The 55,806-nt window shown below is 45.2% G+C and carries 60 protein-coding genes and 1 riboswitch (1 of these 61 running past the window's edge); of the genes, 23 read left to right on the plus strand and 37 right to left on the minus strand.

Features of this window, described 5'->3' with window-relative positions; all coding sequences use genetic code 11:
* Positions 1-129 precede the first annotated feature (129 nt).
* Complete coding sequence (locus AB4384_RS05500) at positions 130-624, minus strand: DUF2780 domain-containing protein (RefSeq protein WP_017058875.1); 495 nt, start codon at positions 622-624, stop codon at positions 130-132.
* Positions 625-758: 134 nt separating this feature from the next.
* Positions 759-1,379, minus strand: a complete 621-nt coding sequence (locus AB4384_RS05505; protein ID WP_008220519.1) for an FKBP-type peptidyl-prolyl cis-trans isomerase — start codon at positions 1,377-1,379, stop codon at positions 759-761.
* A gap of 213 nt (positions 1,380-1,592) precedes the next feature.
* On the opposite strand from AB4384_RS05505, the gene AB4384_RS05510 reads away from it, so the two are divergent.
* Positions 1,593-2,177 (plus strand): LysM-like peptidoglycan-binding domain-containing protein, encoded by a 585-nt coding sequence (locus AB4384_RS05510; protein ID WP_017068022.1) that lies wholly within the window; start codon positions 1,593-1,595, stop codon positions 2,175-2,177.
* A 59-nt stretch (positions 2,178-2,236) separates the two neighbouring features.
* On the opposite strand, the gene AB4384_RS05515 is transcribed toward AB4384_RS05510, so the two are convergent.
* From AB4384_RS05515 to AB4384_RS05560, 10 genes are all read right to left on the minus strand, one after another.
* Positions 2,237-3,085, minus strand: a complete 849-nt coding sequence (locus AB4384_RS05515) for a DMT family transporter (protein WP_372129034.1) — start codon at positions 3,083-3,085, stop codon at positions 2,237-2,239.
* On the minus strand, positions 3,085-3,537 hold the full coding sequence (locus AB4384_RS05520) for a GNAT family N-acetyltransferase (protein WP_017058878.1): 453 nt from the start codon (positions 3,535-3,537) through the stop codon (positions 3,085-3,087). Before AB4384_RS05520 ends, AB4384_RS05515 begins: the two co-directional genes overlap by 1 nt.
* 57 nt (positions 3,538-3,594) lie before the next feature.
* Positions 3,595-4,161, minus strand: a complete 567-nt coding sequence (locus AB4384_RS05525; RefSeq protein ID WP_372103392.1) for a Crp/Fnr family transcriptional regulator — start codon at positions 4,159-4,161, stop codon at positions 3,595-3,597.
* A gap of 71 nt (positions 4,162-4,232) precedes the next feature.
* Positions 4,233-5,987: a lysophospholipid acyltransferase family protein gene (locus tag AB4384_RS05530; protein WP_102333017.1), complete on the minus strand. Its 1,755-nt coding sequence runs from the start codon at positions 5,985-5,987 to the stop codon at positions 4,233-4,235.
* Positions 5,988-5,999: 12 nt separating this feature from the next.
* Entirely contained in the window at positions 6,000-6,437 is a 438-nt protein-coding gene (locus tag AB4384_RS05535) for a YHS domain-containing (seleno)protein (RefSeq protein WP_017063714.1), read from the minus strand.
* Positions 6,438-6,449: 12 nt separating this feature from the next.
* Positions 6,450-7,199 carry an NRDE family protein gene (locus AB4384_RS05540; protein WP_372097328.1) on the minus strand — a complete coding sequence of 250 codons (750 nt, stop codon included), beginning with the start codon at positions 7,197-7,199 and terminating at the stop codon, positions 6,450-6,452.
* Between the two features lie 2 nt (positions 7,200-7,201).
* Entirely contained in the window at positions 7,202-7,744 is a 543-nt protein-coding gene (locus AB4384_RS05545; protein ID WP_017083769.1) for a hypothetical protein, read from the minus strand.
* 19 nt (positions 7,745-7,763) lie between these two features.
* A complete protein-coding gene (locus AB4384_RS05550; RefSeq protein ID WP_372129036.1) occupies positions 7,764-8,897 on the minus strand; it encodes a D-alanine--D-alanine ligase in 1,134 nt (377 codons plus the stop codon).
* On the minus strand, positions 8,894-9,481 hold the full coding sequence (locus AB4384_RS05555) for a DedA family protein (protein WP_017100018.1): 588 nt from the start codon (positions 9,479-9,481) through the stop codon (positions 8,894-8,896). Before AB4384_RS05555 ends, AB4384_RS05550 begins: the two co-directional genes overlap by 4 nt.
* A 349-nt stretch (positions 9,482-9,830) precedes the next feature.
* Complete coding sequence (locus tag AB4384_RS05560; protein WP_136979540.1) at positions 9,831-11,807, minus strand: bifunctional 2',3'-cyclic-nucleotide 2'-phosphodiesterase/3'-nucleotidase; 1,977 nt, start codon at positions 11,805-11,807, stop codon at positions 9,831-9,833.
* A 414-nt stretch (positions 11,808-12,221) separates the two neighbouring features.
* Here AB4384_RS05560 and cysD point away from each other — a divergent pair, with 414 nt between their 5' ends.
* The 4 genes from cysD (at position 12,222) to cysC (ending at position 17,050) form a co-directional block, all read left to right on the plus strand.
* Positions 12,222-13,166, plus strand: a complete 945-nt coding sequence (cysD, locus tag AB4384_RS05565; protein WP_226088532.1) for a sulfate adenylyltransferase subunit CysD — start codon at positions 12,222-12,224, stop codon at positions 13,164-13,166.
* Between the two features lie 18 nt (positions 13,167-13,184).
* Complete coding sequence (cysN, locus tag AB4384_RS05570; RefSeq protein ID WP_372097332.1) at positions 13,185-14,615, plus strand: sulfate adenylyltransferase subunit CysN; 1,431 nt, start codon at positions 13,185-13,187, stop codon at positions 14,613-14,615.
* A gap of 65 nt (positions 14,616-14,680) precedes the next feature.
* On the plus strand, positions 14,681-16,405 hold the full coding sequence (locus AB4384_RS05575; protein WP_017067554.1) for an SLC13 family permease: 1,725 nt from the start codon (positions 14,681-14,683) through the stop codon (positions 16,403-16,405).
* 24 nt (positions 16,406-16,429) lie between these two features.
* Entirely contained in the window at positions 16,430-17,050 is a 621-nt protein-coding gene (cysC, locus tag AB4384_RS05580) for an adenylyl-sulfate kinase (RefSeq protein ID WP_017067555.1), read from the plus strand.
* A gap of 163 nt (positions 17,051-17,213) precedes the next feature.
* Here the strand turns inward: cysC and AB4384_RS05585 are convergent, their stop codons facing one another.
* The 7 genes from AB4384_RS05585 to AB4384_RS05615 form a co-directional block, all read right to left on the minus strand.
* Positions 17,214-18,122, minus strand: coding sequence for a TIGR03899 family protein (locus tag AB4384_RS05585; protein WP_102320277.1), 909 nt, complete (start codon positions 18,120-18,122; stop codon positions 17,214-17,216).
* 514 nt (positions 18,123-18,636) lie between these two features.
* A complete protein-coding gene (locus AB4384_RS05590; RefSeq protein ID WP_017058892.1) occupies positions 18,637-19,152 on the minus strand; it encodes a DUF3299 domain-containing protein in 516 nt (171 codons plus the stop codon).
* 14 nt (positions 19,153-19,166) lie between these two features.
* Positions 19,167-20,426: an FtsX-like permease family protein gene (locus AB4384_RS05595; RefSeq protein WP_017067558.1), complete on the minus strand. Its 1,260-nt coding sequence runs from the start codon at positions 20,424-20,426 to the stop codon at positions 19,167-19,169.
* Positions 20,423-21,139 (minus strand): ABC transporter ATP-binding protein, encoded by a 717-nt coding sequence (locus tag AB4384_RS05600; protein WP_017058894.1) that lies wholly within the window; start codon positions 21,137-21,139, stop codon positions 20,423-20,425. Before AB4384_RS05600 ends, AB4384_RS05595 begins: the two co-directional genes overlap by 4 nt.
* 141 nt (positions 21,140-21,280) lie before the next feature.
* Positions 21,281-21,997, minus strand: coding sequence for a DUF2796 domain-containing protein (locus AB4384_RS05605; protein ID WP_372129039.1), 717 nt, complete (start codon positions 21,995-21,997; stop codon positions 21,281-21,283).
* A gap of 40 nt (positions 21,998-22,037) precedes the next feature.
* Positions 22,038-22,328: a DUF2607 family protein gene (locus AB4384_RS05610; protein ID WP_017063722.1), complete on the minus strand. Its 291-nt coding sequence runs from the start codon at positions 22,326-22,328 to the stop codon at positions 22,038-22,040.
* A gap of 91 nt (positions 22,329-22,419) precedes the next feature.
* Positions 22,420-22,971, minus strand: coding sequence for a YtfJ family protein (locus AB4384_RS05615; RefSeq protein WP_017063723.1), 552 nt, complete (start codon positions 22,969-22,971; stop codon positions 22,420-22,422).
* A gap of 253 nt (positions 22,972-23,224) precedes the next feature.
* On the opposite strand from AB4384_RS05615, the gene AB4384_RS05620 reads away from it, so the two are divergent.
* Positions 23,225-23,425: a DUF1107 family protein gene (locus AB4384_RS05620; RefSeq protein ID WP_017080878.1), complete on the plus strand. Its 201-nt coding sequence runs from the start codon at positions 23,225-23,227 to the stop codon at positions 23,423-23,425.
* A 110-nt stretch (positions 23,426-23,535) separates the two neighbouring features.
* Here AB4384_RS05620 and msrA read toward each other — a convergent pair whose 3' ends face one another.
* Positions 23,536-24,165: a peptide-methionine (S)-S-oxide reductase MsrA gene (gene msrA / locus AB4384_RS05625; RefSeq protein WP_017058899.1), complete on the minus strand. Its 630-nt coding sequence runs from the start codon at positions 24,163-24,165 to the stop codon at positions 23,536-23,538.
* Between the two features lie 195 nt (positions 24,166-24,360).
* Here msrA and AB4384_RS05630 point away from each other — a divergent pair, with 195 nt between their 5' ends.
* The 3 genes from AB4384_RS05630 to AB4384_RS05640 are packed head-to-tail and all read left to right on the plus strand — an operon-like array spanning position 24,361 to position 30,234.
* The gene (locus tag AB4384_RS05630) at positions 24,361-26,073 is read left to right on the plus strand and encodes an autotransporter assembly complex family protein (protein WP_017063725.1); all 1,713 of its coding nucleotides are present in this window, start codon (positions 24,361-24,363) and stop codon (positions 26,071-26,073) included.
* Positions 26,070-29,828, plus strand: a complete 3,759-nt coding sequence (locus AB4384_RS05635) for a translocation/assembly module TamB domain-containing protein (RefSeq protein WP_372128572.1) — start codon at positions 26,070-26,072, stop codon at positions 29,826-29,828. The genes AB4384_RS05630 and AB4384_RS05635 overlap by 4 nt, the downstream gene beginning before the upstream one ends.
* Positions 29,829-29,877: 49 nt before the next feature.
* Positions 29,878-30,234, plus strand: a complete 357-nt coding sequence (locus AB4384_RS05640; RefSeq protein ID WP_017069403.1) for a gamma-glutamylcyclotransferase — start codon at positions 29,878-29,880, stop codon at positions 30,232-30,234.
* Between the two features lie 87 nt (positions 30,235-30,321).
* Here AB4384_RS05640 and fbp read toward each other — a convergent pair whose 3' ends face one another.
* Positions 30,322-31,332, minus strand: a complete 1,011-nt coding sequence (fbp, locus tag AB4384_RS05645; protein ID WP_017633404.1) for a class 1 fructose-bisphosphatase — start codon at positions 31,330-31,332, stop codon at positions 30,322-30,324.
* Positions 31,333-31,602: 270 nt separating this feature from the next.
* On the opposite strand from fbp, the gene mpl reads away from it, so the two are divergent.
* From mpl to thiQ, 5 genes are all read left to right on the plus strand, one after another.
* Complete coding sequence (mpl, locus tag AB4384_RS05650) at positions 31,603-32,961, plus strand: UDP-N-acetylmuramate:L-alanyl-gamma-D-glutamyl-meso-diaminopimelate ligase (protein WP_065584318.1); 1,359 nt, start codon at positions 31,603-31,605, stop codon at positions 32,959-32,961.
* A 38-nt stretch (positions 32,962-32,999) separates the two neighbouring features.
* Positions 33,000-33,623, plus strand: coding sequence for a flavin prenyltransferase UbiX (locus AB4384_RS05655; RefSeq protein ID WP_016787846.1), 624 nt, complete (start codon positions 33,000-33,002; stop codon positions 33,621-33,623).
* Positions 33,624-33,666: 43 nt separating this feature from the next.
* Positions 33,667-33,786: riboswitch (TPP riboswitch) on the plus strand.
* 53 nt (positions 33,787-33,839) lie between these two features.
* Positions 33,840-34,832, plus strand: a complete 993-nt coding sequence (thiB, locus tag AB4384_RS05660) for a thiamine ABC transporter substrate binding subunit (RefSeq protein WP_102320274.1) — start codon at positions 33,840-33,842, stop codon at positions 34,830-34,832.
* A 92-nt stretch (positions 34,833-34,924) separates the two neighbouring features.
* On the plus strand, positions 34,925-36,538 hold the full coding sequence (gene thiP / locus AB4384_RS05665) for a thiamine/thiamine pyrophosphate ABC transporter permease ThiP (RefSeq protein WP_170967441.1): 1,614 nt from the start codon (positions 34,925-34,927) through the stop codon (positions 36,536-36,538).
* Positions 36,538-37,242, plus strand: a complete 705-nt coding sequence (gene thiQ / locus AB4384_RS05670) for a thiamine ABC transporter ATP-binding protein (protein ID WP_017071293.1) — start codon at positions 36,538-36,540, stop codon at positions 37,240-37,242. Before thiP ends, thiQ begins: the two co-directional genes overlap by 1 nt.
* A gap of 106 nt (positions 37,243-37,348) precedes the next feature.
* On the opposite strand, the gene yjgA is transcribed toward thiQ, so the two are convergent.
* Positions 37,349-37,873 carry a ribosome biogenesis factor YjgA gene (gene yjgA, locus AB4384_RS05675; RefSeq protein WP_102394283.1) on the minus strand — a complete coding sequence of 175 codons (525 nt, stop codon included), beginning with the start codon at positions 37,871-37,873 and terminating at the stop codon, positions 37,349-37,351.
* A gap of 118 nt (positions 37,874-37,991) precedes the next feature.
* On the opposite strand from yjgA, the gene pmbA reads away from it, so the two are divergent.
* Positions 37,992-39,335 carry a metalloprotease PmbA gene (pmbA, locus tag AB4384_RS05680; protein ID WP_017058910.1) on the plus strand — a complete coding sequence of 448 codons (1,344 nt, stop codon included), beginning with the start codon at positions 37,992-37,994 and terminating at the stop codon, positions 39,333-39,335.
* 96 nt (positions 39,336-39,431) lie between these two features.
* Here the strand turns inward: pmbA and mgtE are convergent, their stop codons facing one another.
* The 12 genes from mgtE to AB4384_RS05740 form a co-directional block, all read right to left on the minus strand.
* A complete protein-coding gene (gene mgtE / locus AB4384_RS05685) occupies positions 39,432-40,787 on the minus strand; it encodes a magnesium transporter (RefSeq protein ID WP_017058911.1) in 1,356 nt (451 codons plus the stop codon).
* Between the two features lie 148 nt (positions 40,788-40,935).
* On the minus strand, positions 40,936-41,211 hold the full coding sequence (locus AB4384_RS05690) for an HPr family phosphocarrier protein (protein WP_017066670.1): 276 nt from the start codon (positions 41,209-41,211) through the stop codon (positions 40,936-40,938).
* A gap of 2 nt (positions 41,212-41,213) precedes the next feature.
* On the minus strand, positions 41,214-42,083 hold the full coding sequence (gene rapZ / locus AB4384_RS05695; RefSeq protein WP_017063735.1) for an RNase adapter RapZ: 870 nt from the start codon (positions 42,081-42,083) through the stop codon (positions 41,214-41,216).
* Position 42,084: 1 nt separating this feature from the next.
* On the minus strand, positions 42,085-42,546 hold the full coding sequence (ptsN, locus tag AB4384_RS05700; protein WP_004738707.1) for a PTS IIA-like nitrogen regulatory protein PtsN: 462 nt from the start codon (positions 42,544-42,546) through the stop codon (positions 42,085-42,087).
* A gap of 1 nt (position 42,547) precedes the next feature.
* Entirely contained in the window at positions 42,548-42,835 is a 288-nt protein-coding gene (hpf, locus tag AB4384_RS05705) for a ribosome hibernation promoting factor (RefSeq protein ID WP_009847742.1), read from the minus strand.
* Positions 42,836-42,897: 62 nt separating this feature from the next.
* Positions 42,898-44,358, minus strand: a complete 1,461-nt coding sequence (locus AB4384_RS05710; RefSeq protein WP_017058913.1) for an RNA polymerase factor sigma-54 — start codon at positions 44,356-44,358, stop codon at positions 42,898-42,900.
* 54 nt (positions 44,359-44,412) lie between these two features.
* A complete protein-coding gene (lptB, locus tag AB4384_RS05715) occupies positions 44,413-45,138 on the minus strand; it encodes an LPS export ABC transporter ATP-binding protein (RefSeq protein WP_004735304.1) in 726 nt (241 codons plus the stop codon).
* Between the two features lie 2 nt (positions 45,139-45,140).
* Positions 45,141-45,635, minus strand: a complete 495-nt coding sequence (gene lptA, locus AB4384_RS05720; RefSeq protein WP_017058914.1) for a lipopolysaccharide transport periplasmic protein LptA — start codon at positions 45,633-45,635, stop codon at positions 45,141-45,143.
* Positions 45,616-46,179, minus strand: coding sequence for an LPS export ABC transporter periplasmic protein LptC (gene lptC / locus AB4384_RS05725; RefSeq protein WP_004735306.1), 564 nt, complete (start codon positions 46,177-46,179; stop codon positions 45,616-45,618). Before lptC ends, lptA begins: the two co-directional genes overlap by 20 nt.
* Complete coding sequence (gene kdsC, locus AB4384_RS05730; protein WP_017058916.1) at positions 46,176-46,733, minus strand: 3-deoxy-manno-octulosonate-8-phosphatase KdsC; 558 nt, start codon at positions 46,731-46,733, stop codon at positions 46,176-46,178. Before kdsC ends, lptC begins: the two co-directional genes overlap by 4 nt.
* On the minus strand, positions 46,733-47,704 hold the full coding sequence (gene kdsD / locus AB4384_RS05735) for an arabinose-5-phosphate isomerase KdsD (protein ID WP_136981970.1): 972 nt from the start codon (positions 47,702-47,704) through the stop codon (positions 46,733-46,735). The genes kdsC and kdsD overlap by 1 nt, the downstream gene beginning before the upstream one ends.
* 34 nt (positions 47,705-47,738) lie before the next feature.
* Positions 47,739-48,704, minus strand: coding sequence for a calcium/sodium antiporter (locus tag AB4384_RS05740; protein WP_017063737.1), 966 nt, complete (start codon positions 48,702-48,704; stop codon positions 47,739-47,741).
* Between the two features lie 264 nt (positions 48,705-48,968).
* Here AB4384_RS05740 and mlaF point away from each other — a divergent pair, with 264 nt between their 5' ends.
* The 8 genes from mlaF (at position 48,969) to AB4384_RS05780 (ending at position 54,448) form a co-directional block, all read left to right on the plus strand.
* On the plus strand, positions 48,969-49,763 hold the full coding sequence (gene mlaF, locus AB4384_RS05745; protein WP_048618660.1) for a phospholipid ABC transporter ATP-binding protein MlaF: 795 nt from the start codon (positions 48,969-48,971) through the stop codon (positions 49,761-49,763).
* A gap of 1 nt (position 49,764) precedes the next feature.
* Positions 49,765-50,544 (plus strand): lipid asymmetry maintenance ABC transporter permease subunit MlaE, encoded by a 780-nt coding sequence (mlaE, locus tag AB4384_RS05750; RefSeq protein ID WP_046224440.1) that lies wholly within the window; start codon positions 49,765-49,767, stop codon positions 50,542-50,544.
* A 2-nt stretch (positions 50,545-50,546) separates the two neighbouring features.
* Positions 50,547-51,038 carry an outer membrane lipid asymmetry maintenance protein MlaD gene (gene mlaD / locus AB4384_RS05755; RefSeq protein ID WP_046224439.1) on the plus strand — a complete coding sequence of 164 codons (492 nt, stop codon included), beginning with the start codon at positions 50,547-50,549 and terminating at the stop codon, positions 51,036-51,038.
* Between the two features lie 52 nt (positions 51,039-51,090).
* Positions 51,091-51,720 (plus strand): ABC transporter substrate-binding protein, encoded by a 630-nt coding sequence (locus AB4384_RS05760; protein ID WP_372129048.1) that lies wholly within the window; start codon positions 51,091-51,093, stop codon positions 51,718-51,720.
* Positions 51,720-52,028, plus strand: a complete 309-nt coding sequence (locus AB4384_RS05765) for a lipid asymmetry maintenance protein MlaB (protein WP_004735315.1) — start codon at positions 51,720-51,722, stop codon at positions 52,026-52,028. The genes AB4384_RS05760 and AB4384_RS05765 overlap by 1 nt, the downstream gene beginning before the upstream one ends.
* Positions 52,029-52,041: 13 nt before the next feature.
* On the plus strand, positions 52,042-52,296 hold the full coding sequence (ibaG, locus tag AB4384_RS05770; RefSeq protein ID WP_017058924.1) for a BolA family iron metabolism protein IbaG: 255 nt from the start codon (positions 52,042-52,044) through the stop codon (positions 52,294-52,296).
* Positions 52,297-52,304: 8 nt separating this feature from the next.
* Positions 52,305-53,570 carry a UDP-N-acetylglucosamine 1-carboxyvinyltransferase gene (murA, locus tag AB4384_RS05775; protein WP_372129043.1) on the plus strand — a complete coding sequence of 422 codons (1,266 nt, stop codon included), beginning with the start codon at positions 52,305-52,307 and terminating at the stop codon, positions 53,568-53,570.
* 152 nt (positions 53,571-53,722) lie between these two features.
* The gene (locus AB4384_RS05780; RefSeq protein ID WP_017058926.1) at positions 53,723-54,448 is read left to right on the plus strand and encodes a 1-acylglycerol-3-phosphate O-acyltransferase; all 726 of its coding nucleotides are present in this window, start codon (positions 53,723-53,725) and stop codon (positions 54,446-54,448) included.
* A 125-nt stretch (positions 54,449-54,573) separates the two neighbouring features.
* Here the strand turns inward: AB4384_RS05780 and AB4384_RS05785 are convergent, their stop codons facing one another.
* From AB4384_RS05785 to pyrB, 3 genes are all read right to left on the minus strand, one after another.
* Positions 54,574-54,963 carry a RidA family protein gene (locus tag AB4384_RS05785; RefSeq protein WP_004735319.1) on the minus strand — a complete coding sequence of 130 codons (390 nt, stop codon included), beginning with the start codon at positions 54,961-54,963 and terminating at the stop codon, positions 54,574-54,576.
* A 136-nt stretch (positions 54,964-55,099) separates the two neighbouring features.
* On the minus strand, positions 55,100-55,561 hold the full coding sequence (pyrI, locus tag AB4384_RS05790) for an aspartate carbamoyltransferase regulatory subunit (protein WP_017058927.1): 462 nt from the start codon (positions 55,559-55,561) through the stop codon (positions 55,100-55,102).
* Between the two features lie 12 nt (positions 55,562-55,573).
* Positions 55,574-55,806: the 3' portion of an aspartate carbamoyltransferase gene (pyrB, locus tag AB4384_RS05795; protein WP_012604860.1), read on the minus strand. The gene runs 697 nt beyond the window's last position; 233 of the gene's 930 nt are visible here — the last part of the coding sequence; its start codon lies off the right edge, out of view; its stop codon occupies positions 55,574-55,576.

The raw sequence follows: 55,806 nt of genomic DNA on the forward strand, positions 1-55,806 counted from the left end.
GTATCTTGTATCTTGTATCTCGTATCTCGTATCTCGTATCTCGTATCTCAAATATCTTTTCTTCCACGCACAAAAAAGAGCACCGAAGTGCCCTTATTAGATTTTAAGCTAGCTATTAATAACTAACGATTATTGCCATATAGCTGAAAGTGAATCCATCAGGCCGCTCGTCGCACCTTGTGACTGCAATGCTTGAAGAATGATTGGCGCAAATGTCGTAACCATTGATGGATCCATGCCTAATCCAGAAAACGCACTTTCAACGGCACCTTGTGAGCTTAGTAGCGATGATAGCCCCGTAGACTCAAGGCTCGACATGCCTGGAATAAGTGTCGCGAGTTCTTTGTTGTCGGCTGTGCCAAGTGAGTTTTGTGCAAGGGCCAACATTGAACCAATACCGCCAACTGCTTGGTCGCTGGTAACAGAAGCTTGGTCAGCTACCGTATCCACAAGTGGTGTTGTTTCGTTCTGCTGAGACCACATATTCACTGCTGCCATTAGTGCAGTTTGTGATAGTTGGGAATAGTTGGTATCTGATGATGAACTGGTTTGTTCAGAGTCGCTAGTGCTAGCGCAAGAGACAACAGCAAGGCTGCTTAAAACTGTGATGAGTACTTTCTTCATTATTCGTCCTTAAGTAATAAAGTAATTTACTCTTTCACTATAAACGAAAAACGGCGATGTAGTCACATCGCCGTTGGATTATTTCAATTTTATTTGCCAATAGTATTTTGTTTTACTAAAGGTTTTTATAAAAATTAAAGAATAGCTAGAAGTTCTACTTCAAATACTAGAGCAGCAAATGGTGGGATTGCAGCACCTGCGCCACGCTCACCGTATGCTAGATCTTGAGGGATGTATAGCTTCCACTTAGAGCCAACAGGCATCATTTGTAGAGCTTGTACCCAACCTTGAATTACGCCAGTTACAGGGAATTCAGCAGGTTGACCGCGAGATACAGAGCTGTCGAAAACAGTACCGTCAGTTAGTTCGCCGTGGTAGTGAACACGTACTTGCTTGTCTGCAGTAGGGATTTCGCCAGTACCTTCAGTTAGTACTTCGTACTGAAGACCAGACTCAAGAACCGTTACTTCTGAACGAAGAGCGTTGTCAGCTAGGAAAGCTTCGCCGTCAGCAGCAGCAGCTTTAGCTAGTTCTTGACGTGCAGCTTCACCACGAGTGTGTAGCTCTTGTAGTGCGTTGTTGATTTCGTCAACTTCGATAGCTGGCATGTCGCCAACTAGAGCTGTTGCGATACCAGCAGCGATTGCGTCAACGTTTAGGCCTTCAAGACCAGAACCAGCAAGTTGTTGGCCCATTTGTAGACCGATACCGTAGCTAGCTTTTTGCTCTACAGTTTCAAATTTTACTTCAGACATGAAAAGTCACTCTTTTTGTCAGTACGAAAAGGGTAAGAATACCAGTATTAGCAGCGTGAAGAAACGGCTAGTCCCTGATCACTTGCGCTTTACCGTGCCCAAATCACAGCCATGTCAATTTTCTCGCTTTGGGCCTTGTTGTGACGGAAAGATCTATACTGTTGGTACTTTGGTTTTTATACTGTAGTTATTCAATGTATAGGACGCAGTGGTATGAATCGTCGTCAAAAGAAAAAACAGAAAGTTGACCACTTAGCAGAATTCAAGGATCGACTGAATCAGGTCAAAGAGAAATTGAGTTCGATCGATGTGAAGAAAATGAAAACCTCGACAGCGCAAACTTGGGGTTCATTGCCGAAGTTACACCAAAGACTGTTGATGGTGATTTCTCCGATCGTACTGATATTACTTTTTGTGCCGCTACCAGAACCTAAAGTAGACACAGCTCCAACAACATCGCGCGTTGAGCTTGAAATAAACACCGTCGGCTTAAGCGAACAGCAAAATGCCAAGAACAGCTCATTAGAACCGAGTAACAAAAATTGGCAGGAGTACCTTGTTAAGCAAGGGGATACGTTAGCGCAGGTTTTTCGAAACAACGATTTGCCATTGTCTGACTTGAATGCGTTAGTGCGAATTGAAGGTGCAGATAAGCCGCTCAGTCAGATTCGTAAAGGCCAGCTGGTTCGTTTCAAACTTGCTGAAACTGGGCAGTTGGACATTCTTCAGCTAGAGAAAGGCGACACTTCGGTGATGTTCTTCCGCTTATCCGATGGTGGCTTTGGTCGCAGTAAGTAGATGAATAGTGAGCCTGAGTTAAAGCGCTTCACCAGACACAGATAAACGATAGAAAAGAGCTAAGCATTAGCTCTTTTTTTTGGTCGCTTGAAAGGGGCGAGTGGCAAGATGATAAGCATGATTCCGATAAAGGTTAATGTATCCGGAATCTCATCGAACCATATTGCACCTATTAGCGCGACAAACACCAATCCTGAATACTCAGCCAAGGCAATTTGGCTAGAGTGTGCTTTTTGATAGGCAGCAACCGCAAGGCCGTTGTAACTTAAGATTAGCGTCGCACTCAGGGCTATGTATCCCAAATGCTCCACAGACACTGGCTGCCAGTATAAGAAGCACAGTACTAATGAGGCTGGAATAGAGAATAAGGTTGTCCACCACAGCGTAGTGACCACCGTTTGCTCACTAGGAAGCTTTCTTACGAGTACATTAAATAGTGCTAGGGTGAGTGCTGTCCCCAAAGCAAACAGTGCCGTCCAATGAAATTGTGATGGCCTCAAGACAATCAATGCACCAATAAAACCTATGGTTGTGCCGATAACCTTGCCGAGTGCCGGTTGCTCTTTCAATAGCAACATTGAGAGCGGCAACATCAGTAAAGGCGCGACATAAAATACTGCGTTGGCGGTTGCCAAAGACAAGTGAGTGATCGCGACCACCATGCACCCACTGCCGATCAGAATTAACTGACCTCGAATGAAGGTTACCTTAGCCTGCTGTAAGCGCCGTTGTTCTTTTTTCTGCTGTAGCCACAAAGGGGTGATGATGAGCAGAGATATCAACTGTCGGAAAAAAATATACTGTAAGGGCGGTACTTCGCCATTTAACAGCTTTACCGCTACGTCGGAAAGCGAGGCAAACAAGTTACCTGCAACCAACAATAGAATACCGGCAGTGATATTCGTCATTATTTTTCTAATCTCATGTCTATATGAGGAATGTCATCTTCGAGGTACATATCCGAGATGGTGTTGAAGCCGTGGCTCGCATAGAAGTTTTCTAGGTGTTGCTGCGCGCCAATATCAATGGCCGTATTTGGCCAAAGAGCCTCGCAGCGTGTTAATGCTTCTTTGATTAATTGATGCCCCAAGCCACCACCTCTTGCCGATTGCTTGGTTGCGACTCGACCGATGCTGGTGTTGTCGTAAGAGGTACCTGGTGGTAATAAACGTGCACACGCTACCAACTCTTCATCAGCATAGCCAAGCAGGTGCTCAACACCCGCGAGTGTATCTTTACCGTCCAGCTCTGGATAAGGACAAGTCTGCTCGACCACAAATACATCGACTCTTAATTTAAGTAGTTGATAAAGCTGTTGTGTTGAGAGTTCAGAAAAAGGAATTGAGTGCCAAGTGATCATGTTTACATCCAGAGATTATCGATGCTCTGAATGTACTATGCGCGATGATTGTTGGCATTAACTATTGTTAATTCGACCTTTAATTCTGCTCAGGCTGATTGCGGTTATTCCTAGGTAGGCTGCAATTTGATTGTCGTTCAAGCGCTGCTCAAGGTCGGGATAGTGCTCGAAGAACAGCTGATAGCGTTGCTCTGGTGTATAGAGCAGCATGAAGCGTTCTTTGTTTTCCTTATGCATCAGTTGTGTTTCTAACAGCTTTAAATACAAAGGATTATTTGATGCACGCCACTCGATAACCGCATTCATTGGCAGCTCTAACATGGTGATGGGTGTCAGCGTTTCTAATAGGTAAGGAGAGGCTTGGTTCTTTATCAGACTCTCAAAGCCGATGATCCAATCTTGTTCCCAATAGAACTCTTTGCTGTATTGCTTACCATCATCAGTGAGGTAGCAGGCATGGCACAAGCCTTCAAGTACAAAGTAGATTGAACTCGCCATCTCACCTTGATTGATCAAGATGTGTCTGGTTGGCAGCTCAAGTGGCTTGGCGACAGCGAGTAGAGATTCAATCTGGCTTTCAGAGAAGTCGAAGCTTTGCAGTTGTTCGATAAAAGAGGTGTGCATGAAAATAACCTATCCCAAATAAGTGCCGAAATCATCGCACTTATTTGGAGAGAGGTACAGAGCAGGATAAATCAGAGGCGTGCGTGTTGCTCTAGGTAATCTTGAGCAAGTTCTCTGCCCATGTATTTACCTAAGGTCTTCAATGGAACCTTCTTAAGGTTCACCACAATCAAGCCATCCAAGGCATCATTAAACGATGGGTCGACATTAAAACACACCAGTTTACCGTTCATCCCTAGATATTGGCGCAGCAGTACCGGCAGGCCTTTACCTTGCTCCATGCGTGCTAACACTTTAGAGAGCAGAGGCACACTCGCCAGTGAAGAGAGCAGGTGATTTTGCCAGAACACATGACTGCTGGTATTGAGTGGTGACGAAGGTGAAACCAAATTCGCCTTTTCCTCATCATAATGGTGGATTGATAACGTGGTCGCGATCAACAGACGCGCATTGTGGCTGTAATCATTGCTGATACTGACTGGGCCGAACAGATGGGTATATTGAGGGTGACGAGACACAAAGGTCGCAATGCCTTTCCACAATAGTAACAGTGAGTTCAGGCTCTTTTGGTAAGGTTTACTTACTACCGATCGCCCAAGCTCAATGCTGTTTTCTAGAGTATCAATGAATTCTTGGTTGTAGTTAAACAGGCTACGAGAGTAGAGCTGATCAAGCCCGTGCTCAGCGATGAGTTTGTCGACCATACCGAGTCGATACGCGCCAACCAGTTCTGCCTTGGTTTTATTCCACACAAACAGTTGATGGTAGTAAAGGTCATACTCATCTAAATCACAGGCCAGCCCGCTGCCTTCTCCGACTTCTCTAAAGCTTTCTTCTCTTACTCGACCAATCTCGCGCATTAAGTTAGGAATAGATTGGCTTGGTGTGCAGTAGACCTCAAAGTTCCCTTGCTCGAGCAGTTTCATCTCTTCAGGGAGTGAGTCTATCTCTATTGATAAGACTTCTGGTGGAATAGGCGCTATCACTTGGGTATCGAAAGAGGGCGCGTGGATTGGCGTGTTCGGACTATCTTGTTGACTCATTAGATAGGTATTAAGTCGTAGGTAGTTGACGATATCCATCTCTTTTTCAAACGATTTTATCTCTGAATACGGAATCGATGAGCCAATCGAGATAGAGATAGTTGTCGCTTGTTTATTAAGAAGTTCACGCCCGAGTAGAGCGGTTCTCAACAGTGGATGAACACGACCCGCTTGATAGAAAAGCTCACTGTTCTTGCCATTGATAAAGATAGGTACCGTGGTGGCTTGGTGACGTTTGACGAATTTCGCTACCGACTTGCTCCACTCGATGTCTGTCAGTGTTTTTGCCCCTTTACGGTAGCTTGATACTTCACCTGCTGGGAATACAATCAATAGTCCACCATCAGCCAAATGACGATTGGCATCTCGAATCGCTTTGGCATTGGTGCGTTTCGATTCTTTACTGTTAAAGACATCGACACCGATGAAAAGATCATCCAGTTCAGGCAGGCGCTTAAGTAACTCATTGGCCAGCACCTTCACATCCTTTCTTACTGATCCTACGAGATCGGCAAGGATCACGCCTTCGATGGCGCCAAGCGGGTGGTTCGCCACAATCACGACAGGCCCTTCTTCCGGGATGTTTTCCGTGCTTCCCGATGCAACCGAGTAGTCGATATTGAGCGCCGACAGAGTGTAATTCATGAATTCGAAGCTAGATAACTCGTTTTTACGATCTTGGTAGAGTCGGTCTAGCTTAGATAGCCCAGTTGCCCACTCGACAACAGACTCACCTAAACCAAAAGGCGTGTAACGTGGTAAACGAAAAGGACTATCAATCATAATGAAATTACCTTACTTAATCAGTTGCGGCCAAACTTTATCGGCTTGTTGAATATGCTGTGCTTGGTCTTGTTCCCAGCGCTGCTTAATCTCTTGGTCGTAGTTAAGATAAAGTTTGTCATCAACTATGGTCCAATACTGTGGGTCACCTGGTGCGAAGTCGTTTTTGGCAGAAACGGCCCATGCGCAATAACCACCATATTGAGGGGCATATTTTTCAGGATTATTAACAAATAAAGTCAGATTCTTTTCAGAAGAGAAATACCAGTCCGCGCCTTTGTACTCTGTGCTGAACTTCTTGCTCCCTTCAACAGGCTTCCCAGACGTGAAATAAGCCACGGTATCGTAGCCATCGAGTGCCTTACTGCTAAAGAAGCCGGTATAGATTTCATCGGCGGCAAATACGTACGGGCTAACAAGTAGCAGAACCATGGTGAATAGTTTTCTCATGATGGACTCCATCTATAGATTGATTGCGGGTGATAAATCAAAGGTAAAGCGCTGCTGATTTATCTGACATGGTTTAATGGGTTCGCATGGTGAGCCGGGTGCATAAAACATAGAGGCTTGACCATGCAGGTTACGTAAGTGTGTAAAGCTCACGGTATGTGCGTCTTCGCGATGCATACAGGTCGCTAAATGAGGTTGCTCATTGTGATGGTGAGAGTGGAACATCAGTAAGTTCTGTTGATTCTTACCTGCCGCCATGAGCTGATCATATTTTGCTTGTCGGTAGGCTTGCACTCGCTCTAAATCAACACCGGATGAGAAGAGTGGAGAATCAGTGTCGACTATTTTCTGTTGAATACCATCCCACATGTAGGCGATAACCAGACCATTGTGTTGGGTTAGATTGGGCGCGAAAGCTAGCAAGGTAAATGGGGCAAAAGAGTGTAGGTCTAGCTTGTGAAACGCTTCAGAGAGCTGACTGATGTTACGACTCGATGATAGATTCTTGAGTAGCAAACCACGGCTGACTAAAGGTCCAACAGGCACTATGCCTTGATAGTTATTGAGTAGGCATAGCGAAAGCCCGAACTCATTGATACTGATCCAGCTACCACCGCCAGTTGGGTCGAGTGGCATGATGATATCGACACCGTTGACTCGATACTGTTTAGGTGGCATTGCTAGTGCTCGCGTCTTTTGTTCGTCACGGTTAAAAAAGACCTGATAACCATTTTCTTCAAGCAGCCAAGATACTGAACACATGATTATTGCTCCCTCAGATAGCTGCTGGTGGTTGGGGCATAACCAAAGGTATTGCATGTTTCGACGTCTAGGAAGGTGGTGATCACCTTGATCATCGCGTAGTGATGATTGGCATGCAGAGCAGCAAAGGTGACCTCTCTTTCTAACGTAGAAGGCAGGCTGGCGAATACTTGTGTATCCATTGAAACTTCGGTTTGGATCATGATAGGCGCTTCGAGATCTCTGCGGTCTAGTCGTTCAAGCCAGTTGATCACATAATGGATCTCTTTTACTGCAATTGAGCGGTCGTATTCGACGGGATGACCACGACGGCGAGTGTTGTAATCAACGGTCGCATTCTCTTTTAAAATTAAAGCGTGAAAAAGATCGAGCGTGTGACGAGTATGCTCACCAATAGAGCTTGTGACGTGCGGCTTTGCTCGTGTCAGATAGTCGCTGTCAGATATCGCTAACAAAAACTCTAGACCCTGATTCAATATCTCTACCGCTCCTTTGATACTAGGAGAGAAAGAAGTGAGGGCGCTCGGTTGGGCTATGGGGTTCATTCATGGTCCTCGTACAAAGTTAGTCAGTGGTCGGATATTGTTGAACAAGGCGTCGCTCTTCTTGCCACGCAGCGAATAAGCTTTTGAAAGAAGGAGTCTTATGGCCTCGTTGTTTTTGCTGAGCGCCAATATCAAAAAGAATGCGGTATTGCAGTAGTAGCGTAGAAAATATCTCTCGTAATGGGGTGTTGCGATCCCAGATGTGCCCGGCCTCACTGCTTGCGCCATTGACCTCAAGGATAGTGAAGTCCTCGCCGTTCATTAGGCTGTGCATGTCCTTGAATTTGACGTCGAGTCGACCAAAGTGAAAGCCATCGAAGTCGTCGAATATCTCGTCTAAGCGTTCTGTTAGAGCCTGAGTGATGTATTGATTACCGTCTCGGAAGATACAGCCACGGCTATGGCTGCCTGCAAACGCGAGTTGGAACTCTTCACCCTCTGCGAGCACTTGATCCAATTTATCTTCATGCCTTGGTAGATACAGGTGGCTGAGCTGCCCAGCGCGCGGGCTGTTTTCAATTAACTGCTTGAGTGTCGACTTGCCATCACCCATCACCATTGGCGCATATTTGAGTGTGATCGAGATGATCTCACCTTGCTTTTTATTTGGGTAACGAACGTAGAAAACACCCGCTTCGGCTTGATAAGGCGCCTTTTTTTGCAGTAGAAAGCGAGCATTATTTGGGAAAGATTCGACATATTGCTCAAGTTGAACTTGGTTGTTGATCAGCTTAACGCCAACACCTCGACAGCCAAGATCCGGCTTAGCCACGATAGGGAAATCAAGATCCGTTTGTATGAGTGCGCTGCGTGCGTCTTCGGCTTGTTTCTTACCGTTGAGATCCGTTTTGGTGAGGGTGACAAACGGAGAGATCCAACGCTGACTTGAAGATCCGGCAAGGCTTAATATCTCGTGTTTTGATTCGCCTACCATACCGCTTAACTTGATGCTTGGGTTGGCGATGAGCGGCAGTGCCCAGTCAAAGTGCCGTAACCCTTGCATCAGGCTTTGAATCACCACTGGCGTGTAGAAGAACCAAGTTGGAAGAAACTCATAAGGAGAGACGCTGCGCACGGTATCTTTTTCAAGCAAAGGCATGCCTGCATTAATTTGATGTGCTGGAATGATGCGAATATCTTGCGGTGAACTCATGATAATCCTCTAGAGTAGGTTCTATTCATTAATCGATTGCCGATAAACAGCAAAGCGATGGCACACGGGATGATGATCCATTGATATTCAGAGGCTTGCAGCCACGCTGATGTCCCTAAATAGTAGATGGCAGAGAAGACAATGCCAGTCCAGAGCGCAGTGGCACTAATCACGGCAAACAAGAAAGTAGGCAGTGGGATGGCGAAAAAGCCACTTAAGGTAAAGCCGACGGTACGAAGCCCGGGAATAAAGCGGATAACAAAAAGGCTGCTGAATGCGTTCTGACGTAATTTGGTACGAAGCGAACGAAAGTACTTATTAGTGAGGGCTTTATATCGAACACCTCGGAAGTAACGTCCTGATTTACCCAGGTAATAAAGACCGAGATCACCCGTGGCAATACCGATGAAAATAGCAAGCAGCGCATATTGAGGAAGTATTAGACCTTGAGTCGCGATACCTGCCGCCGTAACAATCGCAAGATCTTCAAGCAGATAAGAAAGCGCGATGATGCCAAGCATCAGCCATAGCAGCGACTCCTCCCCTGAATGTAACCATGCTTGAATGCTCTCGACGGTGCTCATTAAATGTCCTTATCTATCCTATAGATGAATGGCTTAACCACCATTCATTGAGTGTGGTAAATTAAATAGACAGGAGGAGCAGATAAAAACTTACAGCTGATTAGTGTTTTTTTGTGTTGGATTCATTCAATTGGTGGTTTGAGTCGTGCTGTTTGACTGCTGTTTGACTGCTGTTTGACTGCTGTTTGACTGCTGTTTTGAAGCTGAAGGCGTGGCATTTGGAAGCGGGTTGAACGAGAGTTTGTCGTTCGAAAATTAGGGCTTTGGGCTGAACATTTAGAAGAAAAGAAAAAGGCTGAGTCGTAAAACTCAGCCTTTCAGAACGTTAACTATGGATTACTTAAGCAATCTATTTAGTTAGGTCAATCTGGTAAACAGCAAAACCAACATCGTCAGTCGCAACACGTTTCATCGGGTATTGACCTTTCTCTTTAATGAACTCTGCTGCTTTGTCGCTTGGAGATGTTTCAAAGCGGATATCTAGCTTGTTATCCGTTTTGATTGGTGCAAATGACCAATTGTTATCTGCGCTTGGGCTCACTTGACCTTGTTCTTTGCTTACGCGAGAGATGTAGTTTGCAAGAACAGTACGGTTCTCATCTGGTGCATCAAATGCGATGAAGTCTTCACCTGTGCCTGGGAACTTAGCGCTGTATGCACGGTAGTTGTTGGTTGCGATCAGGAAGTCTTGCTTCATGTCGATTGGCTTACCTTGGTAAGTTAGGCCAACAATACGCTGTGAGTCAGGGTTAACGACTTTACAGTTTGCATCGTATTTCGCAGGTTGAGTTACGTCGATTTGGTAATCAACACCGTCGATAACATCGAAGTTGTAAGTGCGGAAGTTCTCCCACTCGATCAACTGTTGTGGTGCTGTTGAGTTAACATCAACTTGGTTGAATTGACCAGCAGAACACTCAAGCCACTCTTTTACTTCGTGACCTGTTACCTTCATCGCAACTAGTGTGTTCGGGTAAAGGTATAAGTCAGCTGCGTTACGGAATGTCAGTTGACCAGATTCAACTTCAGTGAAGTTCGCTGGGTCATTCTTACGGCCACCAGCTTTGAATGGTGCAGCCGCGGAAAGTACTGGCGTACCATCTAGGTCAGGGTCACCTTGGATGAACTGTTCAACGTAATCTTTCTGTGCAAGGTTAACGATTTGAACTGTTGGATCGTCTTGTACTAGAGACAAGAAGCTGTACATCACATCGTCTGCTTTACCAATCGGTTGGTTAACAAACTCACGAGTACCAGCGTGGTCTTTTTCTAGTGCTGTTACGATGCCTTCATCAGCCGCAGCAAGAGATTTCTTCTCGATCTTGTCGTAGATAGGGCGTGCTTCTGATTGGCCTTTAACGACTTCCCACTTACCGTCTTTTTGTGCCAGTGTTAGGTCCATAACACCAACGTGGCTACCCCAACGACCTGGCATTACTGCCGCAACGCCGTTCATTGTGCCCGTTTCGTTGTCGATGCCTTGAATGTCATCAAAACCTTTACCTGGGAACACTGCGTGAGAGTGGCCGAATGCGATCGCATCAATGCCATCTACTTCAGATAGGTAGAACGTTGAGTTCTCTTCGCCATTTTTGTATGGGTCAGTTGATACGCCTGAGTGAGGGATAGCAACGATAACTTCAGCGCCTTCCGCTTTCATTTGAGGCACTAACTCGTTAGCCGTCTCAATGATGTCACGAGCGATTACTTTACCTTCAAGGTTCTTCTTATCCCACGTCATGATTTGTGGTGGAACGAAACCGATGTAGCCGACTTTTACTTCATGCTCTACGCCTGCAGTATCTTCAAACGTGTGCGTCTTGATGATGTAAGGTGTGAAGTAGTGTTCTTTGGTTTTTGCGTCGTAAACGTTAGCACTGATGTACGGGAAATCAGCGTCGTTGATTGACTCTTCTAGGAAATCAAGACCGTAGTTGAATTCGTGGTTACCTATGTTTGCAGCGTCGTAGCTTAGCTGGTTCATAGCTTTGTATGCAGGGTGAACTTCACCCGCTTCGATGCCTTTGTCTGCCATGTAGTCACCCATTGGGCTACCTTGCAGCAAGTCACCGTTATCAACTAATACGCTGTTGGTTACTTCGTTTTGAGCTTCTTTTACTAGAGTTGCAGTACGTGCTAAGCCGATTTTTTTCGATGGCTTGTCTTTGTAGTAATCGTAATCCATTAGGTTGGTATGGATGTCCGTTGTCTCTACGACACGTAGTTTAATCACTTCATCGGTATCTGGTGTTGTTGTACAGCCTGCTAGAGTCAAACCAAGACCCGCAAGCACAGCCAATGACAAAGGTTTCATTGCAACTTTCATTTTGTAGCTCCAAAGTGGATAGTAGAAAATTCGTTGCGTAATGTAACAAAATGGAATGAAACAATGATTACAACGAATGTTAATTCGTGACTTAGATCGACTACTTTATGGTGTTCTGCAAGACGCCTCCCAAACCTGATTAATCGATGTGCAACTGATATCGATAATATTAGTCCATTCATTTCACCTGCTTATCGATAAATTCAATCCCTTATCAGCTTTTCGAATAAAAAATGAAATTTTAGAATTTCCAGTAATATGAGAGGCTCGTCATAATGCCTATATCAAGGACGTATCAGGCAGACGAATAGCAAGGATAGCTCAACACGAAGCTTCTGTTTTCTTCTAGTGCCAATACTCCCATTCACTCAAGTGGATGAGTTAAATCCCATGCTTGGCAAGACCAAGTAATGAATTGCTCGTAACGCGAGCCTTAAAGGAAGCACTGAAATGGACCAAGAACGTTTAACCCACCTAAAACAGCTCGAAGCGGAAAGTATTCATATTATCCGTGAAGTAGCGGCTGAGTTTGATAACCCAGTGATGATGTACTCCATCGGAAAAGATTCTTCTGTGATGCTTCATTTAGCTCGCAAAGCGTTTTATCCAGGCAAGATTCCATTCCCGCTATTGCATGTAGATACGGATTGGAAATTCCGCGAGATGATTGAGTTTCGTGATCGTACGGCTAAAAAGTACGGCTTCGACCTTTTAGTACATAAGAACCCAGAAGGTATTGAGATGGGTTGTAGCCCATTTGTACATGGTTCTTCGAAGCACACTGACATCATGAAAACACAGGGCCTTAAGCAGGCGTTAAACAAGTATGGGTTCGATGCGGCTTTTGGTGGTGCGCGTCGTGATGAAGAAAAATCTCGTGCGAAAGAACGTGTTTATTCTTTCCGTGATAAGAACCATACGTGGGATCCAAAAAACCAGCGTCCAGAGCTTTGGCACACCTACAACGGTCAGGTTAATAAGGGCGAAAGCATTCGTGTCTTCCCGCTATCTAATTGGACTGAGCTCGATATCTGGCAATACATCTATCTAGAGAGCATCGATATTGTTCCACTTTACCTTTCAGACAAACGCCCTGTAGTTGAGCGTGATGGCATGCTGATCATGGTTGATGATGACCGTATGGAGCTGCAAGAAGGTGAAGTGATTGAAGAGAAAAGCGTTCGTTTTCGTACTTTAGGCTGTTACCCATTAACCGGAGCGGTTGAATCTGAGGCGAATACGCTAACGGGCATTATTGAAGAGATGCTGGTGGCGACGTCTAGTGAGCGTCAAGGTCGAGCGATTGACCATGATCAGTCGGGCTCTATGGAGCTGAAAAAGCGCCAAGGTTATTTCTAAGAATCTAAGGAAAGAAAAATGAATAGTGCAGTAGAAGCCGAATTGGCTGAACTAGGGATTGAAGGTTATCTAAGTCAGCATCAGCATAAATCTATGCTTAGATTTTTAACTTGTGGCTCGGTAGATGACGGTAAAAGTACGCTAATCGGTCGCTTACTCCATGATACAAAACAGATTTATGAAGATCAGCTAGCGGCGGTTCACTCGGATAGCCAACGAGTGGGAACGACAGGTGAGAAACCTGATTTGGCACTGCTTGTTGATGGTCTGCAGGCTGAGCGTGAGCAAGGGATCACGATCGATGTGGCTTACCGCTACTTCTCGACTCAAAAACGTAAGTTCATTATTGCTGATACTCCTGGGCATGAGCAGTATACGCGCAACATGGCAACAGGCGCTTCAACGTGTGATCTGGCGGTGATCTTGATTGATGCTCGTAAGGGCGTTCTGGATCAAACACGTCGTCACTCGTTTATCTCTAACCTGCTTGGTTTGAAGCATTTCATCGTTGCTGTAAACAAGATGGATCTCGTGGATTACGCGCAAGATCGTTTTGAAGAAATTCGCGATGAATACCTAGAGTTTGCAGAAAACCTAGAAGGCGAAACCAATATTCAGATCTTGCCAGTATCGGCGCTTGAAGGCATCAACGTTGCTGCACCAAGTAAAGAGCTTGCATGGTTCGAAGGCCCATCTCTGCTAGAAGTGTTAGAGAACGTCGACATTGACCAAAAGCGTTCGGCAGGTGAATTCCGATTCCCAGTTCAGTACGTCAATCGTCCTAACTTAGACTTCCGCGGTTTTGCTGGCACCGTTGCCTCTGGCTGTGTCAGTGTCGGTGATGAAATCAAGGCGCTGCCGTCGGGTAAAACCTCTAAGGTTGCACGCATTGTAACTTTTGATGGTGATTTGGAGTCTGCGCAAGCGGGCTTGGCAGTAACACTGACCCTTGAAGATGAGATTGATATCAGTCGTGGTGATTTGATTGTGCTAGAAAACGCGCAGATTGAATCCACTAACCACGTATTGGCTGACATCGTGTGGATGACAGAGCAACCATTGCAACCGGGCAAAGCTTACGACATCAAGATCGCAGGCAAGAAAACCGTTGGTCAGGTTGAAACGGTTCGTCACCAATACGACATCAACAACCTATCGACTCACGCTGTCGATGAGTTGCCATTGAATGGTATTGGTTTGTGTGAATGGTCATTGAACGAGACTGTCGCGCTGGATAAATACCGTGAAAGTGCCGATACCGGTGGCTTCATCGTTATCGACCGACTAACCAACGTGACGGTTGGCGCGGGTTTGATTCGAGACCGTTTGGACTCTGTTGAACAGCAAGTCGGTAACTTCTCTGCATTTGAACTTGAGTTCAACGCATTGGTTCGCAAACATTTCCCTCATTGGGATGCCAAAGATCTAAGCCAACTACTGAAGTCATAAACGACCAAGTAACAGCTTATTGAATCAGGCGGAAACCGATCGTTTCCGCCATAAAGGACGGGTATATGTGGCAACAAGGATTTGTATTAGCGATTTTGCTCGGCATTATTACTTGCCTGCTCGTTACCCGTATTAAGCCAAGCTTTATCTTTGCTGGCGCGGCGTTTATTGCTTTTATGGCTGGCATGATCGACTTGTCGAGCTTGGCTAATAACTTCACTAACTCCTCGTTACTGACTTTAATTCTTCTGATCCTCGCATCAAGTGCGTTAGAGAAAACTCGCTTAATCAGCTGGGTTAGCCGCAATATCTCTGAAGGTAGGCTAGGTACCGTGGTTGCGAAGTTGGGTATTTCTACAGCGTTACTTTCTTCTTTTACTAATAACACCGCGGTGGTTGTTTCTTTGATCGGGGCGATCAAACGTAATCAACAGCACGCGCCGTCTAAGTTACTTATCCCTTTGTCATACGCTGCCATCTTAGGTGGCACCCTGACATTGATCGGCACCTCTACCAATTTGATCATCAATAGTTTTGTTGAAGATGCAGGTTTACCGAGCTTAAACTTTTTCACACCTACCTTGATCGGTTTAGCGGTTTTGGTCGGTGGGGTATTGATCCTTATTCCTCTTAGCTATTTTCTACCCAGCTACGATGATGGTTCTCAAGATGATCTGCCTTACTTTCTCGAGGCGCGAGTTGAGCCAGGTTCTCCATTAGTTGGCCGTAGCGTAAGTGAAAACAACCTCAGAGCATTGAGAAAACTGTTCTTAGCGGAAGTGATTCGAGACGGTAAGACCACCGCGTCGATTGACCCTGATTTTATTCTTCAAGCTCGCGACCGATTGCTGTTTTGTGGTGATGTAGAGAGTGTTGCAACACTGCAAGAAATCCAAGGTTTAACCCTGTTTGGTCAGCATCATTTGAATGGCCAGAGCTTTGTTGAAGTGGTGGTGAGTTCGTCGGCAAGCTTCTGTAACAAAACCCTGAAAACCAGCCAATTTAGAGATCGTTTCGATGCGGTTGTGGTTGCTATTCGTCGTGGCCATGAACGCCTAGAAGGTGGGCTAGGGAATATCACATTGACCGCTGGTGATACCTTGATTTTGGTTCCAGGTAAACGCTTTGAAGAACAGCGCCAACAACACAACAAAGAGTTTGTGTTGATGAATGACTTAGATTCAAGTGCCAAGCTTGATGCCGACAAATCGACGTTCGTGTTGCTCGGCTTTGCTAGCGTGATTGGTTTAGCCCTTATCGATGCAGTACCTATTATCAAAGGCTTAGCTGGTTTTCTACTGTTGCTGGTGGCATTTGGCGTGGTGCAGCTGGGTGAGCTCCGCCGCCGTTTCCCAGTTGATATTGTGGTGATCGTGGGCTCTGCACTTTCTATTGCTCAACTGATGATTTCATCGGGTTTATCTGAGCGGATGGGGCTGATGTTTATGGAGGCGTTTAATGGCTGGGGCGTATTCGGTGCGTTAGTTGCTACCTACTTTATGACTTTGGTTTTGACAGAGCTGGTGACCAATAATGCGGCTGCAGCACTCTCATTTCCGATTGGCTACAGTATGGCAGTAGGTTATGGCGTTGACCCTATGCCGTTCATCATGGCGGTACTGTTTGGTGCCAGTGCCAGTTTTATATCTCCATACGGTTATCAAACCAACTTACTTGTTTATAGCGTAGGTAATTACCATTTAACGGATTACCTACGTATCGGCATTCCAATCTCGATTGTATATTCGGGCTTGGTGCTGACCCTAATTCCTTATTTTTTCCCATTTTAATGCTGTTTATTTAAAGGACTAATTATGACCGCAGTACTCAAACCCAAAGATGAGAATGTTGTGTGGCATCAACACTCGATTGATAAAACATTTCGCGCGGATCTGAAATCACAAAAGCCAGCCGTGCTCTGGTTCACGGGGTTGTCTGGTTCTGGTAAATCGACAGTCGCTGGAGCATTAGAAAATCGTTTGGCACAGCTTGGTTACCATACTTATTTATTGGATGGTGACAATGTGCGTCATGGCTTATGTAGCGACCTTGGCTTCTCTGAGCAAGATCGTCGAGAGAACATCCGTCGTATTGGTGAGCTTGCTAAATTGATGGCAGATGCAGGCTTGATCGTGTTGTCAGCCTTTATTTCTCCGCATCAAGCTGAAAGGCAACTCGTGAGAGATTTATTGCCGGAAGGTGAGTTTCTTGAGGTGTTCGTCAATACTCCATTAGAGGTTTGCGAACAGCGTGATCCTAAAGGTCTGTATAAGAAAGCACGTGCCGGAGAAATCCCGAACTTCACAGGTATTAGTTCAGTGTACGAAGCGCCTCAGAACCCTGAGATTGATCTACCTGCAGGTGAGAAGACACTCGATGAATTGGTCGAACTGTGTATTGATGCGTTGGAGAAGCGAAATATCTTAGCCAACTGAGATCGTTGGTATGACTAAGGCTACTCAGCTGTTTATCTGTTTATTCACGACCGATAAATAGTGCAGCCTTAGTTTACCGAGACAAGAAACCTATCCTCTAGATTCTCTTTATTCCTCTCTATACTTCACTTTTTACACCGTCAATTTTAGCTCCGTCGAGTGTCTAGACGGTGTAATTTACGCTGCTTTTCACTTCTGTCTGTACTGTGAATTTCTGGCTCAATAGTGCAATCAGTTGATCGTAATACTGCGTGTTTGGCTTGTTACCGAGCAAGGTACAAAGCTCATTGCCTGTAGGGCTGAATCGGTAGTAAACCAGCTTCACGCCTTTTGATAATGGTGCCAGTGACATGCTCTTACCTTGATAGGTTAGGTGCAGGGCTGGATCGAAATCAATCTCTCCGGATTCTAATTCTGTGCCCAGAATAATCCCGAGCTCTATCAAGTGGAGCAAGCTGGAGTAGGGCAGGTTGTGCCCACCAAGGTTGATGGTGTTGGTGGTGTCCCTTTTGCCAAAGTTGAATAGCCCAGCATGAGATTTAAAGCCGAGTAAGAGCTTTCTGCTGTTATCGCTACCAAAGCTACAACCCAGTGATGCTGCCCTTTGTAGGGTTAACGCTTCTTTTGGTGTCATGTCTTTTAAGATTTGCAGTGCCTTCATCGACGTCGAGCCTGGGTTGGTGACTTCTCGTTTCAGTACTTGAGCCCATAGCCTCTGCATCGATGTATTGTGGATCTCTTGTGCCATGTCGAAGAAACGGTATAACCAGTCCTGATCCGGGTCTCCAGCCGCTTCATCCTTACATGAAGAGTGCGCCAACTTTAGAATCTGTTCTAGGTTCTTTTGGCGAAGCTCTCTACGTTTTTTCTCTCGCAATAGTGCCCGTTCGATAAGCGTACTCTCAGCTTTATCCTTTGGCTTGGCACTATGACTAATTAAGAAATCGAGGCCGAAGCTTTGTGCGATGTGCAGCATTCTGCTGGCACTGTCGGCAATATGAGGCTTTTTCTCATGCTTATGCTGTGTGTCGCTAGCATGCTCAATGATCACTGGCTGTTTGGTTTTTGACATAAGAGTACCGTTAGGAGACGACTCAAAACCAATCGTAGTAAATAATTGCTCAGCCTAGCTTGTTAAAACGCTTGATAACTGAGCTACAATTTTTGATTGTAGAATAACTACTTATCAAAAAGCTCCGCCTTGTTCTCAAGGCTTTTTCCTACGCTATTTCTGAACACTTACTTATTGTGATTGGTATAACTGTCTAAAATGTAACTCTTTATCTTATTGGTGGCTAGATTTTGCGAGCATAGTTGAAGGTTTCAACAAATTTTTACTTTTGTTAATGATAATAAAATGTTAAATTTGTTGTAATTCTCAAGGAGGAGTTATGAATCAAGTCAATGATAACAAGCTGAAGAAACAGCTTAGTATAGGGTTATTACTCGCGATTTATGTCGCTGTTCTAGCTTACTTATCTAATTACATCGCGTAATTCAGAAGAAAATTATCGTTATTAAACTGTTATTGAATGATCACACTCGTTCAGTGACGGCAGCTCATCCTTGAGCCACCCTTCTAATGACTACATGTCGTCATACTCTTCAATCGCAGTACCTTCAATAAGATAACCGGTTTGCGCTAAGTCATGGCTGATTGACTCAGTTTTCAGCGTTCCGACCAAATAGATCACATCCCATAACTGCTGTATTGGTGCACCTTTCGGGAACTTCACGTAGATGATTTGGTTCGGTGGCGGCGGTGGCACGTGGATACATGCGCCAAAGTACGGTACCAGCAGAAACTCAGTGATCATATTCTCATCACCTTCCAATGGAATCACAAAGCCAGGAATCTTCACTGTGCTGCCATTCAGCTCTGGGCGAACAGCACCAAGTGTCGATTGTTGAGGTTTGTCCATACTATTGTGGTCAACCATCGGCATACCAAATGAATCTAGCTGAGCACGTTCTGATTCTGGAATCAAATCAATCCATTCAAGTGTTAATACCGATTCGTCATTCTGAGTGGTTTCAGCGTGAGCTGTACTGATAAATGGGAACAGAAGTAGCCCAAGTATCAGTAGGAATTTGCGTTGCATCGTAGGTTCCTATTTTAGATTCGAATCGTCATGCCATCAGACAATGACTGGCGGTAAGCCCTGAAAGCGGGAATAAAGCCGATAATGATTCCAGCAACTTGTACCAGCATAAGCAGTTTCCACTCATGCGGTGTGATTGCGGATATCGATATGTTGATACCATAACTTTGTTGCACAATAGGAGCAACCACTGCGATCAGCGCAAACAATACTGCAACACCTAATGTAATGCCAAGGAAGGTTAGCGCACTGGCTTCACTGATCAGTAAACCAAACACATGACGAGGTCTTGCGCCCATCGCACGTAGGATGGCCATCTCTCGGCGCCTTTCTTGCAAGCTAGTGAGTAGGCTACTGAGCATGCCCAATAAACCGGCGACGACAACAAACCCTGAAACAATCAGTAGTGCTTGTTCTGCTACAGCCATCATTCCCCACAATTCGTGAAGCGCAATGCCCGGCATAATGGCGCTTAAAGGTTCTTGGCGGTAGTTATTGATTTCTCGTTGCAGTGCGAAGGTTTGGATCTTCGATTTAAGGCCAACCATCATCGCGGTAATCTGCTTCGGTTGGAAGTCACGTTGCTTTAGCGCTTCAGCATTCGGTGTGTGCCCGAGGTTGGCACCTGATTCCCAGCCAACATGAATTGCTTCGATTGCCTCTAGCGATACGTGTACGGTTTTGTCTACTGGTGTTCCTGTTGGCGCGAGTATTCCCACAATCTTGAAGGGCAGATTATCGTGACGGCTGAACGCCACATCGCTGATACCGTGCGCAAGAATGATTTGATCACCTATTTTGTAATCTAGCTTCTTCGCGACGTCGGCACCAATCACTACGTCAAATAGCTGATTAAACTCTTTACCTTGTTGGAAAGTAAGTAATTGCTTACTTCCATAGCGATAGTTTTCAAAGTAACTATGATTTGTACCCATCACACGGAAGCCTTTGTGTGAATCGCCCAATGATATTGGTATCGCCCACTTTACTGCGTTGTGCTGGCTAAATTCTTCATAGCTTTTCCAGTCGATGTTGTTGGTCGCATTACCGATTCTAAATACGGAATAAAGCAGCAGGTTTACCTGACCAGAGCGGCCACCGACGATAAGGTCAGTACCTGAAATCGTATTGGCGAAGCTGCTCTTAGCTTCGGTTCTAACGCGTTCTACGCCGAGCAAGAGAATGACAGATACCGCCACCGTGAGAATGGTGAGAATAGCCGTGGCTTTACGGTTGAGTACGCTTTTTAAGGCTAAGTGAGTAATTACTTTCATACGACAACCTTAGCTTGGTTAACGGTTTTTAAATCTATGGTTCGAGTAAATAATTTTTCTAGTGTTGGATCATGGCTAACAAAGATAAGAGTAGAACCTGCCTGGTTGGCTTGTTCTAACAACAGTTCGATAAAAGCTTCTCGGTTGTCATGATCCAAAGCCGAGGTTGGCTCGTCGGCAATAATGATTTTGGGTTGGCCGATCAAAGCACGAGCGGCAGCAACACGTTGTTGTTGACCGATGCTTAACTCGGTAACGGGCTTGTCCATTAAAGCTTGAGGTAGTTTTAATCTGAGTAACAACTCTCGAGCCGTCTCTTGTAAGCTTTTCTGGCTTTCAGCGACTTGCTGTTTACGAATCTGTGAAAACTGGCAAGGAAGCGTCACGTTATCGATAACTGATAGATAAGGAAGCAGGTTAAATTGTTGGAAAATATAACCAATATGATCGGCTCTGAATTTATCTCTTTGACGAGGTGTAAGCTGAGTGAGGTCTTGATCAAGGATAGAGACTTCTCCTTGCTCAGCTTGGTTGATTCCGGTCAGTAGCCCTAACAAAGTTGATTTTCCACAACCACTTGGCCCTTTAATAAAAAGGTGCTCTTGGGCTTGGATGTGAAGAGAGGGGATCTCTAGCGTTGGTGGTAATTCAGGCTTCCAACGAAAGCTGATATTTTCGAGTTTGACCACAAGTGATGAACTGTCAGAAGACATGCTAGCTCCAATAATTAAAGCGGTGTATCTACTGGACAGTAATTTGAAACATAAATTCCCAGGAACACACCGATTTGAACAGCCAAGTAAGCGATGACTTACCTGGCTGTTTATTTTACGTTTAATCCGATCTAGGAGTGATTAGAATCGGAAACTAATACGCTCTGCGTTAAGCACTTCTTGTACTTGAGCTGTGTCTGTTAGTAGGTTCACCGTCATTTTTTCAGTGTTGCTGAACTTAGAGAACCACTGAGTGCTAACTGTGTCTAGCTTAGCAACATCTGAACATTCATAGTGGTACTCAACAGTGAACTCACCGTGGCCACCTTCTGAGTGATCGTGGTGGTCGTGACCTTCGTGGTCATCATGATCGTGCTCAGCGTGGTCATGGTCTTTGTGGTCATCATGATCGTGTTCAGCGTGTTCAGCGTGGTCATGGTCTTTGTGGTCGTCATGATCGTGTTCAGCGTGATCATGGTCTTTGTGGTCGCCATAACCGTGTTCCGCATGGTCATGGCCTTCATGGTCGTCATGACCGCCTTCTAAGGTGTTTGCTACTGACTTGAACTTCAGAGTACAACTCGCATTGTTAAAACTAAACAGCTCTTCTGGCTTGTTTAATTGTGCGATAGCCTGTTCAAACACTTTCTTCTGTTCTGCAGTTTTTGGAGCATGTTCAAACCCAACCACATCTGCGCCTGGAGCTGTTACTTCAACAAGCAATTCTTGCCCATCTTGCGCGATGTTTACTTCAACTTGGCCATGTACGTGTGCATCATGAGAGCGGAATTCTTCGTTAGCTAGAGCATTTGTAGAGACAGTCATGCCGATAACAACGGCTAAAAAAGTAGGTTTCATGTTTTTTCCTGAATAAAGGTTAATTAAAAAGTAGTGGTAATTAAGCGATATTTACAGGAGGTGAGCGTGCCAAATAAGCGAAATATAGCCGCTGTAGTGAAGTTACTGACTCTGTAATAGCGACAGTAAATTCCGAATGGAACTCTGGAATCTGTGGTAGTGAGTGCGCTGTGATGAACTGATTAAGCGAAAACAGCTCACAATGGTGTGAAGTGTGGTGCTCTGGTGCGATATCCACAATGTGTGTTGCGGCTAACACGCTTAACATGAGCATAAGCCCAAGCAAGAAGCCTGTTTTGCGTTTCACATTGTTGGGTGTGTTTTGCCACATCAGGATGATTAACCACAGAATTAAAAAAAGGATACTGTTATAATATAACAATATCCTTTGGTTAGGTCTCGAAAAAGACGCGAATATCTTATTAAAGGCTCGCTTTAATCAACTCAATGACTTGAGTGACTTCTGATTCGTTTAATGCACCTTCTTTTACAAACAAGATTTTACCTTGCTTGTCTTGAACGATAATCGCTGAGCTTTCTTCTTTTAGAGCCCATGTTGACGCAACGGCGCCGTCTTCATCTAGGACCATAGAAGACCATGGAAATTCTTCTTTGCTGCTTTCGGCAGAGGACTTAACAAAAGACCCAGTACCCCAAATCGCATCATCTTGGTTGATGATAGTGGTGGTTTGGTAGCTGTCTTCTGAGAATTTCGATGCGGTAATGGCTGCCATCAGTGGTGCGTTGAGCTCTTTAGAGCTGCTGCGGCCAGCGATAGCTTGAACGACGCGAACTTTACCTAGAAGATCATTGGTTGCCCAAGCTTGATATCCAGTATTTCCGTCGTTTAGAACAATCTCACCATAGTTACTCACATCGACGGCAGGCAGGGTAGCGCCTACTGATAGGTTGTGAGCATTGGCGAAGAGTGGAGAGGCTGCGGCTAGAAAAGCCAGTAGAGTTTTGTTTTTCATTATATTTTTGTTCCGCTTATTGGTTTGCACAGGAAGTATAATATGAAATTTGAAAAATGCCTCTTTAACTTTTTTATCGTACGACGTAGAAAGAAGTTGCAGGCTTGTTACCAAAAGGTATAATGCATCAATATCAAGATGAACAATAGATTATCTTGCTGTTTGCTAAAGGAATTAGCGATTAAATGTGCTTTGAACAGCGACGCTGTTCAGGTATGTGACTGTAGTACTCAAATGGAATTGAGGTTGTATTATGTTAAGAAAATTTTCTACTTACCGTCCACGTCAGGTGGCGCGTTTCGTTAAAGTCCTGTTCAAAGGCCAATTTGCTATTGAAGGTATTGGAGAGTTTCGCTTCGACCAAGGCAAGGTGCTACTTCCTGAAGTTTCAGACAAACAAAAGCTCACTATTTTTAAAGAAGTTAACGGCACCATTGCAGCGTTGCCGGTGTAACTGAGCTTTATCGATTTGTCTTGCACCGAATAGATTAACAATGAAAAGGGCTTCCTGATGGAAGCCCTTTTTTAATGCGTGTCGTTCACGATGGTATGTCGAACGGCACTTTATTGTGGAGGGAAGCACACACCTGTTCCACCCAACCCGCAATACCCATTCGGATTTTTAGCTAGGTATTGCTGGTGGTAGGTTTCTGCGAAAAAATATTTTCCAGCAGGCAGAACTTCCGTCGTGATCTCGTTGCCTAAAGATTCAGTCATTGCTCGTTGATATTCACGTTTAGAGTGCTCAGCGATAGATTGTTGTTCTTCACTGAAGGTGTAAATCGCAGAACGGTACTGAGTCCCTAAATCGTTGCCTTGGCGCATCCCTTGAGTTGGGTCATGACGCTCCCAAAAGGTTTCAAGTATTCGAGCTAGAGAGGTTTGTTCACTATCAAATATGACACGAACGACCTCGGTATGGCCGGTTTGCCCAGTACATACTTGTTCATAAGTGGGATTAACTGTGTATCCGCCAGCGTAACCAACGGATGTTGAAATAACGCCATCCAATTGCCAAAACAAACGCTCAGCTCCCCAGAAGCACCCCATACCAAACAGGACTTCTTGTTGAGAGCCCGTGGGTGCATCGAGCAGGTCGGTTTGATTGACGAAATGGCGCTCAGTGATTCGAATTGGGTCAGCATTTCCCGGTAGTGCGGTTGCTGCAGAAACCAGTTGTTGTTTGTTTAGCATGTTATATTCCTTTTCGCATACGTTTACCGCGCTGGCTTTTATTTAACGTGGGTTCATATTAACTGTTGGTCAATATTGAATAAGTCTTTAAATTAGACCGTGTTATTCCAGGATTTATTACAGACTCAATGCCTATTTAGCGGTATTATTTCTTTTCACTTATTAACGTATTGATAACTTCTTCACCAATTAAACATGATAAGAAAAACTTTACCAGTTCTGATTGGCACTCTATTGTCATCGACGCTCGCTTTCGCTGACGTTTCCCTTGAAATCAAAGGGCTAGATGGAGCGCTTGAGGATAATGTTGATGCTTATCTGAGTGCGATCCCTGAAGAAGAGTATTCGGTTTCACTAAGATTCCAATCCCGCTTGGAATCTATGATTAAAGAAGCCCTGAATGCGTTAGGCTACTACCACCCTAAAATCACATTTACTCACTCCGAAGATGATACCGAAATGACCGTTACGGTTGAGCCGGGAGAGCCTGTTGTTATTTATACTTCAGATATCGTTCTAACTGGTGAAGCCAAGGATGACCCAGACTTTTTAGCCTTGATAGCGAAGAGTAGCTTGTCTAAAGGTTCGACTCTGAATCATGGTAATTATGACTCTTTGAAATCGTCGATCCGCAACCTTGGCTTAGCGAAAGGCTACTTCGATGGTGCTTATGATCTTAGTAAGCTAGAAGTCGCTCCTGAATTGAACCGCGCTTATGTTCGTCTTCATTATAACAGTGGTATCCGCTATCACTTTGGTACTACTCAGGTTACTGGTAGCCAGATAGAAGAAGATAAGGTGCAGTCACTTAAACCATTTGAGGATGGCGAACCTTACTCAATCACCAAAGTCGGTGAGTACAACCAAAACCTGTCCAATACGGATTGGTTCTCCTCGGTATTTGTTGAACCAGATTTAAGCCAGTTAGGCGAAGGCCGAGAGATCCCGATGAAGGTTAGCCTTGCTCCGCAAGCTCGTAACCAAATCGAAACGGGTATCGGTGTATCCACCGACCTTGGCGTAAAAGGCACTCTGAAGTGGAAAAAACCTTGGGTTAATGAACAAGGCCATAGCTTCAATAGCAGCCTGTCGATTTCTAAACCTGAACAGACGATTACCGCTACCTATAAAATCCCTCTGGATGACGTGCTGAACGACTACTATCAAGTTAAGTACGGTATGAAAAACTTGGATAATCGTGATACCAAGAGTTTGGAGTCAAACTTAGCGCTAGAAAGATATTGGCGACTGGATAACGGTTGGCAACGCACGGTCTTCATTCGATACTTGGTCGAAAACTATGAGCAAGGTTTGCAGGATGATTTAGCGCAATTTGTGCTGCCGGGTATCTCTTTCTCACGCACTCGAACGCGAGGCGGTTCGATGCCGATGTGGGGCGATAAACAAACCATTATGGTTGAAGCGGGTGATGATACCTTGTTATCTGAAACTAAGGTTGTTCGTTTTCAAGGTCAAACCGCTTGGATTCGAAGCATTGGCGACAATCACCGAGGCTTAACTCGACTTCAATTTGGCGGCAACTTTGCCGACGAGTTTGATAAGCTATCTCCCTCCCTAAGATTCTTTGCTGGTGGTGACAATAGCATTCGTGGTTATGGTTATGAGTCGATCTCTCCTCGAGATGAAAGTGGCGCACTAACGGGTGCCAAATTCATTGCAACCAGCTCGTTTGAATACCAATACCGCTTGGTTGGAAACTGGTGGGGCGCAGCATTCTACGACATTGGTGATGCATTTAATGACAAACCCGAATGGAAACACGGCACCGGCGTCGGTGTTCGTTGGGCGTCACCTGTTGGTCCAGTGAGTTTAGATTTTGCTTGGGGTCTAGATGCAGAAAAAGGTGATGAGTTCCAGTTACACTTTAGTTTAGGGCCAGAATTATGATCAAAGTGATGGGCAAGTACATCAAGTGGACGTCGATCTCATTGACGTCTATTTTGCTGTTGTTGATAGCCTTGCTAGGTTTTGTTTTGTTCACCAATCCAGGGTTGAACACTGTGTTGTGGGGCGCTGAAAAAGCGTTGCCACAGCTTAAAGTGGAAAGCACTAAAGGGGCTCTGTTCCCGAGCTTTACGCTTAATAATGTTCAGTTTAAAGATGACAGCCTGCATATAGACACCAAAGTTCAAAAGCTGAACTTGGCGATTAATCCTCGCTGTCTGCTCGACCCTAAGTTGTGTGTCGATCGTTTAGCGATTCAAGGATTGGACTTCGCATTTACTGAACTGCCTCCGGCCTCTACAGAAGAAACAGAACCTACTCCGCCCGTAACATCGGTAAAAACACCGTTGCCAATCGTAATCAACCGTATCGCTTTGTCTGATATCAAGTTGAATATCTTAGGGCATGAAATTGAATGGAGCTTGTTCTCTACGGCTTTGAGTATGCAGGGCGAAAAGCTAACTGTATCGCCAACCTTATTCAATGATCTTAAGGTTAAACTCGCTGAGTCGACAGAAGAACCGCAAGCAGAAAAGGTTGAGCCAAAAGCTGCCGTTAAAACGGCTATCGAATTGCCGGAAGTCTGGATTCCTCTGCAGGTTGTGTTGGAGCGTTTTGACCTCAACCGTTTCACCTTAGAACAAGAAACACCAATCGTTGTTAACCACCTTGGGCTAGAAGCTCGCGCGGGCAAACACACGGTTGATGTTTCAACTCTCGAACTCGATATGCCACAAGCAAGCGCCAATCTAACCACGAAGGTTGAGCTCAAGGGCGGTTACCCGCTAGAACTTTCTTTGGATGCGTTGGTGAAAGAAACCGACCTTGTTGGGCAGAAGTTGTCTCTGAAAGCACAAGGCAGCGTGGCTAAGCTAAACCTAGACTCCCAATTTTCTGAGCTGATTGAGGCAAAGTTGTCTGGGGATATTCAACCCTTAGAACCGACTCTGCCATTTGACCTTCTTTTAGAGGGCGGACAAGCACAGTGGCCCCTTACCGGAAAAAGCGATTACCAAGCGACAATTGAGCAATTTAAAGCTGATGGCTCACTAGATGGTTTTAATGTTCTTCTTAAAGGTGAAGCCGATGGTAAGGAAATCCCTGAATTAGCCATCGATCTACAGGGTAAAGGCACGACGGAACAAATTGTTCTCGAGCGTCTAAAGCTCAACACGCTAGGCGGTGAGCTTAACGGTGTCGTTAAAGCGAACTGGAAGAGTCTCGTTAACTGGCAAGCTGACGTGACACTCAAAGATATTCAACCGGGTCTGCAGTGGCCAGAAGCTGAGGGCAACATTAGTGGAAACATCGTCACCTCAGGTGAGTTGACGGAAGCGGGCGGCTGGGCGATTGAACTGCCTAAATTGGATATTGAAGGGATCTTGCGAGAATACCCTCTGGATATCGAAGGTCAGTTGTCAGCGTCGGATCGCAGCGCGAGCGGTGAACCAAAACTGAAAACCAGTGGTTTGAACTTAGCTCACGGTGTTAACTCGATTAAGGCTCAGGGTGAGCTTGATAAGAAATGGGACATGGGTGTTGAGATTCACTTCCCTGAGCTTGTAAAAAGCGTCCCTGATTTGAAAGGTAAAGTGATTGGTAACATCCAGCTCAGTGGTCCAACGAAAAAGCCTGAAGTCGATCTCGCTCTAAATGTGGATAAGGTAGATTGGAATAACGAAGCAACACTAGAATCCTTGTCGCTTAATGGTTCTGTGGTTCCTCTGCCATTGCCTGAAGCTCAAGCTGATCTTGAATTAAAAGCTAACAACCTAACCTATCAAGATCAGAGCGTAAAAAGCATTGATCTCACGGTGAGTGGTGGTGAGAAGAAACACACAGTGACACTTGATGTGATATCCGACATCGTGTCTACAAGCTTAGCTATTTCCGGAGAGTTGATTCAAAAGCCTTCTCTTATTTGGTATGGATCGTTAGACAGAGTCAAAATCACCACTCAGCAAGGTCCTTGGGTGTTAGAGCAACCTGTCGCGATAAATGCGGATGTTGATAAACAGTTTGCCGATGTTCAAGCGCACTGTTGGAAACAATCGGGTTCGAGCGTGTGTTTGGATGAAGACGTTCGTGTCGGAAAATCGGGTGAGGCCAAGGTAGCCATCAATCAATTCGATTTCGAGCAGATTAAAGCCTTTGTGCCTAAAGAGACGCAATTACAGGGCTTAGTCAATGCGACTGCTCATGCAAAGTGGTCTGAACAAGATGAGCCTGAAGTCACGGTAAGCGTTGATATGCCGAAAGGTCAGGTTGTTCAACAAGTGGGTGAGCCAATCACACTGGGTTGGGAAAGCGTTGCATTGAATGCCCAACTGAAAGACAACAAACTGGATGCCGATTTTAAGTTGGATGTTTCCGACAATGGTGACCTGTCTGGCACGGTGTCGTTACCGGATATTCTTGCCGAAGACAAAATGGTCGATGCGGCAATTAAGCTGACCACGTTCCATCTTGATTTCTTACAACCAATTCTAGGTGAATACAGCTTATTGAAAGCCGACCTTGAGAGTGATCTTCAAGTTAAAGGCTCTCTGATGCACCCTCAAGTCTTTGGCCAATTCTCTGTTGGTGGTATTCAAGTCAAAGGCGATGTTACGCCTGTTGATGTGAAAGATGGCCGCATCGACCTCGACTTTGATGGTTATAGTGCAAAACTGGATGCGAATGTCGAAACGCCTGATGGTCACCTTGATATTGAGGGAACCGGAGATTGGCAAGATCTTAAAGCATGGCACTCGAACGTTAGAGTTTTCGCTGATGAGTTGATGGTTGATATCCCACCGATGGTTAAGGTGAAGGTCGTACCTGATATGACTATTGATGTCACACCAGATCTGGCGAAAATCACCGGTGATATTGCATTACCATGGGGACGAATTGTTGTTGAAGATTTACCACCGTCAGCGGTTGGCGTCTCTTCTGATCAGGTTATTTTGAATAAAGATCTAGAGCCAGAAAACGAAGATACGATTCCATTCAATGTGATGACGAATATTAATATCTCCATTGGTGATGACTTTAAACTGTCTGCCTTCGGTCTTGAAGGTGATTTGGTCGGTAAGCTCAACGTGGCTCAAAAAGACCAAGGTCCATTTATTACAGGTGAAGTGAACATCGTCGATGGTACTTATCAATCATTCGGGCAAGACCTCTTGATCGAAGAGGGTAAGATCCTAATGAATGGACCACCGGATCAGCCATACGTAGCCATCAACGCGATTCGTAATCCTGATAATACTCAGGATGACGTGACCGCTGGTATTCGAGTGACTGGCCCTGCGACAGAGCCTACCATCGAGATTTATTCTGACCCAGCGATGCCACAAGCGAACGCACTGTCTTATATTTTGCGTGGCCAAGATATCGACGGTGAGTCGAGCGGTTCGATGACAACGACTTTAATCGGTTTGAGTTTAGCGAAGAGTGGTAAGGTTGTTGGTGAAATCGGTGAAGCCTTTGGTGTAAAGGACTTGCAACTGGATACTGCAGGCTCTGGCGATGACTCTCAAGTGACGGTAAGTGGTTACATCCTGCCTGGCTTACAGGTGAAGTATGGTGTGGGTATCTTTAACTCGTTAGGTGAGTTTACCGTTCGTTATCGATTGATGCAGGATCTCTATGTTGAAGCTGTTTCTGGCCTAGACAGTGCTGTGGATCTTCTCTATCAATTTGAATTTGAGTAACACTTTGAGCGGCGATTGATTCGCGGGTGACGAATGCTAGGGAGTGAGTATGCAGCATCTTGTTTTTGTCTATGGAACCTTGAGGCAAGGTCAGTCCAATCACCATTATTTGCAGGGCTGCGATTTATTAGGGCAGTTTGATACACCTAAGGAATACGCACTTTTTGATTTAGGTGCCTATCCGGCGATGATTTTGGGAAAGAAAAGTGTCGCTGGTGAGGTCTATATCATTAACGACGAAATTTTAGAGTCGCTCGATCGGCTAGAAGATGTTCCTGTTGAGTATCGTCGCGAGCAAATAGAGACTATATTTGGATTAGCATGGGTATATTTGTATCAGCTTGATCTAACAGCTAATAAAGAAATACTTTCGGGTAACTGGTGTCAGCGGAACAATGATTCCTAACTAGTTAATCACCTTACGAGACAACAAAAAGCCAGCACTGAGGTGCTGGCTTTTTAATAGCGTTAGTTTGAGAATGAAATGAGAGGGCTACTCAGGGTTCAGCTCAAGAAACTCTTCTACTTTGCGAACCATGTTTGTTGAGCCAACAAAGAAAGGTACACGTTGGTGCAGCTCAGTTGGTTTGATATCCATGATACGTTGAGCACCGTCTGAAGCGATGCCGCCCGCTTGTTCCATAAGGAAAGCAATTGGGTTGCACTCGTAAAGCAGACGCAGTTTACCTTGAGGGTGACTTTGCGTGCTTGGGTACAAGTAGATGCCGCCTTTCAAAAGGTTACGGTGGAAATCTGATACTAGAGAACCGATGTAACGTGATGTATAAGGGCGATTGTCGCTTGGCTCATTTTCTTGGCAGTACTTGATGTACTTCTTAACACCCGTAGGGAAGCGGATGTAATTACCTTCGTTGATTGAGTAAATCTTACCTTCGTCTGGAATCATCATGTTTTCATGAGATAGGCAGAAGGTACCCAGTGATGGGTCGTAGGTGAAGCCATTTACGCCAGCACCTGTTGTGTATACAAGCATGGTTGAAGAACCGTAAATCACGTAACCCGCGGCTACTTGCTTGTGTCCGGGCTGTAAGAAATCTTCTTGTGTTGGTGGTGTACCGATCGGTGATACTCGACGGTAGATAGAGAAAATTGTACCAACCGATACATTTACATCGATGTTTGATGAGCCATCTAGTGGATCCATCAGTACAACGTATTTTGCGTTTTTGTTGAGCTCTTTATTGAAGGCGACAGCTTCGTCTTCTTCTTCACTTGCAACACCACAAACTTGGTCACGGGCTTCTAGAGCCGCTTTAAATTTGTCGTTCGCGTAAAGGTCTAGCTTTTGCTGCTCTTCACCTTGCACGTTGTCTGTACCAACAGCGCCAGTGATGTCGACTAGGCCAGCCTTGTTGATCTCACGGTTAACAATTTTTGCAGCAAGTCGAATAGACGACAAAAGGGATGATAGATCACCGCTTGCATGGGGGAAGTCACTCTGTTTCTCAACAATGAACTCACCAAGGGTGCGCATCTCAGACATGTTATTTCCTTAAACTTCTCTCAATATTAGGGGGGATTTGAGCACTGTAGATTCGGCCTCTTGAGTGGGCTTTATTCATCTAGACGCTTACCTAAATTCTAAAGGTTAGATCTTTTTAATGGTAATGAACTAAGCGACACAGATCTCACTTACTATGTCGACTCAATTTGTTTTGCATTGCCGCTCGCTTTTAATCGCCATTTAATGATAATGAGTGCAAGCCGTTTTAATTAGGCACTGTTTATTTAGCCAAGCGTTTGGAAGCAATTTATGCATATTCATATCTTAGGAATTTGTGGCACCTTCATGGGTGGTGCTGCGGTATTGGCTCGTCAATTAGGTCACAAGGTTACGGGTAGTGACGCGAATGTTTACCCACCAATGAGCACCTTGTTGGAATCACAAGGGATTGAAATTATTGAAGGGTTCGACCCTAGCCAATTAGAACCAAGGCCAGATCTCGTGGTTATCGGTAACGCAATGAGCCGCGGTAATCCGTGTGTTGAGTATGTGTTGGATAACAACCTTAGATACACCTCTGGTCCTCAGTGGTTGCAAGAGTTCTTACTGCATGACCGTTGGGTGTTAGCGGTATCGGGAACGCACGGTAAGACCACGACATCAAGCATGTTGGCTTGGATCTTGGAAGACTGTGGCTATGCACCGGGCTTCTTAGTTGGCGGAGTGTTGGGTAACTTTGGTATCTCTGCTCGCCTTGGTGAAAGCATGTTCTTCGTGGTAGAAGCCGACGAATACGACAGTGCTTTTTTCGATAAACGATCTAAGTTCGTTCATTACCACCCAAGAACCTTAGTGATGAATAACCTAGAGTTTGATCATGCGGACATCTTTGACGATCTTGAAGCGATTAAGCGACAATTTCATCATTTGGTGCGTACTGTGCCAAGCAATGGTCGCATTTTCTCACCTAAGCAAGACAGCGCTATTGAAGATGTTCTAGCTCGCGGTTGCTGGAGTGAAACTGAATCGAGTGGCGAGCAAGGCGACTGGGATGCCAAGAAACTGGTCAAAGATGGCTCTCAATTTGAGGTTTACTTCCAAAATGAATGTGTTGGAACCGTAAATTGGGATTTAGTGGGCGACCACAACGTAAATAATGCTTTGATGGCGATTGCAGCTGCACGTCATGTGGGCGTGACACCTGACCTTGCTTGTGAATCACTAGCTACCTTTATTAATACTAAGCGCCGTTTGGAGTTTAAAGGCGAGGTGGCAGGTGTGTCTGTTTATGACGATTTTGCTCATCACCCAACGGCGATTGAACTTACGCTCGGCGGATTACGTAATAAGGTCGACACTAAGAAAATCATTGCCGTTTTAGAGCCTCGTTCTGCCACCATGAAACGTGGTGTGCACAAAGAAATACTGGCTGATTCGTTGAAGCAGGCGGATTCTACCTACTTATTCCAACCGGATAACATTGATTGGTCAGTTCAAGATGTTGCAGACGCTTGTCACCAACCGGCACACGTGAGTGATGACATGGATGCATTCGTTGCTAAAATTGTCTCAGAGGCACAAGCTGGCGACCAAATTTTGGTAATGAGTAATGGTGGCTTTGGTGGCATTCATCAAAAACTGTTGGATGGATTGGCACTCAAAGGCTAACGGCATCCACGACCTTATAATTTGAAGTAATTGAGAACATGACAAAACACGATAAAGCGATAACCCTTGCTTTCACTGGCGCATCCGGTGCGCCTTATGGCCTGCGTTTACTTGAATGCCTTTTGGCAGCCGATTATCAGGTCTACTTGCTGATTTCATCGGCAGCGCGAGTGGTATTGGCGACCGAGCATGAACTTAAGTTACCTGCTGGGCCAGATGCGGCGAAACAAGCTTTGGTTAAACATCTTGGCTGCGACCCTGAAAAGCTGGTGGTGTGTGGCAAAGATGATTGGTTCTCGCCGGTTGCCTCTGGTTCAGCAGCACCTAAACAGATGGTCGTTTGTCCATGTTCAGCGGGAAGCTTGGCTTCGATTGCTCATGGTCTATCAGATAACCTGATTGAGCGAGCAGCAGACGTAGTCATGAAAGAGCGAGGCCAATTGTTGTTGGTGGTTCGCGAGACGCCATTTTCGACGCTTCATCTCGAGAACATGCACAAACTTTCGACCATGGGCGTAACGATCATGCCTGCAGCTCCGGGTTTTTATCATCAACCCAAGTCAATTGAAGATCTGGTCGACTTTATGGTGGCGCGTATTCTAGATCACCTTGGTATCGAACAAGGTTTAGTGCCACGTTGGGGTTACGATCAACGTAATTGATCCAAACTTGATAGCTTATTGTTAAAAATCAAATTACAATTCTGAACACTCATCGGGGAGCGAACCATTCAAATAATGAATGCGAGCTGAGATCAAGCAGGTGCTTGGGACCCGTAAACCTGAACCAGATAATGCTGGCGTAGGAATTGAGTTAGGAACAACCTCTACCGTTCTCCTCCCTCAAACCTGTGCCGCTCAGACCATGGAGAGCGTCCAGTGAAATTCACATTAACTACCCTTGCTGTTACTACAGCTATTTCTTTTTCTGCCTTTGCTGCAGACAACACTTTGACTATATACACCTATGACTCTTTTGCTGCGGATTGGGGCCCTCGTCCTGCCGTTGAAAAAGCATTCGAAGAGAAGTGTGGTTGTGATGTGAATTTTGTCGCTCTAGAAGATGGCGTGTCTATTCTGAACCGTTTACGTCTTGAGGGCGGCAACAGCAAAGCCGATATCTTGCTAGGTCTCGACAACAACCTGATGGCTGAAGCGAAAGCGACGGGCTTATTGGCTGAGCATAATGTTGATACGTCATCGGTAACGCTTCCTAATGGTTGGAACGACAGCACTTTTGTACCCTATGACTTTGGCTACTTTGCTTTTGTTTACAATAAAGAGAAACTGGAAAACCCGCCGAAGAGCTTGAAAGAACTGGTTGAGCAGCGTGATGATCTTAAGGTCATCTACCAAGATCCACGTACATCAACACCAGGCCAAGGCATGATGCTTTGGATGAAATCAGTATACGGTGATGAAGCGACAGCAGCATGGAAGAAGCTTGCTCAGAAAACAGTGACTGTAACCAAAGGCTGGTCTGAAGCTTACTCTATGTTCCTAGAAGGCGAGTCGGATTTAGTGTTGTCTTATACAACGTCTCCGGCTTACCACATTATTGCTGAAAGCGATTCTAAGTATGCAGCAGCAAGCTTCGAAGAAGGGCATTACACTCAAGTGGAAGTGGCCGCTAAGGTTAAAGGCAGCAAGAACGAAAAGCTTGCTGATGAGTTTATGGCGTTTATCCTAAGTGATGAATTCCAATCGGCGATGCCAACAGGCAACTGGATGTACCCAGTGACCGATATTGAGCTTCCAAAAGGGTTCGAGCAACTTACGGTTCCTCAGAAAGCGCTAAGCTTTACGCCCGAAGAAATTGCAGCTAAGCGTAAGCCATGGATTCGTGAATGGCAGAGTGCACTTACTTTTTAATTTGCTTTTAAAAAATTAGCTTTCTAACTTTCTGTATTTAAAGGTTTGTTCGATGTTAACTGAGCGAACCATTTACGGTAAAAAATCAATCTATGATAAAGAAAACACCTAAGGTTGGGATTTGGGTAGCGATACTCATTACCGCCTTCGTGGTTTCAGCAGTTGGGGCATTGCTTAGCAATGCCCCTTCTCTTGATATCAGCCAAGTATGGTCCGATCCCTACTATTGGCATGTAACGAAATTCAGTTTTTATCAGGCGACACTCTCAACGGTGCTGAGTGTTGGCTTTGCTATACCTATTGCTCATGCGCTGTGTCGTAGACAATTTTTTGGACGCGCTTTGTTGTTAAGGCTGTTCGCGTCGACCTTAGTCCTGCCAGTGTTAGTGGGTGTATTTGGCTTACTTGCGATCTATGGCAATAGTGGTTGGTTAGCTAAGTTTTTGGCGAACTTCGATATTGAATTGCCATTTTCCATATACGGATTGAATGGTATTTTGCTGGCGCACGTTTTCTTCAACTTGCCTTATGCCAGTCGCTTACTTCTGCAAGCGTTAGATACCGTGCCTGCCGAGCAACACAAGCTTTGTGCTCACTTGGGTATGAGTCATTGGAACAAATTCAGATGGGTTGAATGGCCTCGCTTAAGACAGCAATTACCACATGTGTGTGGCTTAGTCTTCATGTTGTGTTTTACCAGCTTTGCTACCGTGATGGCGCTAGGCGGTGGACCTAAATCAACCACTATCGAGCTCGCTATTTATCAGGCGATTAAATTCGACTTTGACCTTCAAGCTGGTGCCTTGCTCGCGATATGGCAAATGCTGCTGTGTGGTGTGCTAGCGGTGAGCATTCAACGCCTATCGAAGCCTATTTCAGTGACGGCCAGTCAGCTGTCGGAAGAGAAATATTTGGTTAAGGACAGCTGGTGGTCAAAAGCTTGGGATAGCTTTTGGATCATCATAGTCTCAATGCTGGTATTGCCGCCATTAGCTATGGTTATCGTCAGTGGAATTAACTCACAGGCATTAACCGTACTCAGCAGCGAGCCGTTTTGGGCGGCGTTAATGACCTCGGTTAAAGTCGCGTCATTAGCAAGTGTTATCGCAGTTGGTATTGGTATCGCCATACTGCTGACTAGCCGAGCATGGCGTTTACAGAACAAGAATTTTCGAGCCGATAAAATCGAGCTGATTGGCACTATTATCTTAGTGACTCCGGGGCTGGTGATCAGTACGGGTATCTTCTTATTACTGCGTTCATTCACCGATGTATTCAGTTTAGCTTTCTTTGTCGTGATTGCCGTCAACAGTTTAATGGCGCTGCCTTACGTAATTAAAACCTTGGCTCAACCTATGCTGCACCTGTCTCAGCAGTATCAGTATGTGTGTGCGAGTTTAGGGATGACTGGCTTCACTCGATTCAGGCTCGTGGAATGGCGCGCATTGCGTAAGCCGATGGCGCAAGCCTTCTCGATCAGCTTTATGTTGGCGATGGGTGATTTAAGCGCGATTGCTTTGTTTGGTAGCCAAGATTTTAGAACTCTGCCTTTGTACCTATTCCAATTGTTAGGCAGCTATCAAATGGAAGCGGCGGCGGTAGTTTCTGTGAGCTTACTGTTACTGAGTGTCGGCAGTTTTAGCTTAATAGAATTCTTATTTACTCGAAGATCTAAGCTCGATGCTAAAGAATTAAGGAACCGATGATGTTAGTGATGAAAGATGTGGATTACCACTATCACAGAGAGTTGTTTAGCTTTGATTTTCAAGCTGAGCAGGGCGATATTGTTGCGCTTATGGGGCCGAGTGGTGCGGGTAAGTCTACACTGTTGGCGCTAGTTGCTGGTTTCATCGAGCCTACATCGGGTGAGATATCAGTGGCTGGGCAGTCGCTTATTGGTAAAGAAGCACATCAGCGTCCGTTGGCGATGTTGTTTCAAGAGCACAACCTGTTTGCTCACCTTACGGTGCGAGAAAATATTGGTTTAGGTCTGCATCCAGGTTTAAAGCTTACTGCAACCCAAAAGCAAGCTGTGGAGCAAGCCGCAGCGCAAGTTGGCGTCGCTGAGTATTTGGATAGGTTGCCTGAGCACTTATCCGGCGGTCAACGCCAGCGTGTTGCGTTAGCGCGTTGTTTTGTCCAACCTCATGATATTTGGCTGCTTGATGAACCTTTCTCTGCGCTTGATCCTTTGCTGCGTGAAGAGATGCTTAGCTTAGTGAAGCGATTAGCGGCAGAGCGAAATATTACGGTCTTGATGGTGACTCACCATTTAGGTGACGCACGCAGTATCGCGAATAAGTTTGTGTTTGTGGCGCTAGGTAAGGTGTTGGTTGAAGACTCGATAGAGGCACTGACGGCGGATCATCCACAGACAGAATTAAGCTCATTTGTTAAAGCGGGTGAGTGACGATTCATCACTCTTGTTTAATCTCTCTGATATTGAGTACGTAGAAAACAAAAAGACCTAGCATGCGCTAGGTCTTTTATTGTCTTACAGAATAAAGCGACAAAGATTAGTCTTCTAGCTTTAGCTCTTTTAAGATTTGGAAGATTTCACGAGAAGCCTTTGCTGGCTTGTTCGCTGATTTCTCTTTGTTAGCTTGGCGAGCTAGCTGACGAAGACGCTGACGGTCTGCTTCAGGGTACATTTCCATTACTTCTGAAATAGCCGCATCACCTTCAGCAACAACACGATCACGCAGTTGCTCAAGCTTATGTAGTTCAGCTGTTGCTTGTGAGTGCTTGTTACGTACTTTATCCAAAGCCGCTTGAATTGGCTCAGGATCAACATTGCGCATTACTTTACCAATGTATTGAAGTTGACGGCGCTTCGCTTCATTTTTAAAGCGTTGTGCATCTTTAATCGCTTGTGCCAAATCTTCAGACAGAGGAAACTTGTCTAATACAGAAGGCTTCAGGGAAACAAGTTCTTCCCCCAGTTTTTGTAGCGCTTCCATGTCGGTTTTCATTTCTGTCTTACTTACCCAGATGATTTCTTCTTCTGGTTCCCATGGGGCTTTTTGGTTTTTGCGAGCCATCTTTTCTGCCTATGTCACTATCTCAAACGAATATATTGCCTATTTTAGCAAGAATCTTGGGGAGAAAGCGAAATTCTTGTTATCCTACGTAATATTGACCTAAAAAATTAGAATAGATATGGATGTAAAACAGCAAGTCGCCCAGCAAAGAGTTGAGCTAGAAGCCGCAGTAGCTAAAGCGTTGGATATGGCATCAGTGAGTGCAGACGCAGCTGAGGTCGCTATTACTAAGTCAACGGGTTTAAGTGTTTCAACACGTATGTGTGAAGTGGAAAACGTTGAATTTAATAGTGATGGTGCGCTAGGTATTACTGTTTATCGCGGCCAGAAAAAAGGCAGCGCATCTACATCTGATCTGAGTGAAAAGGCGATTGCTCAAACCGTCGCGGCCGCACTTGATATCGCTCAGTATACTTCTGAAGACCCATTTGCCGGTCCTGCGGCAAAAGAATACATGGTAAAAGAAATTCCAGATTTGGATCTTTTTCACCCTGATGAACCAAACCCTGACTATGCCGCTGAGATTGCGATTGCTGCTGAGAAGCAAGCGTTAGCTTATAGCGATAAGATCAAACAGAGTGATGGCGCAAGCTACGACAGCCACTATGGCGTTAAGGTTTATGGTAACAGCCATGGCTTACTAGCAAGCTATGCTTCTAGTCGTCATAGCACGAGCTGCTGTGTAATTGGACAAGGCGCTAACGGTGAGATGGAACGTGACTACAGCTACACCGTTGCACGTCACCGTGACGAGCTGTGGACGCCTGAGCGTGTAGGTCAAGAAGCTGCAGAAAAGACCATTAGCCGTTTGGATGCGAAAAAGCTACCAACAGGCCAGTACCCAATTATGTTCGCTAATGATGTGGCAACTGGCTTGATTGGTCACCTTGTTATGGCGATCAGTGGCGGTAACCTTTACCGCAAGTCGTCATTCCTATTGGATCATCTCGGTCAGAAAATCCTACCTGACTGGTTTAACATTTCTGAGCGACCACATATCTTGCGTGGTTTGGCTTCAAGCCCATTCGATAGCGAAGGTGTGTTCACTCAAGATCGTGAAATCATCACTGACGGTGTGCTAGCAACTTACCTACTAACGAGCTATGCCGCACGTAAGATGGATATGACGCCAACCGGTCATGCTGGTGGTATTCATAACTGGTTCGTTAAATCGACCGGTCAAAACTTTGAGCAGATGCTAAAAGAGTTGGGTACTGGCTTCCTAGTCACTGAAGTGATGGGCCAAGGCGTAAACACCGTAACGGGTGATTATTCACGTGGCGCTGCAGGTTTCTGGGTTGAAAACGGAGAGATCCAATACCCAGTATCAGAAGTAACAATCGCAGGTAACCTAAAAGACATGTTTACTCAGATTGTTGCTGTGGGTAACGACGTAGAAACACGTTCGCAAATTCAAACGGGTTCTATCCTGCTTGAGTCGATGAAAGTCGCGGGTGAGTAATTCAATTAAAGCGAATCTGATGAATTAAAAAAGGGAGCCGTGGCTCCCTTTTTGTTTTCTGTATTTCGCCAAAAATTGGCTAACTGCTTATGCTAACTAGATCAGTATGGTCGCTAAGCCTAGGAACACCGATAGGCCAATAACATCGGTTACTGTGGTCAGTGCCATACCGCCAGCAAGGGCTGGATCGATATTCATCTTCTTCAACATCACTGGGATAGTTACACCAGCAATACCTGCGACAATCAAGTTGGTCATCATCGCCGCTGAGATGATGCCTCCCAGTATCCAGTTACCTTTCCAAGCCACCACGATACCACCAATGATAACGGCCCATAGAACGCCGTTTAGGAAGCCGATGGCTGCCTCTTTGAGTAGCAGTTCGCGTTTGTTACTGTCACCGATATGACCGAGTGCCAAACCACGAATCACCAGAGCAACGGTTTGGTTACCCGCAACACCCCCCATCGAAGGCACGATAGTCATCAGAACCGCAATCGCTGCCATTTGATCGAGCGTTGCTTCAAACATGTTTGATACAGATGCTGCCGCCAGTGCTGCGAGTACGTTAGCACCAAGCCACACACTACGACGACGAGCAGATTTTACGACCGGTGCGAAGGTATCTTCGTCATCGTCCATACCCGCCATACTCATCATTGAGTGTTCGGCATCTTCACGGATAACATCAACCACGTCATCGATGGTGATACGACCAACAAGGTGCTGGTTACTATCGATGACAGGCGCAGAAACCCAGTTACGACGTTCAAACAGGCTCGCGATATCTGACGCACTGGTTTCTACCGCGATCGCTTCGTCGGCATCATCCATCACTTCTGAAACAGGGACATCAGGTTGAGTCGTTACTAGCGTGGTAAGTGATAGGTTACCGATAAGACGTTCTTCTTCATCAATAACATACAGAGCATCAGTTGCATCCGGCAGTTCGCCACGCATACGCATGTAGCGCAATACAACGTCAACATCGACATCACCACGAATCGTGATTACGTCGGTGTTCATGATCGCACCCGCTGAATCTTCAGGGTACGACAGGGCAGTTTCAACTAATGCACGATCGACGGAGTCCATTTGAGAAAGGACTTCGCGAGAAACATCGTCGGGTAGGCTTCGAAGTACGTACGCGACGTCATCGGTTTCCATACCTTCGGTTGCTTCTGCCAAGGTCTCAGGTGCCATTTTCGACACAAGAGCATCTTTGACGTCTTCGTTTAGTTCATCAAGAATTTCACCGTAGTCTTCAGGATCGGTGAGTTGCCAGAGTACGTCACGACTTTTGCGAGGGGAGGCTTCTAAAAGGTGTGCAATATCCTCAGGTTCCATGTCCTGAAGTTGTCGGCGTACGTGAACAAATCGGCCGTTTTCTAGGGCTTCGCTGACTTCTTGGAGGGTTTGGTGAGCTTGGTCGAATTCTAATTGCTCTGCCATATTTTCCTCCTATCTCATTATTCTTACAATGCTTGGAATAGTAACTTAATTCTAGGGCTTATTTAAATCATAAACTTAGGTAGAACTAAGATTTAATATAGGTTGGTTCACCGTTTGAGTTTGCGGTGTTGTGAGTAAAGCGTCTTAGCTACTCACCCTCATCAAACTTGTCTTCAATGAGATGACAGACGGCATCCAGTGCTTGCTGTGAATCGGTACCTGCAGCTTGAATCGTAATATGTTGCCCTTGCGCTGATTCCAGCATAAGTAACCCCATTACGCTGTCTGCTGTTGCTGTTTTATCTTCTTCGCTATGGATAGTGATGGTTGCATCAAAGCTTTGTGCAAGCTCAACCAACTTTACGGCTGCTCTAGCGTGAAGACCCAAGCGATTTTGGATCAGTACAGTTCGAGTTAATTCCATGGTTAGCCCTGTTGGTGCTTCTCTAGGGAGGCGTGTCTGATTTGAACTTGATGGCCAAGTTGCTCAAAGTACTCACCAATTTTCTGGGTTAGATAAACCGAGCGGTGTTTGCCGCCAGTACAGCCAATCGCGACCGTTAGGTAACTGCGATTGTTCTTCTCTAACATTGGTAACCACTGTTCAACAAAGCCTTGGATCTGTTGCTTGAGTTCCAGAACTTCTGAGTGTTCTTCTAGAAAGGAGTGAATTGGTGCATCTAGCCCGGTTAGTGGTCGTAGTGCAGGTTCCCAGTGAGGGTTCGGCAAAAAGCGAACATCAAACACGTAGTCGGCATCACTTGGCAAGCCATACTTAAAACCGAAAGATTGAAAGACGATGATCAGCTCTTGCTTCTCTTTGCCTTCAACTTTAAATCGAACCTTTTCACTCAATTCGTAGAGGTTGCAGTCACTGCTGTCGATCACAATGCTGGCGTGCTCTGCGAGAGGTGTCAGAAGTGTCTTCTCTAAATCAATCGCTTGCTCAAGAGAGAGCTTTTCTTGGCCAATTGATAAAGGGTGGATTCTGCGGGTTTCGCTGTAGCGCTTAAGGAGTGTCTGCTTGCTGGCATCGAGGAACAATACATCAACATCGATGTTTGTAGCTGACTCGAGTTGCTCGAGCGTGTCGGTGACTAACTGAGGCTCTTTCGGTAGGTTACGTATATCAATACTTACCGCAACGTTTTGGTTGCTTTCGCGTACCGATTCGACAAAGTTGTTGAGCAGGTTTACTGGTAGATTATCGACACAGTAATACCCCAAGTCTTCTAGGACTCGTAACGCAACACTTTTACCGGCCCCTGATTGGCCACTAACCACGATTAATCGCATGTTATTGCTCGCAAGTTGGCACTTGAATCATGATGTCGTAAAGCTCTTGATCGCTCTGAGCATTACGCAGCTGTTTAAGAGTCTGCTTGTCGTTTAGTCGTTCTGCCATACAAGAAAGGGTTTTTAGATGCTCTTTGCATTGTTCGCTAGGAACAAGCAGGGCAAATAGTAGGTCGACAGGACGATTATCAATCGCATCAAATTCGATAGGATCTTGGCATTGCAGTAATACAGCTATCGCTTTATCACTGACATTCATACGAGCATGGGGAATCGCGATACCATTACCAATACCGGTACTGCCCATCTTCTCACGGCTCAACATACACTCAAATAGCTCTGTTGAATCTTGACCGCAGCTCTCAGCTGCTATCTGGCTGATGAGCTCAAGGGCTCTTTTTTTGCTTGTGCATTGGACTGCACTTTTGGTGCAGTCCAATGAAAGTACTTCGCTTAATTGCATGTTAGTGACTACTTAGCTTTTCTTTGTGCTTGTTGAGTTGGCGGACGAGTTTATCAACCAATGAATCAATCGCGGCATACATGCTTTCATCTGTTGCTGTCGCATGGATTTCCCCCTGATTTATATGCAGGGTAGCTTCTGCGATTTGATTGATTTTCTCAACTTTTAAAACAACCTGAACGCTATTGATATGATCAAAGAAGCGCTCAAGTTTGTCGAATTTGGTGTGAACATAGTCTTGCATTGAATCGGTAAGATCAACGTGATGGCCTTGAATATTGATTTGCATAGACTTTCCTTTTCAGTTGGTTGCCTGATCATAGTTGCTAAGTAACTAGCGACTAAATGAGCTTATAGCAGGCGTTTACGCTGACTCGATGGGGCAATGCCCAGAGACTCACGGTATTTCGCTATGGTACGTCTAGCTACCTGAATTCCTTGGTCAGCCAGTAAAGCAGCAATCTTACTATCACTTAGAGGCTTCGCGGTATTTTCCGCTGCGACAAGCTTCTTGATGAGTGCGCGAATTGCTGTAGATGAACATTCACCGCCATTGTCAGTGCTGACATGGCTTGAGAAAAAGTATTTGAGCTCGAAGATGCCACGTGGCGTATGCATGAATTTTTGAGTCGTCACACGAGAGATCGTGGATTCGTGCATATCAACAGCTAACGCAACATCATTAAGAACCATTGGCTTCATCGCTTCTTCGCCATGTTCGAAGAAATCACGCTGATGTTCAACAATGCATCGCGCAACTTTGAGTAGCGTCTCATTTCGGCTCTCTAGGCTTTTAATTAACCACTTTGCTTCTTGCAAATTTGAGCGGATGTATTGATTGTCGGCGCTGTTGCCTTTACTGCCCAGATCAGCGTACTGCTGATTCACTTTCAACTTAGGCACGCTATCAGGGTTAATGGTGACTAACCATTTGCCAAGGTCTTTGAAGACAGATACATCTGGAACCACATACTCAGTTTCATCCGGAGTAATCTTACTGCCAGGACGAGGGTCCAGCTGTTGAATCAGTTGCAAAACTTCACGTAGTTCTGCTTCTTTCAACTTGGTCTCTTTGATAACCAGTTTGTAATCGCGATTGCCGAGTTGGTCGATATGGCTAGTAAGTACTAACTTAGCTTCGTTAAGCCAAGGCGTATCTTGGGGAAAGGTTGCCAGTTGCAGTAACAAGCAATCTTGCAGGTTGACTGAACCGACACCTAGCGGATCAAACTGCTGAATTCGTTTACGTACCGCTTCAATTTCATCAAGCTCGATCTCTTCATTGTCGAAGTTTTCAAGGATGTCTTCACAAGTTACAGTGAGGTAGCCGTAGTCGTCGATGGCATCGATTAATGCAAAAGCGATGCTTCGGTCGGTGTCAGTGAATGGCGTTAAGTCGAGTTGCCAAAGTAGGTAATCGTGCAGGCTTTGAGTGGTTTCGCCTTGATAAACCGGCATGTCGTCATCAATCGCAATACCCGTGTTACCGGTGTTCGCGCTGTAGACGTCTTCCCAAGTTGTGTCGATTTCTAGTTCGTTGCCAATCTCTGATTTTTCGATTAAGTCTGAGCTATCAGGTAAGTCTTGCTCTGTGGCTTCAACAGTTTCTTTTTCGTCACTGCTAGGTTTTTCTTCCGATGTTGGCGTATCTTCATTGCCTTCTTCGACATCGAGTAGTGGGTTAGATTCAAGTGCTTCTTGAATCTCTTGCTGCAAATCTAAAGTAGACAATTGCAACAAACGAATCGCTTGCTGCAATTGAGGAGTCATTGCTAACTGTTGGCCTAGCTTAAGTTGTAATGAGGGTTTCATTCAGTGTGACTTACCTAGTTATTATTCTTAGAACTCTCGATACTCTCTATATAATCATAGACGGAATTGTTCGCCTAGATAAACTTGTTTAACTTGTTCGTTATTGAGAACATCTTCAGGAGTACCCTCAGCGATCAGGTGTCCTTGGCTTACGATGTAAGCTTTTTCACACACGTCTAATGTTTCACGAACGTTGTGGTCGGTAATCAAAACGCCCAAGCCGCGATCACGCAGGTGAACAATGATTTTTTTGATATCGATTACTGAGATCGGGTCAACACCGGCGAATGGTTCATCCAATAGAATGAACTGCGGGTTTGCTGCTAGTGCACGAGCAATCTCTACACGACGACGCTCACCACCCGACAGAGCCATACCATTGCTGGTGCGGATATGTTGGATGTGGAACTCTTCTAGCAGGTCTTCCAGCTTATCTTGGCGTTGTTCGTTGGTCATTTCATCACGGGTTTGTAAAACCGCCATGATGTTGTTCTCTACGGACAACTTACGGAAAATCGATGCTTCTTGAGGCAGGTAACCGATACCAAGACGAGAGCGGCTGTGCATTGGTAAGATACTGATGTCTCGGTCATCAATGCTGATGGTACCTTCATCACGCGCCACCAAACCAACAATCATATAGAAAGATGTGGTTTTACCTGCACCGTTAGGCCCAAGCAGACCGACGATCTGGCCTGACTCTACCTGTAAGCTTACATCGGTAACAACCTTACGTTTACTGTAGGTTTTCGCTAGGTTTTTTGCTTTAAGAACAGCCATCGTTACTTATTCACTTCCGTTGGTTGTAAAACCGTTGACACTCGTTTGTTTTCACCACTGTCAGCGACTAATTTCTGAGAACCGATCTGGTAAGTGATCTTAGAACCGCGAATGATGCTGCCATCTTGAGATAACATCGCATTCTTAGTCATGATCAGTCGGTCGGCAACAAGCTGGTAGTGCAGGTCGTCAGCTTCACCGTAGAGTGTCTTACCGTCGTCAGTAAGCTGAGAGAAGGTTGCTGGCTTACCGAAGCCTTGAATTTCTTCAATCTCACCGTTTACGGCGTTACGAGTAACAATAACCTTATCGGCATTGATATTGATGCTGCCTTGTTTAAGGTTCACATCACCAAGGAAAGTCACTTGGTTACTTTTCATATCCAATTGCTGGCTGTCTGAGTCAATGTAGACAGGTTGCTCACTATCCGAAGACAGAGCATAGACATTAGGTGCCGCAAGGGTCAAAGCGAATAAACTAAGGTGTAAGAGTTTCATATCTACCTTGAACAGAATTAAAGAGGGTTGCATTGTTGGTACCGAAGTTACCTTTCATTGCTTGTCCCTCAGTTTCAAAAAATGTACCGATCATATGGACCGGAGTCTCTGAATAAAAATCTCGGCTAGGCAGCTCAACAACCATTTTATCTGTGGTCATTGTATCGAAGCTGGCTTCTGGCAACAGGTTCTTTGCCACGACGTTGTCATAAAACGTGACAACTTGATTCTCATCCATAATCGCGCGATCAGCGGTGACTTGCCATTCAATCGTGTGCCCTTCACGGAATACCGAAAGAACTGGGTTTTGAAAGTGCGTATCGCCAACTACTGAGTAGTGTTCTAAATACGTCGATTCAACCTGATAGCTGCGAATACCGCTTTCGTCGTAGCTAATGTTGTTCAGGCTTTTGCCACTAAACGCGGGCAGCTCCAAATTTGGAGCCACTTGTATCGTTGATGTTTGCTCTTTGTCGTACAAGTAATAGGTCGACCAAGAGGCAATAAATATGAGTATTAAATAGATAATACGAGTAAAACTCATATGCTTAAACCTTTATGCACGTCGAGTTCATTTCTTGCTTGTAAAATAAGGTCACAGACTTCACGTACCGCGCCATGACCACCGTTAATGGTTGTCACGTAGTTTGCACGCTTTGCAAGTAGCGGGTGCCCATCTGCCACACAGACCTTCAAGCCAACTTTTTCCATTACAGGCCAGTCAATCAGATCGTCTCCGATGTAACCTGTATTTTCAGGGTTTACAGAAAGCTTATCGCAAATATCTTGGTATGCCTTAACTTTATCGTCTTGACCTTGATAAATCAGCTTAATGCCTAGAGCGGTCATACGATTCTCAACAATTTGAGATTTGCGACCCGTGATGATCGCGATTTCAATGCCTGCGTTCATCAGTGATTTGATACCGTAACCGTCACGAGTGTGGAAGGTTTTCAGCTCTTCACCGTTGTTGCCCATGTAGATGCGACCATCAGAGAAGACACCATCGACATCGCAAATCAGCAGTTTGATCTCTTTTGCAATTGCAAATACATCTGAATTAACAGTGCCGTATAGAGTTTCGACTGTCTGTGTCATTACATTACTCCTGCTTTCAGTAAGTCATGCATGTTTAACGCTCCGACTAATTTACCTTCTTGGCATAACATCAGGCCATTGATGCTCTTCGCTTGCATCAAGTTTAAGCCCTCAACCGCGAGCATGTTTGGCTCGGCTACCGTCGGGTTTAGCGTCATCACATCACCGATCTGCGTGTTATGGATATCAACGCGTTTGTCTAAGATACGGCGTAAATCACCATCGGTAAAAATACCGGCCATTTGGCCATCTTCACCAACGATTGCTGTCATGCCTAAGCCTTTCTGAGATATCTCTAGTAGAGCGTCTCTTACTAGTGCGTCAGGTGCTACAACAGGAAGTGAATCGCCTGTGTGCATGATGTCGTCGAGCTTCAACAGCAGCTGACGACCTAAAGCGCCACCAGGATGAGACAGGGCAAAGTCTTGAGCGGTGAAGCCTCGAGCCTGCAAAAGTGCAACGGCTAATGCATCACCCATGACCAAGGTCGCCGTGGTGCTTGTTGTTGGTGCTAAGCCCAGTGGACAAGCTTCTTCCGGTACTGAAATTTGTAAATGGATATCAGACAGGGTTGCCATGTTTGATGCTGGCTTGCCTGTCATGCTGATGATCTTGATGCTCAGACGCTTTAACACAGGAAATAGGCTGAGGATTTCTCCCGATTCGCCGGAGTTGGATATTGCAATTACAATATCACCAGGTTCGATCATGCCTAAGTCGCCATGCGCCGCTTCGCCTGGGTGAACAAAGAAAGCCGATGTCCCGGTACTTGCCAATGTTGCTGCGATTTTGTTGCCAATGTGGCCTGATTTACCCATGCCCATCACAACGACTTTGCCTTTGTTGTTCAGGATAAGGTCGCAAGTTTTACAAAAATCATCATTAAAATATTGGTCTAATTGAGTGAGACCTGCAACTTCGGTTTCCAAAACTTGTTTTGCAACGCTGCGGTAATCAAATGGCTGAGACATCAAATACTCCAAGTACGGGAAGTTAAATCAACAATTAAGCCGACATGTTCATTAATAGGTAACTTTGGTAGGCCACGAACGTCACAATTAACACGCCGCCTTCAATACGATTCACACTACGAGATTTTCCTAGTGCCATCACAACAAGTAGTAGCGATACGCCTAGCATTACCCAGAAGTCACGACCCATAGCGAACTCGCTCAAGATCGAAGGGTTTAGGATGCCCGGGATACCCATAACAGCAAGGATGTTGAATACGTTTGAACCAATGATATTACCTACAGCCATATCATCTTCACCCTTCATAACGCCGGCTAGTGATGCTGCAAGTTCAGGAAGGCTAGTACCAACAGCAATGATGGTTAAACCAATGACAAGGTCGCTCATGCCGAAGAACTTCGCGATGATCACAGCGTTATCTACCAGCATATCAGCAGCTAAAGGTAGGACGATTAGACCAATCACGACCCACATTGCAGCCTTAGGGTTACTTACGCCTTCAGGGATCTCTGATTCTTGCTCATCAAGGAAAGCATCGCCGTTCTTTTTCTCGCTGCGGCTGATTTGCAACATAGCAAACAAAAACGCGGCAAAAAGAACAAACAACAACACGCCTTCATAGAAGCCTAAATGGTTATCCCACAATAGGGCGCCCGCTAGCAGAGTGACACCGATCATTAATGGTAGTTCACGACGAATCACGCCTGAGCTAATCGATAACGGCTTGATAAGGGCTGTAATACCTAAAATCAGCGCGATGTTGGCGATGTTAGAGCCCAGTACGTTGCCTACAGCTGTATCTGTTTTGCCATCAAGGGCTGCTGTCGCAGAAACCATCATTTCAGGAGCCGAAGACCCCATTGCTAAGATCGTCATACCGATAACTAGTGGTGAAATACCGAAGTTGCGAGCAAGAGCTGCGGCACCGTAAACCAGCTTATCTGCACTCCACACCAAAAAACCTAGACCGATAATAAGAAACGCAATCGCTTCAAGCATGATGATTCCTAAAAAATTAATAAAAACGGAGAATTAACCGCTAATTTTGACCTGTTGCTAGATAAAAGGGAAGTCACTCGGCAAATTAATTACCAGTTAGCAGGCAAGAAAGAGAGCTCAATAGATAATTTCCTAATGCTTTCAAATCCCTGCATAGATTCCTGTTTAATATGAATTAATTGAACAGTGCTTTTAATTCTAAAGTAGACTCATTATTATTGCAGCCATAATTGGCGTTTTTTAAAGCAAGGAAACAACAAAAATATGTTGAACACTGAGCTTGTGAAAGTTAAGAACCTCAGCTTCTCACGCGGTGAGCGCGTTATCTTTGATGACATCAGTTTAGAGGTGCCTCAAGGAAAGATAACCGCAATCATGGGGCCGTCTGGGATCGGCAAAACGACTTTACTGCGTTTGATTGGTGGGCAACTGCCGCCAGATGAAGGCGAAGTTTGGTTTGATGGCGACAATATCCCTGCATTATCACGTCGAAAGCTGTATCAAGCACGTAAGAAAATGAGCATGCTATTCCAATCGGGTGCGCTTTTTACGGATCTCAATGTGTTTGATAATGTGGCGTTTCCGCTGCGAGAGCACACTGAACTTAATGAAAAATTCATTCGTACCATCGTATTACTTAAGCTTGAAGCGGTAGGATTACGAGGGGCAGCGCAATTAATGCCGAGTGAGTTGTCTGGCGGTATGGCGAGGAGAGCTGCGTTGGCTCGTGCAATCGCACTGGATCCAGAACTTATCATGTACGATGAGCCGTTTGTTGGCCAAGACCCTATCACCATGGGCGTATTGGTTGAATTGATCCGAAATCTCAATCAAGCCTTAGGCTTAACCTCGATTGTTGTTTCTCACGATGTGCCAGAGGTGATGAGTATTGCTGATTGGGTTTACCTCATGGCAGATAGCAAGATCATTGCTGCTGGGTCCCCTGACGAGTTGTACAACAATAGCGATCCGAGAGTGCAGCAATTTTTGCAAGGCGAAGCGGATGGTCCCGTGCCATTTAGATTCCCTGCGAAGAGCTTAGAAAAGGATTTGTTTTAATATGATTGTTAAAACTATTGCGGGTGTCGGTAAGCGTACACTTGCGATCTGTGAGTCATTTGGTCGAGCAAGCCTGATGTTATTTGGGGCTTTGTTTGGCATCCCGCGACTAAAAAACTTCCCCTTATTAGTAAAACAACTTTATAGCGTTGGCGTTCAGTCATTGGCTATTATTTTAGTTTCGGGTCTGTTTATCGGCATGGTGCTCAGCCTGCAGGGCTATGTCGTGTTAATTGACTACGGCGCTGAGGGAAACCTTGGCCAAATGGTCGCGCTTTCACTGTTGCGTGAGTTGGGGCCTGTGGTGACTGCGTTATTATTTGCAGGTCGAGCCGGTTCAGCACTCACGGCAGAGATTGGTTTAATGAAGGCAACAGAGCAGATCTCAAGCCTTGAGATGATGGCCGTTGACCCTCTTAAACGCATTATTGCACCACGTCTTTGGGCCGGGCTTATCTCAATGCCATTGCTTGCTATGATTTTTATGGCGGTCGGTATTTGGGGCGGTCAACTGGTTGGTGTTGATTGGAAAGGCATTGATCACGGCAGTTTCTGGTCTGCGATGCAGTCTTCAGTAGAACTTGGCCGAGATATTGGTAACAGCATGATCAAATGTATGGTCTTCGCTATCACCGTAACTTGGATCGCACTTTTCAATGGTTATGACGCAGTACCGACTTCAGAAGGTATCAGTCAGGCAACCACACGCACTGTAGTGCACTCTTCTCTAGCGGTACTAGGGCTAGATTTTGTTCTTACCGCATTGATGTTTGGGAATTAATCATGCAACAAACTCGAAAATTAGAATTATGGGTCGGCACCTTTGTTATTGCCGGAATTTGCGCAATCTTAATCATGATCTTTCAAGTCGCTGACGTAAAAGGCATAGGTTCGAACCATACTTACAATCTAAAAGCGACCTTTGACAACATTGGCAGCCTAAAAGTTCGTTCCCCAGTGAAAGTGGGTGGCGTCGTTGTTGGACGAGTTAAAAGCATTGAGCTTGATACCGAGAGCTACCTTCCTGTCGTTGAACTGTCTATTGATGGGAAGTACTCACAATTTCCAGATACCTCTAGCGCTCAAATTTTAACGTCTGGATTAATTGGTGAGCAGTACATTAGTCTGGTTCCAGGCTTCATTTTTGATGATGAAGAGATGCTGGTCGATGGTGATGCAATTGAAGACACTAAGTCAGCATTAGTACTAGAAGATTTGATTGGCCAAGTGCTGTATAGCGTTGGTGGTTCTAATGACAGCGAAGCTAAGGAATAAGATAATGTTGAAAACTATTAGTCATTTAAAAGCTATTGGTTACTTGAAATCAATGTTTACGGCGGCAATGGCGTTGCTTATTTCTACCCAAGCATTTGCTGCAGAATCGATTGACCGTACTCAGCCTTACCAGATGATGACTCAAGTTGCCGAAGTGGCATTTGAGCGTTTGAAGAGTGAACAAGACAACATCCACCAAGACCCTGAGCTATTGAAGGTCATCGTGGAAGAAGAGTTGATGCCTTATGTAAACGCACAATATGCAGCTCTTAAGTTACTTGGACCAAACTTGAAAGGCGCGGATAGAAAAGACGTGGGCGTGTTTATCGATTCATTCCGTAAATACCTTGTTTCTTCTTATGCCCAAGTGCTGACTCAATACACAGATCAGACGATTGAATTTGGACCAGAACCAAAAATCAAAGCGGATAGCCGCATTACCAGTATCAAGGTCGACATCATCGATACGCCGCGACCAAACATTAAGCTTGAATTTAAGCTTCGCAAAGACAAGAAATCTGGCGAGTGGAAAGCATTTGATATGGTTGCCGAAGGTATTAGCCTGTTGTCGAGCAAGCAATCGGAGTGGAATACTAAGATTCGTCAAGAAGGCATCTTACAAGTTGCTGACGAACTAGAGAAATTAGCCGCACAACCAATTCGTTTTGAGAGTAACAAATAATGAGCCATTCTCAATGGCAAGCACTAAGCTCTAAAGAATATCAGCTACTCGGTGATATCGACCGAGACAGTGTCCCTGCAATCTGGCGTATATTGGAAAAGTGGCAAACGACGGAATCGAGCGTTGAAATTGACCTTAGCCATATAAATCGAGTCGATTCAGCAGGAATGGTGATGCTAATTCACTTATTAGAGCATGCAAAAAATCAAAACTGTCATATAATGCTCAGTTTCGTGCCAGAACAATTACGAACGTTGTTCCAATTGAGCAATATCCAGCCAATGATGGCAGAACACATAAAAAATTAGGCAGGAGCTATTTGTGGACAGCACAAAAGTACAAGAATTATTAGCAGAAGCACTGAACCTTCAGGAAATTTTCGTGAAAGGGGAAGGCAGTCATTACGAAGTTGTTGCGGTTGATCCATGTTTTGACGGCATGAATCGAGTTAAGAAGCAGCAACTAATCTACGGCCCACTAATGGAATACATTCAACGCAATGACATCCATGCTCTTTCTATTAAGGCTTTCACGCCGGAAGAGTGGGAACGTGATAAGAAACTGATGTCACTTTAAGGTTTATGATGGAAAAGTTTCGAGTTATTGGATCGGATAAGCCGCTAAGCGGTGAAGTGACGATCTCAGGCGCAAAAAATGCAGCGCTACCTATATTATTTGCTTCAATTCTTGCTGAAGAGCCAGTAGAAGTAAGTAACGTTCCTCACCTACGTGACATCGATACTACGATGGAACTGCTTAAGCGTTTAGGCGCAAAAGTATCACGCAATGGTAGTGTTCATGTTGATGGCAGCGAAATTAATGAATTTTGTGCGCCTTACGATTTAGTGAAAACAATGCGTGCTTCTATTTGGGCTTTAGGTCCTCTAGTCGCTCGTTTTGGTGAAGGCCAAGTGTCACTTCCAGGCGGTTGTGCAATTGGTGCTCGACCTGTTGATCTTCATATCCACGGCCTAGAGCAACTAGGTGCGACCATTAAGTTGGAAGATGGTTATGTGAAAGCAAGTGTTGATGGCCGTCTGAAAGGCGCGCACATCGTGATGGATAAAGTAAGTGTGGGTGCCACCATTACTATCATGTGTGCAGCAACGCTAGCGGAAGGAGCAACAGTACTTGATAACTCAGCGCGTGAGCCTGAGATTGTTGATACGGCTGACTTCCTAAACAAACTGGGTGCTAAAATTTCTGGCGCAGGTACAGATACGATTACTATCGAAGGCGTTGAACGTCTTGGTGGTGGCCAACACTCTGTGGTTGCTGACCGTATTGAAACAGGTACTTTCCTGGTTGCTGCTGCTGTTTCTGGCGGTAAAGTGGTTTGTCGCAACACCAACGCTCATCTTCTTGAAGCTGCCTTAGCGAAGCTTGAAGAAGCGGGTGCGAAGGTTGAAACGGGCGAAGACTGGATCAGTCTTGATATGACGGGTCGTGAACTGAAAGCGGTGAAAATCGTAACGGCACCTCACCCTGGTTTCCCAACCGACATGCAAGCACAGTTTACTCTGCTTAACATGATGGCGAAGGGCAGTGGTGTTATCACTGAGACTATCTTTGAAAACCGTTTTATGCACATTCCTGAGTTACAGCGAATGGGTGCAAAAGCGGAAATCGAAGGTAACACGGCTATCTGTGGTGAAACGGAAAAACTGAGCGGCGCTCAAGTAATGGCAACGGACCTTCGCGCATCTGCGAGCCTTGTTATTGCTGGCTGTATTGCTCAAGGTGAAACCATCGTTGACCGTATTTATCACATCGATCGTGGCTACGATAAGATTGAAGATAAATTGTCAGCCTTAGGCGCAAACATTACACGATTTAGTGAGTCGAACTAACCTAGGTTAGTGGATTCATGAATCAGTAAGATGAAAACATAAAAGTCGGAACCTTGGTTTCGGCTTTTTTATAGTTGTATTTACCGCGAGTAAATCTATTGCTCATTTTTGCGCGAATAGATGAATCAACTTGGCGGTCGGTGAGGAACAAAATGATAGCAATATTACGTATTTTCGCAGTGGCGATATTTGCGATTCTTATGTTTGTATTTGGTTGTGGTTACTGCCTATTAAGTCCACGCAACCCGAAACACGTATTTACCTTTGGCCGTTATTTCGGTCGCATGTCGAAGATCTTCGGCATGAAGTTAGAGCTTCGCATCCCAGAAGATGCCTACTCTCGCGGCCAACATGTTTATGTGGCGAACCACCAAAACAGCTGGGATCTATTCACGATTTCATCAGCGGTAACGCCAAAAGTGGTAACTGTTGGTAAGAAAAGCCTAGTGTGGATGCCTCTATTTGGTCAGCTTTACTGGTTGACGGGTAACATCCTAATTGACCGTGCTAACCGTAGCAAAGCGGTAGGTACGATTGATCAGGTCGTGACGAGTCTAAAAGAGAGCGATGTTTCAGTTTGGATGTTCCCTGAAGGCACTCGTTCTCGTGGCCGTGGTCTGCTGCCATTCAAAACAGGTGCATTCCATGCTGCGATTGGTGCTGGCTTGCCTATCATCCCTATCGTGTGTAGCTCAACCGGTGGCGTGAAGCTAAACCGTTGGAACAATGGTCACGTGATTGTTGAAATGCTGCCACCAATCAGCACTGAAGGCTACGACAAGTCTAATGTTCGTGAACTGGCTAACCTAGCTCGTGAGCAGATGGCTGCGAAACTTGAAGAGTTAGACAAAGAAGTGGTTGAGCTTAATAAAAAGTAATTATCTAAGCGAAACGATGAACAATAAAAAAGGTTGCCAACTGGGCAACCTTTTTTTGTATCTAATAAACACCCAGTATTACGCTAAGTCGTTTATTAGAAGGTGTTTAATCTAAAGATTAAAACCTATTTGCGAACCGCAATAGCTTCGATCTCGATACCTACATCTTTTGGCAGACGAGCTACTTCAACACATGAACGTGCAGGGTAGTTTGCAACGCCGTGCTCATCGAAGAATTTACCGTAAACTTCGTTTACTGTGCCGAAGTCGTTTAGGTCTTTAACGAATACCGTTAGTTTTACGATGTCTTTTACAGTCAGGCCTGAAGCTTCAACAACCGCTTGAACGTTGTCTAGAGATTGGCGAGCTTGCTCTGCGATATCAGCAGATACTTCACCAGTTGCTGGGTTTACTGGGATTTGACCAGAAGTCAGTACCATGTTGCCAAGGTCAACGCCTTGTACGTATGGGCCGATTGCAGCTGGAGCAGATTCTGTGTGAAGTACTTTAGTCATTGGTTTATTCCATCAGTTATTAGATAAAAATCAATTTTCAGTGTGCCTTCAAACTTTGGATAGGTAAAGCGCAAAATACCCCGCACAGGCGAGGTATTTGATAGTTTTTACATTCGGTCTGCTTTGCAGTATGACGTTATCTTTCTGTTACGATCTCGCGAGAGAAGACTTTTTCGCAATACTTACACTTCAATCGAATATCTTCTTTCTTTTCAAAGATCTTAAAGCTACTTTCAACCGGTTCATTGTGAGTAATACAGTTGGTGTTTGGACACTCGAACACATCGTTGATTTGCTCAGGAAGTTCTAGTGGTAGTTTCTTAACCACTTCGTAATCTTCGATTTGATTCACTGTTGCGTGAGGCGCATAAAGTGCCAGCTTGCTCGCCTGTTCTTCTGTGATAAACACATTCTCAATCTTGAGCAGGTCTTTTCCGCCTAGTGCAGAAGACGGTAGATTCAGGCCAATCGTCACGCGCTGATGAGAATTGTGCATGTCGAACAGTTTTAGAACCTTGATCCCGATATTGGCTGGGATATGGTCGATAACAGTACCGTTTCTGATTGCTTCAACTTTTAATTGAGTCTCTTTAGACATGATATCTCTCCTCTACAGCGTTTCGTTAAGAACAAGGGCTAGCAATGCTTCACGGGCGTAAACACCATTCTCTGCTTGCTGGAAGTAGTAAGCGTAAGGTGTTTTATCGACATCGACAGTAATTTCATCAACGCGAGGAAGAGGGTGCAGAACCTTCAGGTTATCGCGTGCATTTTCCAGCATCGAAGCGGTCAGGATGTATGCGGATTTTATGTGCGCGTATTCTGACTCATCGAAGCGCTCTT

The organism is Vibrio sp. 10N.261.51.A4, assembly GCF_041471945.1.
In the GTDB taxonomy this organism is placed as follows: Bacteria; Pseudomonadota; Gammaproteobacteria; order Enterobacterales; family Vibrionaceae; genus Vibrio; species Vibrio crassostreae_C.

What these genes read in the sequence shown, in the direction of transcription:
- AB4384_RS05500 (WP_017058875.1), bottom strand. Translation starts at nt 624, where the DNA reads ATGAAGAAAGTACTCATCACAGTTTTAAGCAGCCTTGCTGTTGTCTCT.
- AB4384_RS05505 (WP_008220519.1), bottom strand. Translation starts at nt 1,379, where the DNA reads ATGTCTGAAGTAAAATTTGAAACTGTAGAGCAAAAAGCTAGCTACGGT.
- AB4384_RS05510 (WP_017068022.1), top strand. Translation starts at nt 1,593, where the DNA reads ATGAATCGTCGTCAAAAGAAAAAACAGAAAGTTGACCACTTAGCAGAA.
- AB4384_RS05515 (WP_372129034.1), bottom strand. Translation starts at nt 3,085, where the DNA reads ATGACGAATATCACTGCCGGTATTCTATTGTTGGTTGCAGGTAACTTG.
- AB4384_RS05520 (WP_017058878.1), bottom strand. Translation starts at nt 3,537, where the DNA reads ATGATCACTTGGCACTCAATTCCTTTTTCTGAACTCTCAACACAACAG.
- AB4384_RS05525 (WP_372103392.1), bottom strand. Translation starts at nt 4,161, where the DNA reads ATGCACACCTCTTTTATCGAACAACTGCAAAGCTTCGACTTCTCTGAA.
- AB4384_RS05530 (WP_102333017.1), bottom strand. Translation starts at nt 5,987, where the DNA reads ATGATTGATAGTCCTTTTCGTTTACCACGTTACACGCCTTTTGGTTTA.
- AB4384_RS05535 (WP_017063714.1), bottom strand. Translation starts at nt 6,437, where the DNA reads ATGAGAAAACTATTCACCATGGTTCTGCTACTTGTTAGCCCGTACGTA.
- AB4384_RS05540 (WP_372097328.1), bottom strand. Translation starts at nt 7,199, where the DNA reads ATGTGTTCAGTATCTTGGCTGCTTGAAGAAAATGGTTATCAGGTCTTT.
- AB4384_RS05545 (WP_017083769.1), bottom strand. Translation starts at nt 7,744, where the DNA reads ATGAACCCCATAGCCCAACCGAGCGCCCTCACTTCTTTCTCTCCTAGT.
- AB4384_RS05550 (WP_372129036.1), bottom strand. Translation starts at nt 8,897, where the DNA reads ATGAGTTCACCGCAAGATATTCGCATCATTCCAGCACATCAAATTAAT.
- AB4384_RS05555 (WP_017100018.1), bottom strand. Translation starts at nt 9,481, where the DNA reads ATGAGCACCGTCGAGAGCATTCAAGCATGGTTACATTCAGGGGAGGAG.
- AB4384_RS05560 (WP_136979540.1), bottom strand. Translation starts at nt 11,807, where the DNA reads ATGAAAGTTGCAATGAAACCTTTGTCATTGGCTGTGCTTGCGGGTCTT.
- cysN (WP_372097332.1), top strand. Translation starts at nt 13,185, where the DNA reads ATGAATAGTGCAGTAGAAGCCGAATTGGCTGAACTAGGGATTGAAGGT.
- AB4384_RS05575 (WP_017067554.1), top strand. Translation starts at nt 14,681, where the DNA reads ATGTGGCAACAAGGATTTGTATTAGCGATTTTGCTCGGCATTATTACT.
- cysC (WP_017067555.1), top strand. Translation starts at nt 16,430, where the DNA reads ATGACCGCAGTACTCAAACCCAAAGATGAGAATGTTGTGTGGCATCAA.
- AB4384_RS05585 (WP_102320277.1), bottom strand. Translation starts at nt 18,122, where the DNA reads ATGTCAAAAACCAAACAGCCAGTGATCATTGAGCATGCTAGCGACACA.
- AB4384_RS05590 (WP_017058892.1), bottom strand. Translation starts at nt 19,152, where the DNA reads ATGCAACGCAAATTCCTACTGATACTTGGGCTACTTCTGTTCCCATTT.
- AB4384_RS05595 (WP_017067558.1), bottom strand. Translation starts at nt 20,426, where the DNA reads ATGAAAGTAATTACTCACTTAGCCTTAAAAAGCGTACTCAACCGTAAA.
- AB4384_RS05600 (WP_017058894.1), bottom strand. Translation starts at nt 21,139, where the DNA reads ATGTCTTCTGACAGTTCATCACTTGTGGTCAAACTCGAAAATATCAGC.
- AB4384_RS05605 (WP_372129039.1), bottom strand. Translation starts at nt 21,997, where the DNA reads ATGAAACCTACTTTTTTAGCCGTTGTTATCGGCATGACTGTCTCTACA.
- AB4384_RS05610 (WP_017063722.1), bottom strand. Translation starts at nt 22,328, where the DNA reads ATGTGGCAAAACACACCCAACAATGTGAAACGCAAAACAGGCTTCTTG.
- AB4384_RS05615 (WP_017063723.1), bottom strand. Translation starts at nt 22,971, where the DNA reads ATGAAAAACAAAACTCTACTGGCTTTTCTAGCCGCAGCCTCTCCACTC.
- AB4384_RS05620 (WP_017080878.1), top strand. Translation starts at nt 23,225, where the DNA reads ATGTTAAGAAAATTTTCTACTTACCGTCCACGTCAGGTGGCGCGTTTC.
- msrA (WP_017058899.1), bottom strand. Translation starts at nt 24,165, where the DNA reads ATGCTAAACAAACAACAACTGGTTTCTGCAGCAACCGCACTACCGGGA.
- AB4384_RS05630 (WP_017063725.1), top strand. Translation starts at nt 24,361, where the DNA reads ATGATAAGAAAAACTTTACCAGTTCTGATTGGCACTCTATTGTCATCG.
- AB4384_RS05635 (WP_372128572.1), top strand. Translation starts at nt 26,070, where the DNA reads ATGATCAAAGTGATGGGCAAGTACATCAAGTGGACGTCGATCTCATTG.
- AB4384_RS05640 (WP_017069403.1), top strand. Translation starts at nt 29,878, where the DNA reads ATGCAGCATCTTGTTTTTGTCTATGGAACCTTGAGGCAAGGTCAGTCC.
- fbp (WP_017633404.1), bottom strand. Translation starts at nt 31,332, where the DNA reads ATGTCTGAGATGCGCACCCTTGGTGAGTTCATTGTTGAGAAACAGAGT.
- mpl (WP_065584318.1), top strand. Translation starts at nt 31,603, where the DNA reads ATGCATATTCATATCTTAGGAATTTGTGGCACCTTCATGGGTGGTGCT.
- AB4384_RS05655 (WP_016787846.1), top strand. Translation starts at nt 33,000, where the DNA reads ATGACAAAACACGATAAAGCGATAACCCTTGCTTTCACTGGCGCATCC.
- thiP (WP_170967441.1), top strand. Translation starts at nt 34,925, where the DNA reads ATGATAAAGAAAACACCTAAGGTTGGGATTTGGGTAGCGATACTCATT.
- thiQ (WP_017071293.1), top strand. Translation starts at nt 36,538, where the DNA reads ATGTTAGTGATGAAAGATGTGGATTACCACTATCACAGAGAGTTGTTT.
- yjgA (WP_102394283.1), bottom strand. Translation starts at nt 37,873, where the DNA reads ATGGCTCGCAAAAACCAAAAAGCCCCATGGGAACCAGAAGAAGAAATC.
- pmbA (WP_017058910.1), top strand. Translation starts at nt 37,992, where the DNA reads ATGGATGTAAAACAGCAAGTCGCCCAGCAAAGAGTTGAGCTAGAAGCC.
- mgtE (WP_017058911.1), bottom strand. Translation starts at nt 40,787, where the DNA reads ATGGCAGAGCAATTAGAATTCGACCAAGCTCACCAAACCCTCCAAGAA.
- AB4384_RS05690 (WP_017066670.1), bottom strand. Translation starts at nt 41,211, where the DNA reads ATGGAATTAACTCGAACTGTACTGATCCAAAATCGCTTGGGTCTTCAC.
- rapZ (WP_017063735.1), bottom strand. Translation starts at nt 42,083, where the DNA reads ATGCGATTAATCGTGGTTAGTGGCCAATCAGGGGCCGGTAAAAGTGTT.
- ptsN (WP_004738707.1), bottom strand. Translation starts at nt 42,546, where the DNA reads ATGCAATTAAGCGAAGTACTTTCATTGGACTGCACCAAAAGTGCAGTC.
- hpf (WP_009847742.1), bottom strand. Translation starts at nt 42,835, where the DNA reads ATGCAAATCAATATTCAAGGCCATCACGTTGATCTTACCGATTCAATG.
- AB4384_RS05710 (WP_017058913.1), bottom strand. Translation starts at nt 44,358, where the DNA reads ATGAAACCCTCATTACAACTTAAGCTAGGCCAACAGTTAGCAATGACT.
- lptB (WP_004735304.1), bottom strand. Translation starts at nt 45,138, where the DNA reads ATGGCTGTTCTTAAAGCAAAAAACCTAGCGAAAACCTACAGTAAACGT.
- lptA (WP_017058914.1), bottom strand. Translation starts at nt 45,635, where the DNA reads ATGAAACTCTTACACCTTAGTTTATTCGCTTTGACCCTTGCGGCACCT.
- lptC (WP_004735306.1), bottom strand. Translation starts at nt 46,179, where the DNA reads ATGAGTTTTACTCGTATTATCTATTTAATACTCATATTTATTGCCTCT.
- kdsC (WP_017058916.1), bottom strand. Translation starts at nt 46,733, where the DNA reads ATGACACAGACAGTCGAAACTCTATACGGCACTGTTAATTCAGATGTA.
- kdsD (WP_136981970.1), bottom strand. Translation starts at nt 47,704, where the DNA reads ATGTCTCAGCCATTTGATTACCGCAGCGTTGCAAAACAAGTTTTGGAA.
- AB4384_RS05740 (WP_017063737.1), bottom strand. Translation starts at nt 48,704, where the DNA reads ATGCTTGAAGCGATTGCGTTTCTTATTATCGGTCTAGGTTTTTTGGTG.
- mlaF (WP_048618660.1), top strand. Translation starts at nt 48,969, where the DNA reads ATGTTGAACACTGAGCTTGTGAAAGTTAAGAACCTCAGCTTCTCACGC.
- mlaE (WP_046224440.1), top strand. Translation starts at nt 49,765, where the DNA reads ATGATTGTTAAAACTATTGCGGGTGTCGGTAAGCGTACACTTGCGATC.
- mlaD (WP_046224439.1), top strand. Translation starts at nt 50,547, where the DNA reads ATGCAACAAACTCGAAAATTAGAATTATGGGTCGGCACCTTTGTTATT.
- AB4384_RS05760 (WP_372129048.1), top strand. Translation starts at nt 51,091, where the DNA reads ATGTTTACGGCGGCAATGGCGTTGCTTATTTCTACCCAAGCATTTGCT.
- AB4384_RS05765 (WP_004735315.1), top strand. Translation starts at nt 51,720, where the DNA reads ATGAGCCATTCTCAATGGCAAGCACTAAGCTCTAAAGAATATCAGCTA.
- murA (WP_372129043.1), top strand. Translation starts at nt 52,305, where the DNA reads ATGGAAAAGTTTCGAGTTATTGGATCGGATAAGCCGCTAAGCGGTGAA.
- AB4384_RS05780 (WP_017058926.1), top strand. Translation starts at nt 53,723, where the DNA reads ATGATAGCAATATTACGTATTTTCGCAGTGGCGATATTTGCGATTCTT.
- AB4384_RS05785 (WP_004735319.1), bottom strand. Translation starts at nt 54,963, where the DNA reads ATGACTAAAGTACTTCACACAGAATCTGCTCCAGCTGCAATCGGCCCA.
- pyrI (WP_017058927.1), bottom strand. Translation starts at nt 55,561, where the DNA reads ATGTCTAAAGAGACTCAATTAAAAGTTGAAGCAATCAGAAACGGTACT.